This window comes from Paraburkholderia dilworthii, from assembly GCF_000472525.1.
Lineage (GTDB): Bacteria > Pseudomonadota > Gammaproteobacteria > Burkholderiales > Burkholderiaceae > Paraburkholderia > Paraburkholderia dilworthii.
Genome location: NZ_AWZT01000009.1, coordinates 1 through 57,671, shown reverse-complemented (window position 1 = coordinate 57,671; position 57,671 = coordinate 1). Strand labels below are relative to the sequence as shown.

Here is a 57,671-nt window from a genome sequence, read left to right as displayed (position 1 = left end):
AACGTATCGGACCGGCCCCATGTCGCGCGCGACAAGATTTTGCGGCGGCTCGGACATTACGCGCACAGCAATGTCCACTTCGTCGCGCATCAAATCTTCAACGCGGTTTTCGAATAGCACATCGAGCACGATGCCCGGATAGCGGCGCTTGAACTCGATCAGCCACCCGGACATGACGAGTTGGCCATAACCGCTCGGCACGCTCAGCCGGACTCGCCCTTGCAGACTTTTCCCGAGTGTCGTCACGGACTCGCGCGCGGCCAGCAGCGCGTTCTGAATCGCGCGGCCATGCTCGTACAACTGCAGACCGATCTCGGTGGGCTCGACGCGGCGCGTGGTGCGCCGAACGAGTTGCAAACCGACTGAACGCTCAAGCTGGTTGAGGTGATAGCTGACGTTCGCGCGGCTCATCTTCAGGCGCCGGGCCGCCTCGCTCAGATTGCCCGCGTCGAGTATTTCAACCAGCAAGGTCAGCGAATTCACGTCCACAAAGGCGCCTTTGTCAAAGTTATTTTGACAGTCTGTCAACGCTTCATGTGATTGTCAATGAAGCTTGACCACTCCACAATCGGGGCAATTCGCGGGACGCCGCATGCCGCCAGCGCGCCCGGACAATCAGCCAGGAGACGACACGCCATGACCCTCACCACATTAACCGACGTCGTGACGCGCGAATTGCGCGGCAAGGTGCTGCTCGTGACGATCGATCACGCGCCCGTCAATGCGCTGTCGGCAGACGTGCGGCGGGGCCTGCTCGCCGCGATAGAAGCCGCCGATAGCGGACACTCCGTCGAAGCCGTGCTGATTGTCGGCGCGGGCCGCAACTTTATCGCCGGTGCCGATATTCGCGAGTTCGGCAAGCCGCCGGTGCCCCCGTCATTGCCGGACGTATGCAATCGCATTGAAGCGTGCACGAAACCGGTCGTTGCGGCGATTCACGGCGCGGCGCTCGGCGGCGGTCTCGAAGTGGCGCTCGCGGCGCATTACCGGATCGCCATCGACGGCGCGAAGCTCGGCTTGCCCGAAGTGCAACTCGGACTGCTGCCGGGCGCGGGCGGTACGCAGCGCACACCGCGTCTGATCGGCGCTCAGACCGCGCTCGATCTGATGCTGAGCGGCCGCCATGCCAGCGCACAGGAGGCGCTCGCGTTGGGACTGGTCGACCGGCTCGGCGGCAGCGAGGACATCCTCGCGGAAGGTTTGGCGTACGTCCATGAACTGCTTGCCGGGCACGCAGCAGTGCGGCGCACGCGTGACGCCGCTGCGTTGAGCGACCGCGCCGCGAGCCTCGCTATCGTCGCGGCGGCACGCGCTGAGGCCGCGAAAAAATCGCGTGGCCTGTTTTCACCGCTAAAGATCGTCGATGCAATCGAAGCCGCGATCACCCAACCTTTCGAAGAGGGCATGCGTCTTGAGCGCCAACTCTTTGTTCAATGCCTCGACAGTCCGCAGCGCGCGGGCCTCGTTCACGCGTTTTTTGCCGAGCGCGAAGTGCTGAAAGCGCCCGAAACGCGCGACGCGAGACCGCGCGCGCTGGACGCGATTGGCGTGGTGGGCGGCGGCACGATGGGCGCGGGCATTGCCGTCGCGGTGCTCGACGCGGGGCTGCCCGTGACGATGATTGAGCGCGACGCAGCATCGCTTTCACGGGGCCGGGCGCACATCGAAAAGGTCTACGACGGCCTGATCGCCAAGGGCCGCATGAGCGGGGAGAAAAAGGACCGGCTCATGGCGCGCTGGAGCGGCAGTACTTCGTACGATGCACTCGCCAATGCCGATCTCGTGATCGAAGCCGTGTTCGAAGATCTGTCGGTGAAGCAGGCCGTGTTTGCCGAACTCGATCGCGTCTGCAAGCCGGGCGCCGTGCTTGCAACCAACACGTCGTATCTGGACATCCACGCGATTGCGGCAAGCATTTCGCGCCCCGCCGATGTGATCGGTCTGCACTTCTTCTCGCCGGCCAACATCATGAAGCTGCTCGAAGTGGTCGTGCCGAAAGCGGTCAGCGCCGACGTGGTCGCCACCGCATTCGAGCTCGCGAAGAAGCTGCGCAAGACGCCGGTGCGCGCGGGCGTGTGCGACGGCTTTATCGGCAATCGCATTCTCGCCGTGTATCGCAGCGCCGCCGACGCGATGATGGAAGACGGCGCATCGCCGTATCAGATCGACGCCGCCGTACGCGCGTTCGGCTTCCCGATGGGGCCGTTCCAGGTGGTGGACCTCGCGGGCGGCGATATCGGCTGGGCCGCGCGCAAACGGCGCGCCGCCACGCGCAATCCGGCCGCCCGTTATGTGCAGATCGCAGACCGTTTGTGCGAGCGCGGCTGGTTCGGTCAGAAAACGGGCCGCGGATTTTATCTGTACCCCGAAGGATCGCGCAGTGGTCAGCCCGACCCGGAAGTCGAGGCGATCATCGACGCCGAGCGTGTGCGCGCCGGCATCACGCCGCGCAAGTTCTCCGACGAGGAGATCATTCGCCGCTACATGGCCGCGATGATCAACGAAGGCGCGAACGTCGTGCATGAACGGATCGCGCTGCGACCGCTCGACATCGACGTGACGTTTCTATACGGCTACGGCTTCCCGCGCTATCGCGGCGGCCCGATGAAATACGCTGATATGGTCGGTCTGCCGCGCATTCTCGCCGACATCCGCGAGTTTGCGAAAGAAGACCCGTTGTTCTGGCAAGCATCTCCGCTGCTGATCGACCTGGTCGAGCGAGGCGCGGATTTTGCGAGTCTCAACCAGACGGCGTGACGCGGCTCATTCTTCAGCGCAACCGTTGAACATCCACGAGGAACCGTCATGGATCTGAACTTCACACCCGAAGAAGAAGCCTTCCGCGCGGAGGTGCTCGCATTTCTGCGCGACAAACTTTCACCGCGCCTCGCCGACAAGGTGCATGGCGGCCGGCGCCTCACCCGCGACGACATGGCCGGATGGCATGCCATTCTGAACGAGCGCTGCTGGCTCGCGAATCACTGGCCGACAGAGTACGGCGGACCGGGCTGGACCGCGGTCCAGAAATTCATCTTCGAAAACGAATGTGCGCTGGCCGGCGCGCCACGCGTCGTGCCGTTCGGCGTCAACATGCTCGGCCCGGTGCTGATCAGATATGGTAACGAAGCGCAAAAACGTCACTGGCTGCCGCGCATCCTCGATGGTTCGGACTGGTGGTGTCAGGGCTACTCCGAACCCGGCGCGGGGTCCGATCTCGCTTCCGTCAAAACCACAGCGGCGCGCGGCGTCGACGCGGATGGCGAGCATTACATCGTGAACGGCCAGAAGACGTGGACCACGCTCGCCCACTACGCGAACATGATTTTTTGTCTCGTACGCACGGCGACCGACGTGCGCAAGCAGGAGGGCATCAGCTTCCTGTTGATCGATATGAAAACGCCGGGCGTGGAAGTGAGGCCGATCATGACCCTCGACGGCGAGCACGAAGTGAACGAAGTGTTTTTCACCGACGTGCGAGTGCCGGCCGCGAACCTGGTGGGTGAAGAGAATAAGGGCTGGACGTACGCCAAATATCTGCTGACGTATGAGCGGACGAATATCGCGGGCGTCGGTTTCTCGGTCGCGGCCTTCAACCGGCTGCGCAAGATCGCGGCGAAACAGTTGCGCAATGGCCGCCCGCTCGCAGAAGACCCTTCGTTCGCGGCGCGCATGGCGCGCGTCGAAATCGATCTGGAGAACATGAAAACCACCAACCTGCGTGTGATCGCGGCAGTAGCGGGCGGTGGCGTGCCGGGCGCCGAAAGCTCGATGCTGAAGATTCGCGGCACGGAGATTCGGCAGGAGATTTCGTCGCTCACGCGCCGCGCGATGGGAGCGTATGCGCAGCCGTTCGTCGAAGAAGCATTGCACGACGGTTATCAAGGCGCGCCGGTCGGTCCCGAGGAAGCAGCGAGCGCGGCTTCGCTCTATTTCAACAACCGCAAGCTGTCGATTTTCGGCGGCTCGAATGAAATCCAGAAGAACATCATTTCCAAAATGATCCTCGGACTGTAGGGGTGCATAACATGAATTTCCAGCATACCGAAGATCGCCGCATGCTTGCCGATACGCTGAACCGTTTCGTCAGCGAGCAATACGGCTTCGAGACACGCGACCGGATTGCCCGCTCGCCTCAAGGCTTCAGCAATGAATTGTGGAATCGTTTCGCAGAGCTAGGCATTATCGGCGCCCTCTTCGATGAAGCGAACGGCGGCTTCGGCGGTGGCGGATTCGATATCGCGGTGGTGTTCGAAAGCCTGGGCCGCGGCCTCGTGGTCGAGCCGTTCCTCGACACGCTGATAGTCGGTCAGGCCATTGCACGAAGCGGAAACGAAGTGCAGCGAGCGCTGCTGGGCGAGTTGATCGACGGCTCGCGCATCGCCGCGCTCGCGCATGGCGAACCCGGCGGTCACTACGAACTCTCACGCGTTACGACGCGCGCGCAACGCGACGGCCATGCGTGGCAACTGAACGGCGCGAAGGCGGTCGTGCAGCACGGCGAGCAGGCTGCCCTCTTCCTCGTGTCCGCGCGCACTGGCGGTGCCGACGATTCAGAAGAAGGCGTGGCGCTTTTTCTCGTGCCTCGCGATGTGGCGGGCGTCAGCGTGCGCGGTTATCCGAAGATCGACGGCGGACGTGCGGCAGAAGTCGCGTTCGACAACGTCACGCTCGGCGACGAAGCGCTGCTCGGAGCGCCAGTTGCCGGTTTCGCGACGCTCGAGTATGCGATTGCGTGCGGCGTGCTGGCGCTGTGTTCGGAAGCCGTCGGCGCAATGGACGTCGCCAAGGACTACACGCTCGAGTACCTGCGCACGCGAAAGCAGTTCGGCGTCGCGATCGGCAGCTTTCAGGCGCTGCAGCACAGAATGGCCGATATGCTGCTGGAGATTGAGCAGGCACGCTCAGCGGTAATCAATGCGGCGGCCGCGCTCGGTGAGCAACGCACGGCGCGGGAGCGCGCGGTGTCGGCGGCGAAGTACAGCATCGGCAGGATCGGCGCACTTGTCGCGCAGGAATGCATTCAACTGCACGGCGGCATTGGCATGACGTGGGAGTTGCCGCTCGCTCACTATGCGAAGCGGCTGGTGATGATCGACCATCAGCTAGGGGATGAGGATCATCATCTGGAGAGATTTGTGCGGTTGGGGCGTGAGTGACATACCCCCAACACGCGCTGAGAATGACGGGCCATGAAAGGGGACAAGGTGCAGATAGAATCGCAGCGATGCTGCTTCTGCCGGGCCAGGATGCACCTTGTCGACTATGCGCGTAGATGAGGCGAGGCCAGTGCTCGTCCCATCCACACCTTTTACTTTTTCTTCGCCACGCTACTCGGCGCGGAAGCCTTCGAGACCGGTGTCCTGAACAGATCGGTTCCGGGCGATGGCGACTTCTTGGGCTGTTTCGGCTTCTTCGCCTCTCGATTACTACGCAGTTGACCTTTTGCCATTTCACTCCCCCGTTTCGGCGGCCACGGAAGAGGCCGCTCGCCGTATCATTCTGGGCGCATTTCCGGTTACTGTCGCGATCTATTTAAGGGCAGGTCTCCGAGCCCGAAACTGGCAGACGAACCTGCTCGATGTGCAAACGCTTTGCATGCTGTCCGCCGCCGTTTGACGGCGGCTCCTGACTCGCGGTTATCTGACACGTCGCGGGGCGCCAGCAAGCTTTCCGGCTCCAATGCACCGCATTGAAATCGCTGCGCTTCTCGGCGGAGATCGAAATGCCGCAGCGAACGCCAAGGAGTCCGGCCACGAGTTAGCCCAGCGCGCATTCCAGCGGAACTGGCATTGCCGCGCTACGGCCGATCACGCAATGTCAAGCGTCGACGCGTCGGAAGTCTGACCCGACGACTCGGCGATCACCCTGTTCCGTCCCGCGCGCTTTGCAGCGTAGAGCAGATGATCGGCGCGGGCCAGCATCGTCGCGACTGCTTCGCCGGACCGGTAGCGCGCAATGCCGGCGCTTGTCGTCACGCGCAGCGTTGCATCGATCTGCTCGAAGCGCGAAGACTCCAGCACGGTGCGCAAGCGCTCGGCAATCCGGTATGCAAACGCTCCGTCGGCTGCCGGCAGCAGAAGTACGAACTCCTCGCCGCCGATCCGGCCCACCACGTCCTTGTCGCGCACCGCGGCGCGCAGGATTGCGCCGAACTCGCGTAGAACCGCATCGCCGGCCGCATGCCCGTAACGATCGTTGATGGATTTGAAGTTGTCGATGTCGAAAGCTATGAGTGCAAGCGGGTAGCTTTTCGTATCCGCGATGCGGTGTAGCGCGAGGCGTTCGAACGCGCGCCGGTTCAGCGTTTCTGTCAGCGAGTCGAAGTCCCGTTCGAGGACGAGCCGGTCGATTACATCCGACATTGCGACGGCCAGCAGCACGAGACCTAATACAGCGCCCATCAATGCGAGCGACAACTGCAGGAACACCCAGAAAATGGTTTGCCCGAAAGGCGCCGTGCTGCGAGGCAATGGCTGAAGGACCGTGAGCGGCGTCCTGATGAAAAAGCTGGCGCCGCAGATGACGAGCACCCAGAAAAGAATGCGGTTGATCGTGCGGCCATTGCAGCGTTTCCTGAACTGCGCGGCGCAAAATAACATTAACAATCCAGCGCTGAGATTGAGAATATAAATGCGCACGAGCAGATTCGGCGCCACGTAGGAAAAGTAATACATGCCTCCCATCACGAGCGTGAAGATTAACGCATGGGTAGTGAGGCGAAAGTGAAGCGCCGCTCTGCGCAGGATGCCCTCGGCTAGCAGTTGGGTGCTGGCCACGTAAAAGGCCGCCGATATTAGCGCGTTCAATCGCCATTCATCCGGCAAGTGCGCGATCTGCACTGCCGATCCAATTGCAAAAGCACCGAATGAAGCAGCGAGAGAGAGCAGATAGCGCAGCCGCTTGTCATACGCCCATGCGCACGCAAAGCTGAGCGAAAAGACAAGCGTGATGGCTGGAATGATGAGTTGTATGAGTTGGTTGGGCGTTATATGAGCGGGCATGTGGCTCTCTGCGCTGCGCTGCCGGCCCGGGCATAGGCGGGCCTGTAAACGGCGGTTTGGCACGGCATGTGTCGTCGCCACCCGCCATTGACGACTCACCTGACAATCGCCGTGGTTTCCCCGCACGGCCTGAGAATTGTACGCCAGGTGGGCAGAGAGGCTTTTGCGCGAGGCGGGTTCGCTCAGGCCGTGGGCAGTGCCACTGGGAATCCGGTGCGGTCGGCTGGTAGATCGCGCGGCTGGTAGCAGTCGCGGCTGGCCGCAGCACGCAGTGCTGTCGAGCCAAAGAAAAAGGCCTTACAAGCGATGCTTGTAAGGCCTTGATTTCTTGGTCGGGGCGAGAGGATTTGAACCTGGAATGTTCACAGGCCTGCCCAACGACTATTGCCGCTCTTGGTCTCGCAGCGCCGCCCCCGGTCGCCGTTCTTGACGCACGCGCGCCCTTCTTTGAAAAACGCCAGACATAAGCAAGCCACTCGAAAGAGTGGCTTGCTTTCTACATACATCGTTGCTGCAGCGGCACCTTCTTGTGAATGGCGCCCTCGCGCTGGACTCATTCGAGTTTGCTGTAAAATCCCTCGGCCAATTTCAGCGCCTTTGCGAAGCCCATCGAGGTAAAACAATGTCAGGAAAATTCACCAACTTGCTCCCTGGCGTGCCCAGCGTAGAAAGCCCATTCTTCAAGCAAATATTCTCGAACCCGTCTGTCGATGCGGAGACGTTGCGGGTCGCCACCGATCTCAACCGGGACGGTTACGCGGTCATAAAGTTTCCTGACGAAGACTTCGATGAGATTGCCGCCCGCATTAAGGCGAGCCTTCACGATCAGTATGACTGGGAAACATGGCGCACAAAATGGTATGACGCCAAAGTCGGACTGCGAGTTTTGGACGCTTGGCAGACCGACGAAAACGTCCGGCGGATTGCCACGAACGCGAAAGTAATCGAATTGTTATCGAAGCTTTTCGGCCGCCAGGCGTGGCCCTTCCAAACACTAAATTTTCCGGTCGGAACGCAGCAGCATATCCATTCGGATTCAATCCACTTCAGTTCCGTGCCCGAGCGTTTTATGTGTGGGGTGTGGACCGCGCTGGAAGATATTAGCGAAGATGCCGGTCCGCTTCTCTACTATCCCGGATCGCACAAATGGCCCGTGTATACTAACGAGCATATAGGTTACTGCGCGACTGAGCCTGTTACCGAAACGAACAAGATGGACTACGAGACGATGTGGGATGCATTGATCGAAGCCCACGGTGCAAAGCCTGCCATTTTCACCGCTAAAAAAGGCGAAAGCGTCATCTGGCTATCGAACCTGCTTCACGGCGGCCTTGAGCACAAAAACAAAGAAAAGACTCGCTGGTCTCAAGTTACGCACTACTACTTCGAAGGCTGCGCTTACTATCGTCCGTTCAGATCCGACCCATTCTATGGATCGATCTATTTTTCGAAAATGAATGACATGATTACGGGGGATCCGGTCAAGCAGAAGTATTGCGGCTTTGACATACCTCGCAGCTTCATCGATTCGTCGTTCAACAACTGCAGCGCGCAGAAAGCGGTTATCCCTCCCGACTTTGATCCGCAGCAGTACCTGCTCGCTAATCCCGATGTTTTCGAAGCCGGTGAAGACCCCGTCTTGCATTACAGGCTGCATGGGTGGCGCGAGGGACGCCGGCTACGACCAGACTGATACATAACAGCGACGGCTTAGGCGCTGCTGAGAGCGGCTCCGCTCGCCGGAGCTGCGTGCGCCACGCAAAAGAGCGCGCCAGTTGTCATGGGCGAACCCAGTTCAACGATCTGCGCGCGCTGGGCGCAACGAATGCGGCGAAGGCCGGCAAGGGTCGCGCGGAGATATAGCGCGACTCCCCCACACGACCGGAAAGACGACGGAAATTTACACAAGGAGGCTATTGCAGAGACGTCATCGCTCGGCTTGAAACTGCCGTGGTGACGCTCAGAGTATTAGACAAACGTCTAATACTCTGTCTAAAAAGCATGTACGAACGCACAGTGAGGCGGGGAAATGAAAAAGCCGCAACGCCTTACGGCGTGCGGCTTTGATCTTGGTCGGGGCGAGAGGATTTGAACCTCCGACCACCTGCACCCCATGCAGGTACGCTACCAGGCTGCGCTACGCCCCGAACAGCACAAAATTATAACAGACACTTCATTCGAAGAGAACCGCGCACACCAACAAAGCCACTAGCGATTCAACAGATCGATCACGTGCAGCAGTTCCTTGCGCAACTGCTCGACGTCGACGGCGACCGTTGTCGACGTCGGCGGGACGACGCCCTCGACCTGCTCGCCCGTTGTTCCAGTCGGCGCACCATGCGCACCGCCGCCATGTGAATCGAGGCGGTTGCGCGCACCGTTGATCGTAAAGCCCTGCTCGTAGAGCAACTCACGAATCCGCCGGATCAACAGCACCTCGTGATGCTGATAGTACCGGCGATTGCCGCGCCGCTTGACCGGCCTCAACTGCGTAAACTCCTGCTCCCAATAGCGCAGCACATGCGGCTTGACGCCGCATAGTTCGCTGACCTCACCAATCGTGAAGTAGCGTTTCGCCGGAATCGGAGGCAAGACGACTTTTTCCATCGTCGCTGTCATCGTCAGTTAGCCGTCGTGGTGGGTTGCGCAGGAACGCGCCAGTCGATCAGCGCGTGAAACTCGCTTCCGCGCCGTTCTCGACCAGAGCCTTCAGCTTTTGACTTGCATGGAACGTCACAACGCGACGCGCGGCAATAGGGATTGCCTCGCCGGTTTTCGGGTTTCTGCCGGGACGCTGCGGCTTGTCGCGCAACTGGAAGTTGCCGAAGCCCGACAGCTTCACACTGTCGCCGCTTTCGAGCGCATCCCGGATCACCTCGAAAAACGCTTCCACCATGTCTTTCGCTTCCCGCTTGTTGAGCCCGACATTGTCGAACAGCAACTCGGCAAGTTCCGCTTTGGTGAGCGTCGGCGTTTCAGTTGAAACGACGGCGGGTGATGTCGGAATTTCTCGAATCATGGCGCTGCGTTGCGCCGTAAGAAGGGCTTCGAAATCACTCGAGTTCATTTCATTCATATCTATCAAATGGCGCGCCATGCAGAAAACAGAGGATGCGGAAACAGCCGCGCAATTGTTAAATGCGGGTTATCCGCGCAACCGTGCGCCATACACTCGAGCCAGACGTTCCACCAGAGTCTGAATGGCCAGATCGACCGTTTCGTCCTGAAGGGTCCCGCCAGTATCTTGCAAGGTAACACGGAACGCAAGGCTTTTCTCGTGAGCCGCCAGACCACCGGAAGTGTTTGATTTTGGACGGAATTCGTCGAAAAGCGCAACCTTCTGAACGGTCTTGCAGGCGGGCTCTGACTGGGCCTTCTGGATCTCGTCCAGCAGCGCCTGCACCTCGATTTTCTGATCGACAACTACCGCGATATCACGACGCACCGGCGGGAATTTAGACACTTCCGACGGTGTGGGTAACATGCGTTGCATTAATGCGTCCGCTTCGACTTCAAACAGAATCGGCGCATGCGGTAAATCATATTTTTGCATCCAGCGCGGATGCAGTTCGCCAATCCAGCCGATCGCGCGGCCATTCAATTCAATGCGCGCGCTACGCCCCGGATGCAGCGCGGGATGCTCCGCTTTCACGAAACGCGCCACCGCCGGCGCGACCAGCGCCTCGACATCGGCCTTCACGTCGAAGTAATCGACTGTGCGCGCCGGTGCGCCCCACTGCTCCTCGAGCGCGGGACCGTAAGCGAGCCCGCCGATCATCTTCGGCTGCGCGAAGCCTTCGACCGTCAGCTCACCTGCCTTGATCGACGGATCGTGCAGGAACACGCGGCCAGCTTCGAACACGCGCACGCGGTCCGCCGCGCGCCGGTTCAGGTTCGTGCGCAACACGTGGACCAGGCTGCCGATCAGCGTCGTGCGCATGACCGACAACTGGCTTGCAATCGGGTTCAGCAAGCGCACCGGCTTGTCATTGCCGGCGAAGTCCTGCTCCCACTCGGCATCCACGAAACTGAAGTTCACCGTTTCCGCGTAATCGCGTGCCGCGAGCGCGTGGCGGATAGTGTGGATCGAGCGGCGCGTTTCGTTGGTCGCGCGCATTTCGCTCGTGGCGACCGGCGGGCGCGCCGGAATCTTTTCGAAGCCATAGATACGCGCGACTTCTTCGATCAGATCTTCTTCGATTTCGATGTCGAAGCGGTACGACGGCGGCATGACCGAGAAGGTGTCGCCATCGCGCTCGAACGTGAGACCGAGACGCGTGAAGATCTGCGCGATTTGATCCGCGTCGATCGCAATGCCGATGATGCGGTTCGCGCGCGACACGCGCATCTTCACGGGCTCCCGCTGCGGCACATTGACGATCTGGTCGTCCACGGGACCCGCCTCGCCGCCGCAAATGTCGAGGATCAGTTGCGTGATGCGCTCGATATGCTCGACCGTGGTCACATAGTCGACACCACGCTCGAAGCGATGGCCGGCGTCTGTCGAGAAGTTGTACTTGCGCGAGCGGCCGCGAATGCTGTCCGGCCACCAGAATGCCGCTTCGAGATAGATGTTGGCTGTGTCCAGCGTGACGGCCGTACTGTCGCCGCCCATGATGCCCGCAAGACTTTCAATGTGTTGCTCATCGGCGATCACGCCAACGGTCTCATCGAGCTCAACAGTGTTGCCGTTCAGCAGCTTCAGCATTTCACCCTTGCGCGCCCAACGCACGTCCATACCCCCGTGGATCTTATCCAGATCGAACACATGCGACGGACGGCCCAACTCCAGCATCACATAATTGGAAATATCGACGAGCGCGGAGATGCTGCGCTGACCCGAACGCTCCAGACGTTCGACCATCCATTGCGGCGACTTCGCACGCGCATTCACGCCGCGGATGACACGGCCGGAGAAACGGCCGCAGAGATCAGGCGCCGAGATCCGGACAGGCAGCGTCTCGCTCAGCTTGACTTCGACCGGTTTGATCTCGAGCGGACGCAACGGCGCGCCGGTGATCGCGGACGTTTCGCGTGCCACGCCGAACACAGACAAGCAGTCCGCCTTGTTCGGCGTCAGCTTGATTTCGAAAATGGTGTCGTCGAGATTGAGCGTTTCGCGGATGTCCTGGCCAATCGGCGTATCTTCCGGCAGGACCAGGAGGCCGCTATGATCTTCCGAGAGCTTCAGTTCGCGCGCCGAGCACAGCATGCCCTGACTTTCCACGCCACGCAGCTTGGAGAGTTTGATTGCGAACGGCGCGCCGCCCTCTTCGGCTGGCGGCAGTTGCGCGCCGACCAGCGCGACCGGCACCTTGATGCCAGGCGAGACGTTCGGCGCACCGCATACGATATTCAGCGTCGCGCCCGTGCCGGCGTCGACCTGGCAGACGTTGAGCTTGTCCGCATCCGGGTGCTTGACGACTTCCAGCACCTGACCGACTACGATCTTGGAGGTCGGCGGCGCAGCCGGTCGCAGGTCTTCCACTTCGAGACCCGCCATCGTCAATGCGTGCGACAGCTCGTCCGTCGTCAGTTGCGGATCGACAAAGGTTCTCAGCCAGGATTCCGGGAATTGCATGGTTCTGTGTACGTTCTGATCGGGTTAGGTCCGCGTGAGGCAGATGCTTCGCGCAACTCGGTGTTCGGGGAAATCGCCAGTTGCCATGAGTTAACGCAAGTCATTGCCAGTCACTGCCGGGACGCTGTGGCGGCATGCACTGCGTGCATTGCCGCGCTCTATGCTTGTCGTGCCATGCGCGCTCGTTCAGGCGAATTGACGCAGGAAACGCAAATCGTTTTCGAAGAAGAGACGCAGGTCTTGCACGCCGTAGCGCAACATGGTGAGCCGCTCGAGGCCACTGCCAAAAGCGAAGCCAATGTAGCGCTCCGGGTCGAGGCCCATATTGCGGATCACAGTAGGGTGGACCTGGCCCGAGCCCGAAATTTCGAGCCACTTGCCGGCGTTCTTGCCCGTTTCGAACAGCATATCGATCTCAGCCGACGGTTCGGTGAACGGAAAATACGACGGACGGAAACGCACGAGAATATCGTCGCGTTCGAAGAATTTTTTGAGGAAGTCGGTGTAGACACCCTTCAGATCAGCGAAGCTGATGTTCTCATCGATCCACAGGCCTTCGACCTGATTGAACATCGGCGAGTGAGTCGCGTCACTGTCCACGCGGTAGGTGCGGCCCGGCACGATCACCTTGATCGGCGGTGTGTTGGTGCGCGCGTAACGCACCTGCATCGGGCTCGTATGCGTGCGCAGCAGCAGTTGACGGCCGTCGGCATCTTTGCCGTCGACGTAGAAAGTGTCCTGCATTGAACGCGCCGGATGATTTTCCGGGCTGTTCAGCGAAGTGAAGTTGTACCAGTCGGTCTCGATTTCGGGGCCGTCGGCCACGTCGAATCCAATGCTGCCAAAAATCTGTTCCACGCGCTCCCACGTGCGCATCACCGGGTGCAGGCTGCCTGCATGGGCGCCGCGTCCTGGCAGTGTGACGTCGATCGCTTCGGCGGCGAGACGCTGATTCAGCAACGCGTCGGCCAGCGCCTGGCGGCGCGCCGTCAGGGCGACTTCAACCTGTTGCTTGACGAGGTTGATCCGTGCGCCTTCGCTCTTGCGCGTTTCGGGATCGAGTTTGCCGAGGCCCTTCAACAGTTCCGTCAGCACACCCGATTTGCCGAGAAAGCGTGCTTTCTCGTTCTCGAGGGTGGTGACGTCGGAGGCTTCTGCGAAGGCTTTTTGCGCGTCGGCGACAATCTGGTCCAGGTCCATTGATCCCATCATTTCAACGTCAGTGTTCAATCGAAGCAAAACTGGTTCTAGCAACAAAAACGGGGCTCGGTGAGGAGCCCCGTTTTTGTTGCAGCGTCACCGAGACTACCGGATATTCGCTGCAACGAACCACGCAGTGTTAATTGCCAGAAGCGCAATCAGGCTGCAACGGCGGCTTTCACCTGCTGAACGATCGCAGCAAAAGCAGCCTTGTCGAACACAGCCATGTCGGCCAGCACCTTGCGGTCGAGTTCGATCGAAGCCTTCTTCAGGCCGTTGATGAACACGCTGTACGTCATGTCGTGCTGACGCACCGCCGCGTTGATACGCGTGATCCACAATGCACGGAACACACGCTTCTTGTTGCGGCGATCGCGGTAGGCGTACTGGCCTGCGCGCATGACCGCCTGCTTGGCGATGCGATAGACGTTATTGCGACGGCCGCGGTAACCCTTGGCCAGCTTGATGATCTTCTTGTGACGGGCCCGTGCGGTAACCCCACGTTTTACTCGAGGCATGTTTCGCTCCTATGAGTTTCGGTTAAGGGTTAGGCGAACGGCAGCATTGCGCGCACGGAGTTCAGATCGGAATCATGAACTGCCGTCGAACCGCGCAGATGGCGTTTGTTCTTGGTGGTTTTCTTGGTAAGAATGTGGCGCTTGAAGGCTTGACCGCGCTTAACGGTACCGCCCGGACGCACCACGAAGCGCTTTGCAGCACTCTTCTTGGTCTTCATCTTCGGCATGACAACTCCATTATTAGATGGACATGGGTGTGCGGTCGGCCAGATGGCCATTACCCGCCCTTCGAAACCCATTCCACTTGGTATGCAGACCGCCTATACCGCCGGCAGCCGCTTTTCGGAACGGCGCGCATTTGCACAAGCGCCGCTCCGAAATCTGCTGATGCCGCCCCGGACACCCGGCGCGACATCGTCCAACCTTTCACAACCAGAACACGCGCCACATGGCGCGTCGCCGCTCTGACCGCTTACTTCTTTTTCTTCGGAGCAAGCACCATGATCATCTGGCGCCCTTCCATTTTCGGCATTTGCTCGACCTGACCGACTTCGTCGAGGTCGGTGCGCAGGCGTTCGAGCATGCGCATACCGATTTCCTGGTGAGCCATTTCGCGGCCACGGAAACGCAACGTGATTTTCGTCTTGTCGCCGTCTTCGAGGAAGCGAATGAGGTTGCGCAGCTTGACGTTGTAGTCACCGTCGTCAGTGCCCGGACGGAATTTAACTTCCTTGACCTGAACGATCTTCTGCTTGAGCTTGGCCTCGTGCTGCTTCTTCGCTTCCGAGTACTTGAACTTGCCGTAGTCCATCAAGCGGCAAACCGGCGGAACCGCTTGCGGCGCGATTTCGACCAGATCCACGTCTTGCTGTTCCGACATGCGGAACGCATCAGCGAGTTTCACGATGCCGAGCGGTTCGTTCTCGACTCCGACCAGACGCACCTCGGGTGCCGTAATTTCACCGTTGATGCGGTGCGCAGACTTATCAGTAGCGATGTTACGTTTCCTCTAAAAATTAAAAAAACGAGCCGGGCTGCCAAGTGGCTCAGTTGAACGACTGCACGTTCTGGCGCAGACGCTCAATGAAGGAATCGACAGGCATCACGCCAAGGTCGACACCACCACGGGCACGCACGGCTACCGTTTGGGCTTCACGCTCCTTGTCGCCGACCACAAGCAGGTACGGCACCTTCTCAAGCGTGTGCTCGCGTATTTTATAGCTAATCTTCTCGTTGCGCAAATCGGCCTCTACTCTAACCCCTTGTTTTTGCAACGATTGGGCTAGAGACTGTGCGTATTCGACCTGACTTTCGGCGATATTCATCACCACCACCTGCATCGGCGCGAGCCAGGCAGGCATTGCACCAGCGTGGTGCTCGATCAGAATACCAAGAAAACGCTCCATAGATCCGACGATTGCCCGGTGCAGCATGATCGGACGGCGACGGCTGTTGTCTTCCGCGACGTACTCCGCGCCCAGACGCTCCGGCAGCACCATATCGAGTTGCAACGTGCCGCACTGCCACGAGCGGCCGAGCGCGTCCTTGATGTGATATTCGACCTTCGGGCCGTAAAACGCACCCTCGCCCGCCAGTTCTTCCCACGTCACGCCGCAAGCCGTCAACGCTTCGCGCAGGCCCTGCTCCGCACGGTCCCACGTTTCGTCCGTGCCGGCACGGGCGTCGGGGCGCAGCGACAGCTTGATGTCGACGTTGTCGAAACCGAAATCGCGGTACACGCTCATCGCCAGCGTGTTGAATGCAATCGACTCGCTGATGAACTGCTCTTCGGTACAGAAAATATGTGCGTCGTCCTGCACGAAACCACGCACACGCATCAACCCATGCAGCGCGCCCGACGACTCGTTGCGGTGGCACGAGCCGAACTCCGCGTAACGCAGCGGCAGATCGCGATACGAACGCAAACCGTGGTTGAACACCTGCACGTGACCAGGGCAGTTCATCGGCTTGATCGCGTAATCGCGCTTTTCCGATTCCGTCGTGAACATGTTTTCACGATAGTTCTGCCAGTGACCCGACGCTTCCCACAGCGAACGGTCCATGATCATCGGCGTCTTGATCTCGAGGTAGCCGGCGTCGTTCACACGGCGGCGCATGTACTGCTCCACCTGCTGCCACAACGTCCAGCCGCGCGGATGCCAGAACACCATGCCCGGCGACTCGTCCTGCATGTGGAACAGATCGAGTTGCTTGCCGAGTTTGCGGTGATCGCGCTTCTCCGCCTCTTCGAGCATGTGCAGATACGCGTCCTGATCTTCCTTCTTCGTCCAGGCCGTACCGTAGATACGCTGCAACTGCTCGTTCTTCGAATCGCCGCGCCAATAGGCGCCGGCTAGCTTCATCAGCTTGAAGACCTTGAGCTTGCCCGTGGACGGCACGTGCGGACCACGGCACAGATCGGTGAAGCCGCCGTGCGAATACAGCTTGATCTCGTCGGTAGCGGGAATCGATTCGATGATCTCCGCCTTGTACTTCTCGCCGATGCTCTTGAAGTAGCCCACCGCTTCGTCGCGCGACACCACGCGGCGCGAGACCGGCTCATCTTTCTTCGCAAGCTCCTGCATGCGCTTTTCGATCTTCTCGAGATCTTCGGGCGTGAAGGGACGGCTGTACGCGAAGTCGTAATAGAAGCCATTGTCGATCACCGGACCGATCGTGACCTGCGCTTCGGGATACAAGTCCTTCACCGCGTACGCGAGCAAGTGCGCCGTGGAGTGGCGAATGATATCCAGACCGTCTGCGTCTTTTTCGGTGACGATGGCAAGCGCCACGTCGTGATCGATCAGCGTGGACGTATCCACCAGCTCACCGTCGATCTTGCCGCCGAGCGCGGCCTTCGCGAGGCCGGGGCCGATCGACGCGGCCACTTCGGCGACGGTCACCGGATGCTCGTACTGTCGAACAGAACCGTCAGGCAGACGTATCGAAACCATTGCGTTCTCCGTGGTGCCGACCGGCGGCGGCATATACAACCAGGTCAAAAAGTGCAAAAAAAATGCGGCCCCGCTTTCGAGGGGCCGCATTCACATTTCCTGCAAACTGCACTGGCGAAAGTGGTCCTCGACTAGCGTCGTTCCGAAGTGGTTTCGGTCAACGTTCGCGGTGTCATAACCGTATTCGCCTTTTGCGCCACAGGCGCTTACTGCAGTTTGCGAAACCCCGGCAATGCCGGAATTTCTCTTTCGTTGGTAGGCTCGATTGGACTCGAACCAACGACCCCCACCATGTCAAGGTGGTGCTCTAACCAGCTGAGCTACGAGCCTGAAGAAACGAGATTATATGGAGCCGCCCACTGCTTGGCAAGTACTTTTATGCATCGACTTTAAATTACGCTTAGCCACGTCGCTCACTCGCTTTTGCATGAGCGAATGAGTGCATCAACTCATCAACGCACCGCTGCATCAACCTTTGCGTGATGCTCGCACGACACCCGTCACTTCGCCGAGCAGCGTGCAAGCGCGCTGGATTTGCGCGGCACTCGAAACCTCGACGGTAAACTGCATGAACGCGGCATTGCGGCGTGTCTGCGTCTTCACACCGATCACATTCATTTTTTCCCGCGCGAACACTTCCGATATATCGCGTAGCAAACCTTGGCGGTCCGTGGCTTCTATCGAGAGATCAACCGGATAAACTGATTGCCCTCGACCGCTCATCACATCGGCGGACCATGCCGTTTGCAGTACGCGTTCCGGCGCGCGTTCCGCCATGCGCAGGAACGTCGGGCAATCGCTGCGGTGAATCGACATGCCTTTGCCGCGCGTCACGAAACCGGAGATGTCGTCGGGCGGCGCCGGCCGGCAGCAGCGCGCAAGCTGCGTCAGCAATGCGTCGACGCCGACCACCAGCACGCCCGTGGACGCACCGCGCGCCACGCTCGCGCCACTGCTGCGCTTCTCGAATTGCTCGGGTACTTCGACCACTGGCTCCGGCGGCGGCGCATCATGCAGCGCCTGCTCGACGAGCCGCAAACTGAACTCTTCCTTGCCGACGACCGAGAACAGATCGTCGGTCGTCTTGAAGCCAAGTTTGGCAGCAAGCTGATCGAGATTGACCGACGTCTTGCCCTCGCGCTGTAAGGTCTTTTCAACCATTGCGCGGCCGTTCGCAATGTGCTCCTGCAACTCGACCGCGTTAAACCACGCGCGCACTTTCTGACGCGCACGCGAGCTATGCAGATACCCGAGTTGGGGATTGAGCCAGTCGCGCGACGGCCCGCCTTCCTTCACCGCGACGATCTCCACCGTCTGGCCGTTCTGCAACTGCGTGTTCAGCGGCACCATCGCACCGTCGACGCGCGCGCCACGGCACCGATGCCCCAACTCGCTGTGCAGGTGATAAGCGAAATCCACCGGCGTCGCGCCGTGCGGCAGCGCGATCACCCGCGCTTGAGGCGTCAGCACGTAGATGTGGTCGTCGTCGAGCGTAGCCTGGCGCAGTTGCTCCCACGGCTGCGCCGCGCGCTTGTCGCCGTGCTCGCCCTCCGACACGTCGTCTTTCCACGCCAGCAATTGACGCAACCACGCGATCTTCTCGTCGTACTTCTCATTGGCGGCGAACTGGCCGCCGTAACCGCGCGTGCCAGCCTCTTTATAACGCCAATGCGCGGCCACGCCGTACTCGGCGAACTGATGCATGTCGTGCGTGCGGATCTGCACTTCGAATGCGCGGCCGTCGTCACCGATTACGACTGTGTGCAGCGACTTATAGCCATTCGGCTTGGGCCGCGAGATGTAATCGTCGAACTCTCTTGGCACCGGTTGCCACAAGTTGTGCACGATGCCGAGCACGGTGTAGCAATCCTTGATGTCCGGCACGATTACGCGAAACGCGCGCACATCGTACAGTTCCGCGAAGTCGAGCTCCTTGCCCCGCATCTTGCGCCAGATGCTATAGATATGTTTCGGCCGTCCGCTGACTTCCGCGCGAATGTTCGCGGCGGCGAGTTCCTGCTGCAAGCGTTCAATAGCCTGCGCGACGTAGCTTTCGCGTTCGACACGCTTCTCATCCAGCAGCTTCGCGATGCGCTTATAAGTCACCGGCTCTTCGAAACGAAACGCGAGGTCCTCGAGTTCCCACTTCAGTTGCCAGATGCCAAGACGGTTAGCGAGCGGTGCGTAAATATCGAGCGTTTCGCGCGCCACGTCGGGCGACGGCGTGAGCTTCGCCGCCGCGTAATAACGCAGCGATTGCAGCCGCGACGCGAGCCGGATCAGCACGACGCGAATATCCTGCGCGAACGCGAGCAACATCTTGCGCAACGCCTCGACCTGCGCGCGGCGCGCGGCCTGCGCATCGCGCCCAGCTTCAGGTATTGCGTTCTGCGCGGCGCGCAAACTCACAGTACCGAGGCGCAGCAGCTTGCGCACGTCGCTGACGAGTTGCGCGACTTCTTCGCCGAAGTTGTCGGCGATCACGCGCTCGGGGTCCTGCAAATGCGGCGTCAATGCAAATAACGCCGCAGCCAGCACGGCCGGCGGATCGACGTTGAGCGTACGCATGATCGACGCAGTGCCCGCCGCGTGATCCGCGAGAGACTCGCCCGATGACAGACGCACCTCGCCCGCATGCTGACGCACGAACGCCATCGCTTCGTCGAAAGACGGAAGAGGATTCGGCGTGCTCGTAGCGATTTCGGTATTCATGGTGCGCGGCCCACCGGGCCCAGGCAAATCAACGGAATTTCAACAACGACTGCTCGGTCGTGCTTCGCTTTAGCTGCGCTGCGCCGCGACCACGACGATTTCGACCAGGCACTTCGGGTTCGCGAGCTTCGCTTCGACAGTCGCGCGCGGCGGCGTTGCGCCTTGCGCAACCCACTCGTCCCACACGGCGTTCATGTCGGCGAAATGCACCATGTCCGAGATATAGATTTGCACGGACAGCAAATGCGACTTGTCGCTGTTTGCTTCGCCGAGCAGACGGTCGATGTGGCCGAGCACTTCGCGCGTCTGGCCTGTGATGTCCTGGTCCGCGTCTTCGGCGATCTGGCCGGCGAGGTAAACCGTGCCGTTGTGCACGGCAATTTCAGAAAGACGCTTACCGACATGGTGACGAATGACTGCCATGAAGAATCCTGAAAATGGGTAAAAGAAGATTGAATGGAGATGCGCTTCGCATGTCGCGCTATGACGCCACGCGCAACTACATATTATGACGCGTCGCCGCCAGTGCCGATAAAGAACCGCTTTGCAATATCGATCTGATCCGCAGACAGAAACGCCGGCGCGTGCCCCACACCGTTGATCTCGACCCTCGAAACCGCACGCCCCGTTTCGACCATTTTCGCGACCGTTTCACGCGATAGCAAATCGGACAACTCGCCTCTCACTACCAGCACCGGCCCCTGGAATGACGCGAGCGAATGCCATAGTGCGGCCTCGCCCAGCTTCGCGGTTTCTTCGGTGGTCGCGGCAAAGGGCTGAGCAATGCGTGGATCGTAGCGGAACAACCATGTGCCGTTCTCCTCGCGCAGCAGCGGCGTATTGATTTCGCGCCATTCGTCCAGTGTCAGCGGGCCGAAGGTTCGCGCGAGAAACGCCGCATGATCGATGCCCTGCCCCAGCGAGTCGAAACGCACAGGCTTGCCGAGATAATCGCCGATACGCTTGACGGCCTCCGGCTCCAGATGCGGACCAACATCGTTCAGCAACAGCTTGCGGATCGGCGTATCCGCGAGACCCGCGAGGCCAAGCCCGATGAGGCCGCCCATTGACGTGCCGAACCAGTCGACCGTTTCCACGTTCAGCCGCGCGATGAGCGTGACCATGTCGGCGACATATTGCGGCACGCTATACAGGTTTGGGTTGGCGAGCCACGATGACAAGCCCCGGCCCACCACGTCCGGACAGACGACGCGGTAAGTACCGGCGAACTGCGCCGCCAGCCGGTCGAAATCGCGACCCGAGCGCGTCAAGCCATGCACGCACAACAGCACGCGCGGATTGTCCGGATCGCCCCATTCGGTGTAGGCAATGCGATGCAGACCCACGGCGCTCGCGCACTGCACATAACGTTGGCGCGGCGCGGGCCGCTCGCCGTCGAAAGCTGTTGTTGCAGTCATGTGTGGTCCTTGCAAAAGCGCTGCGGATTTTGGCCGCGCTCTACCCTGAAGCGGCATGCATCCAGTTTTCAAATGATTGCTTCGGACGATTGTAAACCGCTTTGCCGCGCGGCAAGGATCGGCCGGACGATATAGGACGGACGCAGAAAAACGTCGCCGGCACAAAAGAAAAGCGGGCGAGACTCACGCCTCGCCCGCTTTCCCGCGCCCCCCGTTAGCGCATGCATTGGCGGGCGGCCAATCCTGCAACCCCGACTCAGCCCACCGCGCTCACATCGAGCGGCGCGCCCGTCTTCGCCTTGATCTCGTCGACGCTCACGCCCGGAGCCAGTTCCGTCACTTTCAGCCCCGCATCCGTAACTTCGATCACGCCGAGGTCGGTGATGATCTGATCCACCACGCCTACGCCGGTCAACGGCAGCGTGCATTCTTCGAGAATCTTGTGCTGGTCGCCCTTTGCCACGTGCTCCATCAGCACGACCACGCGTTTGACGCCCGCCACCAGATCCATTGCGCCGCCCATGCCCTTGATCATCTTGCCGGGGATCATCCAGTTGGCGAGGTCGCCCTTTTTGCTGATCTGCATGGCGCCGAGAATCGCGAGGTTGATGTGCCCGCCGCGAATCATCGCGAACGAATCCGCCGACGAGAAAATCGACGAGCCCGGCAGCGTGGTCACCGTCTGCTTGCCCGCGTTGATGAGGTCGGCGTCGACTTCATCTTCGGTCGGCGACGGGCCGATGCCGAGCAGGCCGTTTTCCGATTGCAGCCACACTTCGACGCCCGGCGGCACGTGATTCGCCACCAGCGTCGGCAGCCCGATGCCGAGATTCACGTAGAAGCCGTCCTGCAATTCCTTCGCCGCACGCGCGGCCATTTGGTCACGAGTCCATGCCATGATCAGTCTCCTTTCGCGCGGACGACGCGTTGTTCGATGCGTTTTTCCGGATGCGCATTGAGCACGATGCGCTGAACGAAGATGCCAGGCGTATGAATCGCGTCCGGATCGAGCTCGCCCACCTCGACGATTTCTTCCACTTCCGCGACGGTGATCTTGCCGGCCATCGCGCACATCGGATTGAAGTTGCGCGCGGTGCGGCGATAGATCAGGTTGCCCGACTTGTCGGCCTTCCACGCCTTGACGAGCGCGACATCCGCCGTCAGCGAATGTTCGAGCACATAGTGATTTTCGCCGAACTGACGCGTTTCCTTGCCTTCGGCGATCAGCGTGCCGTAACCGGTGTTCGTGAAGAACGCCGGGATGCCCGAGCCGCCCGCACGCAGCTTTTCGGCAAGCGTGCCTTGCGGCGTGAATTCGAGTTCGAGTTCGCCGGCCAGATACTGGCGCTCGAACTCCTTGTTCTCGCCGACATACGACGAGATCATCTTCTTGATCTGGCGCGTTTCGAGCAGCAGACCGAGGCCGAACCCGTCGACACCCGCGTTGTTGCTGATACAGGTGATGTTTTGCACCTTGGTGTCACGCAGCGCCGCGATCAGCGCTTCGGGAATGCCGCATAGCCCGAAGCCGCCGACGGCAAACGTCTGCCCGTCCTTGACGATGTCTTTCAGCGCCTCGGCGGCGCCTGGATAGACTTTGTTCATCAGTATGTCCCTTCCTTTATGGAAACCCGAAACCGGTTATTGCGGCGGGTGCGACGCGCCCGGGCACGGCCCGACACGTCATTCTAGTCATCCGGACGATGCCGTGCGTTCAGCCAGCATGAAGCTTCGCGCAAACGCCGTCACAGACGCTTCGACGCTTCGCCGCGTTCTGTGTGCCCGAAAGGGTACGCTGCGTGCGCTATACGGCACAATACGCAAAAATACATAAGTACTTGCCGCCAGCCCATGCCCGCACTGGATTACCAAACCGCTTTCCATCTCGCACCGATCGGGCTCGTGCTGTCACGTGAGCGCATTATCGAAGACTGCAATGACGAACTTGCGTCGATCTTCGGCTGCCCGCGCGAGGCGCTGCTCGGGCAGTCGTTCCAGATTCTGTACCCATCGGCGGATGAATTCGAGCGGATCGGCGCACGGATTCCGCCGATCATGACCGCGCAAGGCAGCTATGCCGACGACCGCATCATGAAGCGCGCCAACGGCGAGTTGTTCTGGTGCCACGTGACAGGCCGCGCGCAGCGGCGCGCCGACCCGCACGCGGCGGGCGTGTGGACTTTCGAGGATTTGAGCGCGACGCGCCGCGTGGCTGTCGAGTTGACGCCCCGCGAACGCGAAATCGCCGCGCAACTCGTGACGGGAAAGACCAGCAAGCAGATCGGGCGCGCGCTGGACATCAGCCCGCGCACGGTCGACGTCTATCGCGCGCGGCTGATGCGCAAATACGATACGGGCAACGCGACCGAATTGCTGCAGCGTTTGCTCGGGCATTGACCCGACGCAGCAGCGACGCGCGACGCCGCTTTGTGCGAAGTCAGGCTATGAGGTGAAACGGTGAAGCGAGGCCGCGAGGTCGAGGCGTTAAGGGAGACTCGGAAGCAAAGCGGCGACGTCACAGGCCGCAAAGCCACGCCGCAATTGATCGCAAGCCTACGCGGCCGGCTCAGCGGCTTTCACCAGCGCGGCGCGCTCGATTGTCGCGCGCAATACGTCAGGAACCGGCACCGACTTGCCGGCCGCATAGTCAATCCACACGCAGCGGGCGGCGCCGCGCGCATAAACGGTGCTCGGATCGTCCGCGCGCACGAGTTCGAATGCGGTGTCGAAACTGCTGCGGCCAGGCGTCGCGACACTCATGCGGCCGATCACGTCGCCGGGATAATGCAGTTGCTTGAGAAACTCCATCGACGCATTCACGATCACCGGCCCCTGCCCGTCTGCATTGCTGCCGGCAAAGCCGAGCTGCTCGAACCAGGAAATACGCACCTGCTCCATGTAGCGGAAATAGACCGTGTTATTCACATGGCCGAAGGCGTCCATGTCGCCCCAACGGATCGGCATCGACATCTCGAAAACTGCGTGAAAATCGCTCATTGTGCTTCTGCTCTTCTTACTTCTTGAGGATTGAATCCAAGTTTAAACGCGACGAAACCAGGTCGATGCGAGCACCTTAGCGCAGACCTTTTATTGGCAGAAGGCCCGCGCGCGTAAAACAGCTTCTTCGAAACTGAGTCAATTGGCTGCGCGCGTTGGCTGCGCGCGGAGACGATGCCCGCCGGGCCGCGCGCAAAGTCGCACCGGAGGGTCGCATGCGAAATTACGCGCAAAATCGCCCACCACATCGCACGTCACATCGCACGTCACATCGCACGCGAATCGCACGTCACATCGCACGTCACATCGCACGCGAATCGCACGTCAAATCGCACGTCACATCGCACGCGAATCGCACGTCAAATCGCGCGCGAAATTGCAGGCAACACGGCGCTCAGGCGAGGCCGAAGCCGTCGTCGGCGGCGATCACCGAGCCGTTGATGAACTGCGATTCGTCCGCCGCCAACAACAGCAGGAGTCCGTCCAGGTCGTCGGGCTTGCCGACGCGATGGCGCGGCAGCATCGACACGAGCTTTTGCCCCTGCTCAGTCGACCAGTGATGATGGTTAATCTCAGTGTCGATATAGCCCGGGCAGATCGCGTTCACGTTGATGCCGTGCTTGCCCCATTCGAGCGCCATAGCTTTCGTCATATGGACGACGGCCGCCTTGCTCATCGAATAAAGGCCAATTTGCGGCAGCACGCGCAAGCCCGCCATCGACGCGATATTGATGATGCGGTACGACGGCTTCTGCGCATTGTTGCCGCGCATGATCATGCGCTTGGCCACTTCCTGCGCGACGAAGAATGCACCGCGGGTGTTGGTATCGAACACATATTCGAAGTCGGCGGGTGTGACTTCCGACAGCTTCTGCGTGGTGGACACGCCCGAGTTGTTGACCAGAATGTCGATGGTGCCAGCCTCGGTTTCCGCGTGCGCAACCGCCGACTTGATGCTCTGATAATCGGTCACGTCGAGCGACACCACGTGCGCCGCGCCGCCCGACGCCTCGATTTCGGCGCGCAGTTCCTTCAGACGCTCGGTTCGCCGGCTCGCCAGCACGACCTTGGCGCCCGCCTGCGACAACACCTGAGCAAAGCGCTTTCCCAACCCGCTCGAGGCGCCGGTGATGAGCGCGACTTTCCCTTCCAGATTGATCGAACGGCCCATTGTCGTTCCTTGTTCGGTTGTAGTTACGAATGCGGTTGTCAGTCGCGGCCCGACCCGTGTCCGGGTCAATACCGTATCACAGAAATAGAACGCTCGTGCTAATCTCTGCTGATCGGGTTGCGGTGCAAGAGCCCATCGCCCACAATACGATCCCGAAAAAAGCATTCTAACGGTAAGAGGAGCATCAATGACCCCCGCAAGTCTCATTGAGCAGTACGGCCCGCGCGAATCGATGGAATACGACGTCGTGATCGTCGGCGGCGGCCCGGCTGGCCTGTCCGCGGCGATCCGCCTCAAGCAGCTGGCGGCCGACAAGGGCGTCGAGCTTGGCGTGTGCGTGCTGGAAAAGGGCTCGGAGATCGGGGCGCACATCCTCTCGGGCGCGGTGATGGATCCGCGCGCGTTGAATGAACTGATTCCCGACTGGAAGGAAAAAGGCGCGCCTCTGGACGTCGAAGTGACCGAGGACCGCTTCCTGTTTCTGTCGGAGAACACAGCGAAGGCGGTGCCGAACTGGGCGCTGCCGGACAACTTCAAGAACCACGGCAACTACGTGATCAGCCTCGCGAATGTCACGCGCTGGCTGGGCCAGCAGGCGGAAGCGCTGGGCGTCGAAATCTTTCCCGGCTTTCCCGCCGCTGAAGTGCTGTACAACGATGACGGCTCGGTGAAGGGCGTCGCGACCGGCAACCTCGGCATCGGCAAGGACGGTCAGCCGACCGAAAACTTCCAGCTCGGCATGGAACTGCACGCGAAGTACACGCTTTTCTGCGAAGGCGCGCGCGGACATCTCGGGCGGCAGCTGAACGACAAGTTCAGGCTGCGCGACGGTGTCGATCCGCAGGTGTACGGCATCGGTATCAAGGAGTTATGGGAGATCGATCCGTCGAAACACAAGCCGGGGCTCGTGATCCACACGGCCGGCTGGCCGTTGCAGACGGACACCTACGGCGGCTCGTTCCTCTATCACATGGATAACAACCAGGTGGTGGTCGGTTTTGTGGTCGGCCTCGGCTACACGAATCCCTATCTGTCGCCGTTCGAGGAATTCCAGCGCTACAAGACCCATCCGGCGATCCGCCATTTTCTGGAAGGCGGCAAGCGCGTGTCTTATGGCGCGCGGGCGATCACCGCGGGCGGCCTGATGTCGTTGCCCAAGCTGGTGTTCCCCGGCGGCGCACTGGTCGGCGATGACGCGGGCTTCCTCAACGCCTCGCGCATCAAGGGCTCGCATGCGGCGATCAAGACCGGCATGCTCGCCGCCGACGCCGCTTTTGAAGCCGTACAGGCAGGCCGCACCAGCGACGAGCTCACCGCCTATCCCGAGTCGTTCAAGACGTCATGGCTGCACACGGAGCTCTACAGGGCCCGCAATTTCAAGCAGTGGATGAGCAAGGGCCTGTATCTGGGCACGTTGATGGTCGGCATCGAACAGAAAGTGCTCGGCGGTAATGTGCCGTGGACGCTGCATCACCAGCATTCCGATCATGAAATGCTGAAGCCCGCTTCGCAGTGCAAGCCGATTGAATATCCGAAGCCGGACGGCAAGCTGACGTTCGACCGGTTGTCTTCGGTGTTCATCTCGAACACGAATCACGAAGAGAATCAGCCGGCTCACTTGACGCTCAAAGACCCCACGGTGCCCGTGAACGTGAACTGGCAGACGTATGCGGGTCCGGAGTCGCGTTACTGCCCGGCGGCCGTTTATGAGTTCGTGAAAAACGACGACGGCAGCGAACGCCTCGTGATCAACGCGCAGAACTGCGTGCACTGCAAGACCTGCGACATCAAGGACCCGACGCAGAACATCGTGTGGGTGACGCCTGAAGGCGGCGGCGGGCCAAACTATCCGAACATGTAACGGAGCCCCACCTTCGCAACGCGTACGGACGACGTCTGCTTTGCGAAGGGCACCACTCAGCCGTGCGCCATTTCTTCGATGCGCGCGCGCACCCGCGCCACGACCGGGGCCCAGACACCCGCCGCGGGTTGCCGGAACAGTTCGATCGAGTCGTACCAGGGCGTAACCGGCGACTCGCCGCCCCAGAACCATGCCGATACGTGATCGATCATGAGGCAGGTCGGTACGCCGAGCGCGCCGGCGAGATGAGCCGGCCCGCTGTCGATCGTGACCATCAGATCGAGATTCGCCAGCAGCGCGGCTACATCGTCGAATCCCAATTGAAAATCATGAGTGGGATCGACGATGTCGAAGCCTTTTGCACGCCATTGCGCGACCGTCTCCCCACGTCCCGGCGACAACGCAAAATACGTCACGCCCGGCATATTCAATAACGGCTCAAGTTGCCCGATCGGCACCGAGCGCCGCGTATCGCGGATATGCTCTGGATTGCCGTTCCACACGAGGCCCACTTTGCAATTGCCGGATTTGCCGTCGACCCAGGCGTGCACCCGCCGCTCCCAGGACTGCATATGTTGCGGATCGGCGCTCAGATAGGGCGCGCCCCAAACGGCCGCATCGAAAATGCCCAGACGCAGCGGCAAGCTCATCAGACCGCAATGAAAATCAGGCTGCGTTTCGAGGCTTGTTTCTAGCCGCAGGTCCGCAGGCAGCGTCCGTTCGAACAGATGTCGCAGCGGCCCATCGTGACCGAAAATCACCTGGCCGCCCTCGCGCCGCGCACGCTCGGCGAGCAACGGCAGAAAGCGCACGGCCCACAGGCAATCGCCGTTGCCTTGCTCGCCGTACACGACAAGCGTCTTGCCCGCCAGCGACTCGCCTTGCCAAGGCGCGCTGATTGCCGCGAGCGCCTGCTGCGCGTTGTTCAGATCGCCGGCGAACGCAATGCGCGACTCGTAGTGCGCCCAACCCTCGGCGAAACGCCCGCTGCGAATTTCGAGTTCGGAGAGATCGAACAATGCATGCGGATTATTCGGCGACAACGCAAGCACCTGCGCGAGCAACGCTTCGGCTTCCGCGAAGCGCGCCTGCTCCTTGATGCATAACGCCAGCTTGTGAAGCGCGACCGGATTGCCCGGCACGATACGCACCGCCTCACGCAGCAGAGCCTCTGCGGTTGTAAAGTCGTCGCGATGTTGCACGGCGGCCGCGCGCCAGATCAATGCGTTTGCATCGGCGGGATTTTGGGCGAGCAGCAGTCCCGTGGCGGATTCGACAAGTTCCCAGTCACGCACGACGAATGCCGTCTGCGCAATAGTGTGGACTAGCGTCGGCTCACAGGAGGGATCAAGCTGGTATGCGCGCACGAGGGCCACGAGCGCTTCGCGTTGCAGCGCTTTATCGCCGCCCGCGTGTTGCAGCAGCGTCTGACCCAAAGCGAGACAGTCGCGCGCGGTGGCGTGCGGCGTCGCGGCGCGTGCCCGCAAGGCCGGCAGAACGTTGTCCGCCGGCTGTGTTAAGAGAGAATGCATGCGAAAAGCGCCGCCCGCGCAGTGCGATTGAACATGCGCTAACGGCGCTCGTTACGGCGCGCTCGCCGCGATCTTCGGCGTACTCACTGAGACGTCGCCACATTGCGCACGGTGGCGCAACGCGTGGTCGATCAGCACGAGCGCGAGCATGGATTCCGCGATCGGCGTGGCGCGAATGCCGACGCACGGGTCATGCCGTCCAAACGTCTCGACGATCGCCGGCTGCCCCGCCTTGTCGATAGAGCGGCGCGGCGTGCGGATGCTCGAAGTCGGCTTGATGGCGATCGACACCGTAATGTCTTGCCCGGTCGAAATGCCGCCGAGCACACCGCCCGCGTGATTGCCGACGAAGCCCTCGGGCGTGAGTTCGTCGCCATGCACCGAACCACGCTGCGCGACGCTTGCAAACCCGGCGCCGACTTCCACGCCCTTCACCGCGTTGATCCCCATCATGGCATGAGCGATATCGGCGTCCAGCCGGTCGAACAGCGGCTCGCCAAGGCCGACCGGCACACCCGAAGCCACCACGTTGATGCGCGCGCCGATCGAGTCGCCGTCCTTGCGCAGCGCGTCCATATAGGCTTCGAGTTGCGGCACGATATCGGCGTTAGGCACGAAGAAGGGGTTCTCGCGCACATGCGCCCAATCGACGAACGGCACGCCGATCTCGCCGAGCGCGGCCATGTAGCCACGAATTTCGGTGCCGAATTTCTCGCGCAGCCATTTCTTCGCGACCGCGCCGGCCGCCACCGTAGGCGCCGTCAAACGCGCCGACGATCGGCCGCCGCCGCGATAGTCGCGAATGCCGTACTTTTGCCAGTAGGTGTAGTCGGCGTGGCCCGGACGGAAGGTGTCGGCGATATTGCCGTAGTCCTTGCTGCGCTGGTCCGTGTTGCGAATCAGAAGCGCAATCGGCGCCCCCGTAGTCTCGCCCTCGAACACGCCCGACAGAATCTCGACCTTGTCTTCTTCCTGACGCTGAGTGACGTGGCGCGACGTGCCCGGCTTGCGGCGGTCGAGCTCCAGCTGGATGTCCGCTTCGTTGAGCGCCATGCCCGGCGGGCAGCCGTCGATCACACAGCCGATGGCCGGCCCGTGCGATTCGCCGAAGGTCGTGACAGTAAAAAGCGTACCGAGCGTGTTGCCGGACATGAGCGTCGTCCAAAGGAATGCGGGGGAGACGCTATTATGCCAGCCCCGTGGAGCCCGAGGCAGCGCCGTGCGCCGGCTTATGACTTCAGGACAAGGTCATCCCTACTTCCGTGCCCCGCGCAGGTCCGTGACAATCTGCTGGAGCAGTTCGGGCGTCGCGAGCGCCGGCTCGATGGGCTCGCCTACCGCGAGAGTCAGCCGGCTCATCACGCCCTTTTGCACCGGCCGCGGCCAGCGGGCATCGTTGGCGCGCGAAAAGACGCTGCCCCACAGGCCACGCAGCGCCATTGGAATGACCGGCGCGGGCGCGCGCCGGATGATTTCCATAACACCGTGGCGAAACGGATTCATGTCGCCGGTTCGCGTGAGCTTGCCCTCGGGAAAGATGCACACCAGTTCGCCCTCGGCGAGCGCGTCCGCGCAACGCTCGTAAGCGCGCGTCAGCAGTTGCGCGTCCTGATGCGCGGGTGCTATCGGGATAGCCTTCGCGTGACGAAACACCCAGCCCGCAAACGGCGTCCTGAAGATCTCATGATCCATGACGAAGCGAATAGGCCGTGGACTCTCCGCCATGATGACGACCGCATCGACGAAGCTCACGTGATTGCACACCAGCACGGCCGCGCCTTCTTCGGGAATCCGCTCGGCATGAACGAGGCGAATCCGGTAAAACGTGTGCACCAGCACCCACGCGATAAAGCGCAGCAGGAACTCGGGCACGAGCGAATAGATGTAGGTCGCCACCACGATATTGAGCAGCGCGGTCACGAGAAAAATAGCCGGAATACTGAAGCCCGCCGCGGTCAGGCCGACCGCCATCAGCGCCGAGACGATCATGAACAGCGAATTGAGAATATTGTTCGCCGCGATGATGCGCGCCCGGTGGCTCGGCTGGCTGCGGCTCTGGATCAACGCATAGAGCGGCACGCTGTAGAAACCGCCGAACATCGCAAGCAGGAAAAGATCGGCGAGCACGCGCCAATGCGCGACGCGCGCGAGAAACTCGCCGACGCTCAACAAGTGGCCCGCCGGCGGCAACGCATGACTTGCGAAAAACAGGTCGATAGCAAAGACGCTCATGCCGATGGAACCGAGCGGCACGAGACCGATCTCGATACGCCGCTTGGACAGCTTCTCGCACAGCAGCGAGCCAAGGCCGATACCGACCGAGAAGGTCCCTAGCAGGACGGTCACGACATCGGGATTAGCCGACAGCACGTCTTTCGCGAAGCTGAAAAACGACGACAGAAACGTCGCGCCCACGAACCACAGCCAGGATATGCCAAGCAGGCTCAAAAACACCGTGCGGTTTTCGCGCGCGAGCTTGAGGTTGCGCCACGTCTCGCTGACCGGATTCCAGTTGATGCGCAAATCCGGCTGCGGCGCCGCCGTCACCGGCACGAAGCTGGACACGACACGCCCCACGAGCGCAATCGCGACGCAAGCACAAGCCAGCAGCAGCGCGCCATGTTCGGCGAAACCCGCGCTCGCGCCGCCGACAATCGTGCCGACCAGAATCGCGACGAAGGTGCCCATCTCGACCATGCCATTGCCGCCAACCAGCTCCTGCCTCGACAGATGTTGCGGCAGGTACGAATACTTGACCGGCCCGAACACGGTCGAATGGACGCCCATCAGAAACGTGCACAGGTACAGCAGCGGCGCGCTATGCAGCAGGAACCCCGCGCCGCCAATCAGCATGACGGCGATTTCGAAGCTCTTTACGAAACGCGTGAGCATTGCCTTGTCGTACTTGTCGGCGATCTGTCCGGAAGTGGCCGACAGCAGCACGAAAGGCAGGATGAAGATGGCCGAGATCAGGAACGCCGCGGTTTTCGCATCGACGCCCGAAAAGCGCGCGGCCTGAAACGTGACGAGCGACGTGAAACCGATCTTGAAGACGTTGTCGTTCATGGCGCCCAGGAATTGCGTCCAGAAAAACGGCGCAAAGCGGCGCTGGCTGAGCAGCTTGAATTGCGATTCGTGCTCGCCATGCTGGCGCGCCGCACGGCGGGCGGCGGGCAATGGATGCGAGGGGGGCGTAGGGGGTGTCGGGGGCAACGGGCTGTGACTCATGAAGTTCGATGAACGGATTGGGTGGCAGGCGCAAACGAGGCGCCCCGGGAGCCGCATGAGAAGCCACGGCGGCGGGCACAAAAAAAGCGCGCGCTCTCGCGCACGCCTTCACTCGATGTCTCGTCCCGCTGCCGCGCCCGAGCACCGCGGCCGCCTGAGTGATCCGCATGAGCGACCATACAAACGGCCACACAGCGGAGCACAGCGCATCAGCGCGCCGGTTGTTGCCCCTGCTCTTCCGGCCAGTCGCGGATGTACGCCTTGAGCATGCGGTTTTCGAAGCCCTGCTCTTCGACCACCGCCTTCGCGACGTCGTAGAAAGAAATCACGCCCATTAGCGTGCGGCTTTCCATGACCGGCAGGTAGCGCACATGATGCTCGAGCATCATGCGGCGCACTTCGTTGACGTCGGTTTCCGGCGTACAGGTAAGCGGATGATCGTCCATGACCTTACGGATTGTAGAGGTGCCCACGCTTCCGCCGTTCTCGCTGAGCGTAAGAATAATCTCGCGGAATGTCAGCATGCCGACCAGGTCGCCGTACTCCATCACGACCAGCGAGCCGATATCGTGCTCGGCCATCGTGTTGACTGCGTCGTGCAGCGTGGCATCCGGCGTGACCGTGAAAAGGGTGTTCCCTTTGACTTTAAGAATGTCGCTGACTCGCATGATCTGTCTCCCGAAATACCCGCTAGGCATGGTGATGCATCAATGACTTTCGATCCTAGCGGAAAGGTCCATAAAAGGAAAGCGGCCCGCCCATCAAGGCGCGGCGGGCTTTGACCGCCACCGAGAGGCTGCGCGTCAGGCGAATATATGGGGAAACCCGCGCTTGAAGCAGTGGATGCCGATGATAGGATTGCCGCCACCTTTACCTTTCGCGAGGCTGTCCGTGGCCTCGCCGACCAGCATGTCCGCCAACCGTTTCGACACGCTTGCGCTGCACGCCGGCGCCGCCCCCGATCCCGCCACCGGCGCGCGCGCCACGCCGATCTATCAGACCACTTCGTTCTCGTTTCGCGACTCCGATCACGCCGCCTCACTGTTCAATATGGAGCGCGCGGGCCACGTCTACTCGCGCATCTCGAATCCCACCGTGGCGGTGTTCGAAGAGCGTGTCGCGGCGCTCGAAAACGGCGCGGGCGCGATCGGCACGGCAAGCGGCCAGGCCGCCTTGCATCTGGCGATCGTCACGCTGATGGGCGCGGGCTCGCACATTGTGGCTTCGAGCGCCCTCTACGGCGGCTCGCACAATCTGCTGCATTACACGTTGCGGCGCTTCGGCATCGAGACCACGTTTGTCAAACCCGGCGATACCGACGCATGGCGCGCGGCGCTGCGCCCCAATACGCGCCTGCTGTTCGGCGAGACGCTCGGCAATCCGGGGCTCGACGTGCTGGACATTGCATCCGTGGCGCAGATCGCGCACGAGCACGGCGTGCCGTTACTCGTCGATTCCACGTTCACCACGCCCTACCTGCTGAAGCCGTTCGAGCATGGCGCCGACTTCGTCTATCACTCGGCGACCAAGTTTCTGGGCGGTCACGGCACGACCATCGGCGGCGTACTGGTGGACGGCGGCACGTTCGATTTCGACGCCTCGGGGCGCTTCCCCGAATTCACCGAGCCCTACGACGGTTTTCACGGCATGGTATTCAGCGAGGAAAGCAGCGTCGCGCCGTTCCTGCTGCGCGCCCGCCGCGAAGGCTTGCGCGACTTCGGCGCATGCCTGCATCCGCAAGCCGCGTGGCAGCTCCTGCAAGGCATCGAAACGCTGCCTCTGCGGATGGAACGGCACGTGGCCAATACGCGCCGCGTGGTCGAGTTCCTCGCCGGCCACGCGGCTGTCGACGCAGTCGCGTATCCGGAACTGCCGACGCATCCCGATCACGCACTCGCCAAACGCCTGCTGCCGCGTGGCGCAGGCGCCGTGTTCAGCTTCAATCTGCGCGGCGACCGTGCCGCTGGCCGCAGCTTCATCGAAGCGCTTTCGCTGTTCTCGCATCTGGCGAACGTGGGCGACGCTCGCTCGCTGGTGATCCATCCTGCTTCCACGACTCACTTTCGCATGGACGCCGCCGCGCTTGCCGCGGCGGGCATCGCCGAAGGCACGATCCGGCTGTCGATCGGCCTGGAGGACCCTGACGATCTGATCGACGACCTGAAGCGCGGGCTGAAGGCCGCGCAGAAAGTAACGGGCTCAGCGACGCCGGCGCCGCAAAGCGGCAAAACCGTTTCGGCCCAAGCCGCTGGGCCGGGTGCCCCCGCTTCACGTCCCGGCCAGGAGTCCGCATGATTCTCACCGTTCAAGGCAAAGTCGCCTACGCCTACACCGGCGGCAAGCCGTTCGACGCGAGTCTGCCGACCGCCGTGTTCATCCACGGCGCGGAGCACGACCATAGCGTATGGGCGCTGCAGACGCGTTACTTCGCGCATCACGGCTTCGGCGTCCTCGCCGTGGATCTGCCCGGACACTGCCGCAGCACGGGCCCGGCGCTGCGCACGGTAGCGGCGATGGCTGACTGGCTCGCCGCATTGCTCGACGCCGCCGGCGTGCAGCGCGCATTCGTGGTCGGCCATAGCATGGGCTCCCTTATCGCGCTCGACTTCGCCGGCCGCTATCCGCAGCGAGCTACTCACCTCGCCCTCCTCGCGACCGCGTTGCCAATGTCCGTCTCCGACGCCTTGCTGGAGGCCGCCCTGCATCGAGAGGCTGAAGCAATCGGCATGGTCAATCAATGGTCGCACTCGACGCTCGCCGCGAAACCTTCCTGCCCCGGTCCCGGCTTCTGGCTGCACGGCATGAATCAGCGGCTGATGGAGCGTGTTTCGGCAAGCGGCGAAGCCAATCTCTTTCACACCGACTTCACCGCGTGCAACACGTACGCCGACGGCCTCGCGCGGGCCGCGCAGATTCGCTGCGCGACGCGCCTCGTCGTCGGCCGGCGCGACGCGATGACGCCACCACGAGCCGCCAGGGCGCTGGCCGACGCACTCACGCGGGCAGGCGTACCGGTCGACACCGTGATGCTGGACGCCGGACACGCGCTGATGACCGAGCAGCCCGACGCGACCCTCGACGCGCTTTTCAGCTTCGCCAGCACGCCTGCTTGCGAGGTGGGCTAGCCGCTATCGGATCGCTCGTCGGACGCGGCAAGCTTGGCGAGCCTTCGCAACGCTTGCAACTCTTCGCAGCCGTCACGATAGCGGCAACGAAGCGTCGGCGCCATCGGCCGAACGGCCAGGTTGCGCCATGCACACGATAGCCGCACAATGAATCGAGCCTGTCCTTTTCCGCGCGCCGCAGGCTTGCCGGCGCACGTTAAAAACCGTTCACAGCGACGGGCGTGCAACCGCAACGCGTAGCAATCCGGAGGCCGAGATGGCTCATACAGCGCACACCGATCACTTCGACAACTTCGCGGAGTTTTATCCGTACTACCTGAGCGAGCATCGCAATCTGATCTCACGCCGGCTGCATTTCGTGGGATCGCTCGGCGTCATCGGCTGTCTTGCTATGGCGCTTGCCACCGGCGCCTGGCTGTGGCTGCCCGCCGCCGTCATCTGCGGATACGGCTTTGCCTGGGTCGGACATTTTTTCTTCGAGAAGAACCGGCCGGCAACTTTTCGTCATCCGCTCTACAGCCTGATGGGCGACTGGGTGATGTTCAAGGACATCTGCGTGGGCAAGATTTCGTTGTAGCCGGGCGGCGGATAATTCCGCCGCTTTGCGCCGCGTCTAGGCCGCCTGATGCGGCATGGAGGAAGTGCCGCGCTCGTTCTCCTGGGCCTCGGCCGCGCGTGCGGCAGCGCGGGCCGCAAGCAGCGACGCAAGCGTCACCTTGAGTTTGTCGTTCTCGAGCGCCGCGAGCAGCGTGCCGGCGTCCACGCGAGTGGACGGGAGTTGAAGCTGATACTCCAGCTCTGCGCGATCCATTACAAAGAGGTCGTACAGTTGCTGGACGGTGATCTGCGCCGGATTCGCCAGCAGCAGGAAGTGCGGGCGCAAGCGATCTTCCTCCAGCTGCGCGATCCATTCGATTTCTTCGAGCTTTTGCAGCAGATTGATGGTGGTATCCATATCGCGGCGAAGCATCCGCGAAAGCTCGGGCACCGTATAGCCGCGCTTGCCGGCGTCGCGCGCTTCGCACAGCCGCGCAAGCAGTTCGAGCGAATCGAAGAGATTGCTGCCTTCGAAAGTCGGGCGATGAAACTGACCGATACGGATCGCCGGCAACGCTGACGCGATCATCGCGCCCGCCAGCGTGATGAACCAGCACAGGTACATCCACAGCAGGAAAAGCGGCACCGCCGCGAATGCGCCGTACACGGCGGTGTAGGTGGGAATGCGGCGCACGTAATAACCGAAGCCGCGCTTGGCGAGCTCGAAGGCAATCGCCGCGGTGACGCCGCCGATCACCGCATCGCGCCATTCCACGCGGCAGTTCGGCAGATAGACGTAGAGGATCGTGAACGCAAGCGCCGTCAACGGCAACGCCGCGCCCGCGAGTGCCCACTCGATGACCGGCGTCATGCGCTGCGCGGCGCTGAAGGTCATTGACTGCGTGAACAGATACGACGAGATCGAAAGACTCACGCCGATCAGAATCGGGCCGAGCGTGATGATCGCCCAGTAGACGAGGATGCGTTGCGCGATGGGCCGCGCCTTGCGCACGCGCCAGATCACGTTGAACGCGGATTCGATCGTCATCATGGTCATGACCGCCGTGAGAAACAGCAGCACCATGCCGATGGTGGTCAAGCCCTTCGCCTTCGCGGCGAACTGGTTCAGGTACTTGAAAATCTGGCTGTTCAGCTGCGCGGGCATCAGGTGATCCGCGAGGAAGAACTGCAGCGACTCCTGAAACGAACTGAAGAGCGGAAACGCGGTGAAGAGCGCAAACGCGACGGTGGCGAGCGGCACCAGCGCGAGCATGGTGGTGAACGTGAGGCTGCCGGCTACCTGTGGAATACGGTCTTCGCTGCTGCGCTTCGCGGCGAACTGAGCGAGCCGCTTGAGCGTGTCGAGATCGAAACGCACCCTGGACAACAAACCTGCCTCCTTGCTTCGTCGAACGTGTTTCAGGACCGCATTGCAGAACCGTGTGGAGTTGCTTGCGCGAGCCTGGCCGAATGGCTATCGAATGGCCGTGAATCGTTGGGAACGGCCTGTAGAGCGGACCCAAGCCCTATAATACCCGTTCACCGATGAGGCTTATGAAAGACATTCTTGTGCTCTATTACAGCCGTCACGGCGCCACGCGCGAATTGGCGCTAGCGATCGCCCACGGCGTCGACAGCGTTCCCGGCATGCAGGCGCGCGTACGGACGGTGCCGGCAGTCTCGACCGTCTGCGAAGCGACGCAGCCCGACATTCCCGCCGAAGGACCGCCGTACGTCGAACTGCGCGACCTCGAGGAATGCGCGGGTCTCGCGCTCGGCTCGCCGACCCGCTTCGGCAACATGGCCGCTTCGCTGAAGTATTTCCTCGACGGCACGACGCCGCAGTGGCTTTCCGGCGCACTCTGCGGCAAGCCGGCCTGCGTGTTCACAGCCACCGGCAGCCTGCATGGCGGCCAGGAGTCCACCCTGTTATCCATGATGCTGCCGCTGCTTCACCACGGCATGCTGATCGTCGGCATCCCGTACACCGAAAGCGCGCTGAGCACCACTCAGACCGGCGGCACGCCGTACGGCGCATCGCATTTCGCTCGCGCGGGCAGCGCCGCACAAGGCATTTCCGCCGACGAGAAAACGCTCGCCATCGCGCTCGGCGCACGCGTCGCGCGCACGGCGGCATCCATGAGCGAACGACCGTGAACAAGCCGAACGGTCATGCAAGTGAAGGCGTAAGCGCGAGCGTTGACGCGCGCACGGCGGCGCGTGTCGACCCGGCGATCGAACTGCATGCCGACGCGCCCGCGCACACGGAAGCTTCCATTGGAACGCACGGCGAAGCGAGCACCCTGGCGCAGACACACGCGCGCATCAATGCGCACACCGACGTGCACACCGAAGCTCCGATCAAAGCCAACGCCGACACGCACAACGAACCGCAAGAATCCGCCGTCGCAACGCACATGCCCGCCCCGCACTTCGCGCCGCGGCCAGCGCCACAAAAACGCGGCGCGGCATCCGGCGCGACGGCCGCCCTCATTGCACTGATCGCGTTATCGATCGCATGGGAATGGTGGCTCGCGCCGCTGCGCCCTGGCGGCTCGGCGCTGGTGCTCAAGGCTTTGCCACTGCTGCTGGCGCTGCCCGGCGTGTGGCGTCAGCGGCTCTATACGCTGCAATGGGCGTCGATGCTGATCCTGCTGTACTTTGCAGAAGGCATCGTGCGCGGCTGGAGCGATCGCGGCTTGAGCGCCCGGCTCGGCTGGCTCGAAGCCGCGCTGACACTCGTCTTTTTTGTCTGCACGCTGGCCTTCGTCGCGCCGTTCAAACGGGCGGCCAAGCGTGCCGCGAAGCTGCGCCGCGAACCTCCTGGAAGCGCGGACATCTCAACGTGACGCGCCTCACTACTCAGCCCAAACCCGCTGATCGACCGACATGACTCAAACCGCTTTCCTCACTGCCTGCCGCGAAACCATCGGCGCCGCCCATGTGTTGACCGACGCGCACGACACCGCGCCGTACCTCACCGACTGGCGCCGCCGCTACACCGGCGCGGCGTGCGCGGTGCTGTGTCCGGCTACGCCAGAAGAAGTCGCCGCGCTCGTCAAGCTGGCCGTCGAACACGGCATCGCGCTCGTGCCGCAAGGCGGCAACACCGGTCTCGCCGGCGGAGCCACGCCCGATTCGAGCGGTGCGCAGGCGGTCGTGAGCTTGCGGCGTCTGAACCGCGTGCGCGACATCGATCCGCACAACAATACGATCACGGTCGAAGCCGGCGTGATTCTCGCGGAAGTGCAAAAGCGCGCCGAGGAAGCCGGCCGCCTCTTTCCTTTGAGCCTTGCCGCCGAGGGCAGTTGCACGATCGGCGGCAACCTTGCTACCAACGCGGGCGGCACCGGCGTTCTGCGCTACGGGAACACGCGCGAGTTGTGCCTCGGTCTCGAAGTGGTCACGCCGCAAGGCGAGTTGTGGGACGGTTTGCGCGGACTGCGCAAGGACAACACCGGCTACGATCTGCGCGATCTGTTTATCGGCGCGGAGGGCACGCTCGGCATCATCACGGCGACCGTCCTGAAGCTGCATCCGCAGCCGGCCGCGCGCGTGACGGCGCTCGCCGCGCTCGCATCGCCGCATGCCGCGCTCGACTTTCTGTCGCTCACACAAAGCGTCGCCGGACCGCTTCTGACCGGTTTCGAACTGATGTCGGATTTCTGCCTGCGGCTGGTTGGCCGGCACTTCGAGCAGATGCGCTATCCGTTCGCCGAGCCCCACGCGCAAATCGTGCTGTTGGAACTTTCGGACAGCGAAAGCGAGGACCACGCACGCGCACTGTTCGAGCGTCTGATGGAGAAAGCGCTCGAAGACGGCGTGGTGCAAGACGCGGTGGTCGCCGAGAGTCTCGCGCAATCGCGGGCGTTCTGGAATCTTCGCGAACACATTCCGCTCGCACAGGCGGAGGAAGGGCTGAACATCAAGCACGACATTGCGGTGCCGATTTCGCGCATCGGCCACTTCATCGAGGAAACCGACGCAGCCGTCGCACAGGCCGCGCCGGGTGCGCGCATGGTGACGTTCGGCCATCTCGGCGACGGCAACCTGCACTACAACGTACAGGCGCCCGAAGGCGTGGACGCCAGCGCGTTCCTTGCCGAGTACCAGAGTCCGATCAACGAGGTCGTCTATGACAGCGTGCACCGGCATCGCGGCAGCATCAGCGCGGAACACGGGCTAGGTCAGTTGAAAATCGACGAGGCCATGCACTACAAACAGAACGTCGAGGTCCAATTGATGCGCGCAGTCAAACGCGCGCTCGATCCGCTGAACCTGATGAATCCGGGCAAGGTGCTACGCTCGAATTAAAGCAGCAACTTCACGTTCAAGCCCTCGCCCGCCGCTACCGATGCGGGCCACTCGCAGGAGCCCTATCCGTGAAAATTCGCGTGCTGTCCGATCTGCATCTGGAGAACGACGAGCCTGAACTGATACCGCACGCGCAGGCGGATCTCGTCGTGCTGGCCGGGGATATTCACAATCATGCGGCGGGGCCGCGCTGGGCCGCACAGACTTTCGACGGTGCGGTGCCGGTGGTCTATGTGCCCGGCAATCACGAGTACTACGACGGCGAGTTCGGGGCGCTGGAAAGCGCGCTGCACGACGCGGCCGCGCAGGTCGACAACGTGCACGTGCTGAATAACGCCGCGCTCGTCGACCCGCAGGGCCGCTGGCGCGTGCTGGGCACGACATTGTGGACGGATTTCGCGCTGTTCGGCGCGGACGGCGCCGCGCTCGAGGAATCGATAGAGGCGTCGCGGCGGGTGATGCTCGACTTCCGCGGGCTGATCCAGATGAACTGGCCGCACAATTCACAGGACTGCGAGCAAGGCTCCGCGCGCGACTTCACGCCCGGCGACTCGCTCGCGCTGCACCGCCAGGCGCGCGCATGGCTCGAGAACGAGCTAGCGAAACCCTTTGCCGGTCAGACCATCGTGGTCACGCATCATGCGCCGCATCGGCTGAGTCTTGCAGAGCGCTATGCGCAGGATCGCGTGTCCGCAGGATTCGTCAACCACTTGCCGGAACTGGTACGTGCGCCCGTCGCGCTATGGATTCACGGACACACGCATACGCCGTTCGACTACACGGTGAACGGCACGCGCGTGGTTTGCAACCCGCGAGGCTATTTCGACCGCCGCAGCGGGCAGTGGGAAAATCCGCAGTTTGCGTGGGACAAGGTTGTCGAGATCTAGCGCGGCGCCATTGACGGCGGCCGGCTGACCTTCACGCGCCGATTGCCGCAAATCGAACGACTACCGCCCGCTCCGCGGTTGGCCGGCATCAGGACGCTCGACCTTGACCGGTGCAAGTTGCGGCTGCTGTTCGCGCAGGCGGCGCAGCAGGTCGCGAGATGCGGCAATGCCGATCAGTCCGAACATGACGGCGACGCCGATCATCAGATGCGTATCCATGAAACCCTCGTCCTTCAGTGATTGGGATTGCCGAATCGTGGCGGCGGAATGAACGCGCCGGTCTGGGCGACAGCGCGTCAACGACACGGTATCAAATCGATTTCAGCCCGGAAGTAAGGAAATGTTGCGGCGCGGCGCGCATGTAACAGCGCGTTGTCTGAGCGCTGCGGCTGCCGGCCGCCCCGCAAGCCGCACGATCAACGGCAATCCGCCTCGACGTCCCGAACCTCCCCACGCTCACGTCCGCGCAAACTGCCGCAACTCCGCCTGATCGACGGCAAGCGTCGCCGGAAGCTCGTCGCGCAGATGTTCGATCCACGTGCGGATCTTCGCGTCCAGATACTGCCGCGACGGATACAACGCGTAGAGATTCATTTCCTGCGATGTGTATTCCGGCAGCAGCCACACCAGCGCGCCGCTACGCAAGCCGCTGATCGCCGAGTAGATCGGAATCAGCCCGACGCCCATGCCGCTCGCCACGGCAACGGCCATCGCCTCCGCCACATTCACCTGGAAGGTCGCCGGGCCGAGCGTGATGGTTTCTTCGCCGTTCGGGCCGTCGAAGGCCCATTTGTCCGGCGGAAACACCGGCGTCACCATCTGCAGACATGTATGGCGCGCGAGGTCGGCGGGCGTCTGCGGCACGCCGTGCTTCTCCAGATAAGCCGGCGACGCGCACGCAATGCTGAACGCGCTGCCCAGGCGCTGCGACACCAGCCCCGAATCGGGCAAGCCAGTGGCAAGCGTAAGCGATACGTCGAAACCTTCGTCGAGGAGATCCGGCATGCGCTGCGCGAGCGTCAAGTCGACATGCACGTCCGGGTAACGCTCCTGATACCGGCCCACGGCCGGCACGACGTAATGCTGGCCGAAGCTCGTCATCGCGTGGACCTTCAGCTTGCCTGACGGCCGCGCATGAGCGTCGCTCGCCTCGGCCTCCGCCTGGTCGACATACGCGAGGATCTGCTCGCAGCGCTGCAAATAACGTTCGCCCGCCTCGGTGAGTGCAATGCGGCGCGTGGTGCGGTTCAACAGGCGCGTGCGCAGATGCGCCTCCAGATCGGACACCGCGCGCGACGCGTAAGCCGTCGTCGTATTCAGGTGCTGCGCAGCACCCGTAAAACTGCCCGCTTCGACGACGCGGACAAATACGCGCATGTTTTGAAGCGTATCCATGACTTTCCTTGGTGATCGGCAGCGATTGTTACATGTTTTGCGACAGCGATTATCTCAGTCTTCGTAAGAATGCCTTGCATCTTTACCGGTTATTCCCCAATCGATCAAAAAATATAATTGGCAACTTGCTTCTATAGCCACATCTGGAGGGAATCGTGCAGTCTCCGGGACACAAAGGGATCGCCGCAGCTGCGGTTCTTACGATCCTATTAACAATTGCCGGCTGCGCAAGTACCGGAGGCGTCGCCCCGCAAGCGAGCGGCACCGACCCGGCCTCGCTCGATGCGGGCAACGCCATTCGTTCGGCCGACGCCAACGCGCAGTGGCCCGCCGCCGACTGGTGGCGCGCCTACAACGATCCGCAACTCGACGCATGGATCGAGGCCGCGCAGGCGAACAATCCGAGTCTCGCGGCCGCTCAGGCGCGCGTGCGCGAAGCCATGTCGATGGCCGGCGTCGCGCGCTCGGCGTTGTCGCCGCAAGTGGACGGTCATCTGTCGATCCAGCGCCAGAAATGGGCCGACAACCTTTACTACGGTCCGGGGCCGCTCGCCGGCGAGCAGTCGTGGAACAACACGGGCACCCTCGCGCTGTCGTATCACCTCGACCTGTGGGGCAAGGACAAAAACGCCGCCGAGCGTGCACTCGACGCCGCGCACGCCCGCGCCGCCGATGCCCGCGCCGCCCAACTGGAGCTGCAAGCCAACGTGGTGCGCACGTACATCGAGATGTCGCTCGATTACGCGCTGCTCGACATCGCCCGCGGCACTTTCCAGCAACAGCAGCAAATCGCCGACCTGGCGAAGCGGCGTCTGAAAGGCGGCATCGGCACGCAACTCGAAGTGAGCCAGGCCGAAACGCCGCTGCCGGAATACGAACGTCAGATCGACGCGATCGAGGAAAAGATCGCGCTCGGCCGCAACCAGTTGGCGGCGCTGGCCGGAAAGGGCCCGGGCGCAGGCGACTCGATCCAGCGGCCTGTGCTGTCGCTTGCCGCGCCTGCCGGCTTGCCGAGCGCGCTGCCCGCGGAGCTGATCGGCCATCGGCCGGACGTGGTCGCCGCGCGCTGGACGGTGGCGGCGCAGGCGCGCGGCATCGACGTCGCGAAGGCCGAGTTCTATCCGGATATCGATCTGCTCGCGTCGATCGGCGGCTATGCGGCGATGGGGCCGCTGTTCCAGTTCCTGAAGAATCCGTCGCATAGCTGGAGCGCCGGTCCGGCGCTGTCGCTGCCGATTTTCGACGGCGGCCGGCTGCGCTCGCAGCTCGGCGCAGCGTCGGCCGGTTACGACGAAGCCGTGCAGCGGTACAACCAGTCGATCGTCGGCGCGCTGAAGGACATCTCGGATCAGGTCATTCGCATCCGTTCTCTCGCGACGCAGGCCCAGGACGCCGACCGTTCGGTCGCCGCCGCGCGCAAGAACTATGAGCTCTCGCGTGAAGGTTATCGGCGCGGTTTGACCGATTATCTGAACGTGCTGATCGCGCAGAATCAGTTGCTGCGCGCGCAGGAGGGCGTGGCGAAGATCCAGGCCGAGCGGCTCGGCGCACATGCGTCGCTGGTCACAGCGTTGGGCGGTGGACTCGACGAGCCGGCCAATGGTCCGCAAGCAGACGAAACGCTGCCGGGGCATGGCAAGGACAAGGGCAAGGCTGCCGGCGAAAATGGTAGCGCGACTGGCGGGAGCCGGGCGGTTGCGCCTGCCCCCGGCACAGCCGAAAGCGCGCCGACTCGTACGTCTTCAGTGAGTCGTGCCAACAACAGCGCGTCAACCCACGCGGCATCGGCCAGCCACACCGACTCGGGCAACGCCGCAATGGCGCAAGCCTTTGCCGCCACCCGCCGCGACCCATCCGCCGCCAGACCCTCCACAGAGGCGAGCGCCGCTGGCATCGGCGCCGCGGCGTCCAGGTGAGGAAGCGAGCCATGTCAGCCTCCTCTTCTGCCGCGTCACGCCCGGGGTCGTTCTCCGCCTGGTACTCGGCCGCCTCCGACTGGGCGCGTACCGACGGCCTCACCTGGATCTATCTGTTCAAGGCCCTCGCCGCGTGCTTCCTCGCGCTCGGCATTGCGATGAAGCTCGACCTGCCGCAGCCGCGCACCGCGATGACCACCGTCTTTATCGTGATGCAGCCGCAAAGCGGCATGGTGTTCGCGAAGAGCTTCTACCGCATTTGCGGCACACTCGTCGGCCTCGTCGTGATGCTTGCGTTGATCGGGCTTTTCGCGCAGCAGCCTGAACTGTTCATCGTCACGACGGCGATCTGGGTCGGCATCTGCACCGCCGGCGCCGCGCGCAACCGCAACTTCCGGTCGTACGGATTCGTGCTCGCCGGATACACGGCCGCGCTAATCGGCATCCCCGCTTCGCAGCATCCCGATGGCGCATTTCTGAGCGCGCTCACGCGCGTCGCCGAAGTCGTGCTCGGCATCGTCTGCGCGGGCGCGGTGAGCGGCCTCGTGTTCCCGCAGTTCGCCGGCTTGCAGATGCGCAGCACCGTGCGCGCGCGTTTCTCCGCGTTCGTCGAATACGTGTCGGCGTCGCTCGCAGGCCGCAACGACCGCGCGCAGATCGAGGCGACCAATGCGCGCTTCGTCGCCGACATCGTCGGGTTCGAGGCGGCGCGCAGTGTCGCCGTGTTCGAAGGCCCGGATTCGCGGATGCGCGGCGGTCGTCTCGCGCGGTTGAACAGCGAGTTCATGACCGCGTCGACGCGCTTTCACGCGCTGCATCAGCTGATGAACCGTCTGCGCGACGCCGGCACGCACGGCGCGGCCATCGCCATCGACGCGCTGGAGCCGTACTTCAAGGAGATCGCGCCCTTGCTCGCGAAGTCCGGCGAGCCGGTGCTGAGCGCGACCGACGCCGCCCACGCCGCCACGCAACTGGACGCATACAAGGCCGAGTTGCCGCGCCGCGTGCGCGCGACCCGCGCCGCGCTCGAAGCGCATCCCGACGCGCCGCTGCTCGACTTCGACACCGGCGCGGAGTTGCTGTACCGCTTCATCGACGATCTCCATGCTTACGCGGCCACCTACGCGTCGCTTGCCGTCGACACCCACGAACGCGAGCGCTGGGTCGAGCGTTACCAACCGAAGACGAACGCGATCGCCGCAGGCGTCGCCGGCTTGCGCGCGGCTCTCGTGATGGCGGTGCTCGGCGCGTTCTGGATCGCTACCGCGTGGCCGAGCGGTTCCACGTTGACGCTGAACGCGGCGGCGGTGTGCGCGCTGGCGTCGTCGTCGCCGGACCCGAAACGCACCGTGTTCCAGATGGCGGCGGGCACGCTCGTCGCCTCCGTGATGGGCATGCTCGCGGTGTACGGCGTGTTCCCGCATATCGACGGGTTTGCGCTGCTGTGCGCAGCGCTCGCGCCGTTCCTGCTGCTTGGCGTCTTCATGACCACGCGGCCCGCGCTGGCCGGCTATGGCGTCGGCTACTGCATCTTCTTCTGCTTTCTCGCCGGCCCGGACAACGTGATGCACTACGACCCCAGCGCCTTTATCAACGACGCGATGGCGCTTGTGCTGTCGATGCTCGTGTCGTCGGTCGCGTTCGCCGTGCTGCTGCCGCCGTCCACGCCGTGGCTGCGCAACCGGCTGCTCGTCGACTTGCGGCGCCAGGTTGCGCTGGCAAGCCGTGCGCACCTGCGCCGCGTGCGTTCGCGCTTCGAGAGCGGCGCGCGCGATCTGATGTTCCAGATCAACGCGCTCGCAAAGGACGACCCGGCAGCAAGGCGCGACACGTTGCGCTGGCTTTTCGCGGTGCTCGAAGTGGGCAACGCGCTCATCGACCTGCGCCGGGAAGTGGCCACGCTGCCCGCCGCCGAGCGTTACGCGAAGACAACGCCGTGGCGGCTCTCGCTGCGCGCAATGTGCGATGCGCTGAGCGCGCTGTTCGAGCGGCCGCGGACGGACCGCTTCGAGCGCGCGCTTAGTGCGACGACGGACGCAATCGACGCCGTCCAGTTGCTGCTTGCCGCCTTCACGCCGCCGCGCGAGGAGCGCCACCGACTGCAACGCATCCTGAGTCAGTTGCATTTCATTCGTACCGCGTTACTCGATCCCCAATCGCCGCTCGAACCGTTGATGAGCGCACGAGCCGACGCGTCAGAAGGAGTTCGCCATGCCGCGTGACATTGCCGTTTTCGACGCCTACGTGCCCACCATCGTGCTGCTGTTCATCGCGGGCGCCACGCTGACCTGGGTACTGGATCGCGTGATCGCCTATACGGGCGTGTATCGCGTGGTGTGGCACCCGTCCCTGTTCCGGGCCAGCCTGCTCGTATGTGTGTGCGGCGTGCTTGGCCTCGCCGTTTATCGTTGATCAGAGTCGAAACATGACCATTCGAAATCTTGTTGGCTTCGTCGCGACAGCCATTGTTTTTATCGTCGCGATCCTGCTGGGACGCGTGTTGTGGGTTCATTACATGGACGAACCGTGGACGCGCGACGGACGCGTTCGCGCCGAGATCGTCAACGTCGCGCCGGACGTTTCGGGCGCCGTCGTCGATCTGCCGGTGAAGGACAATCAGCTAGTGAAGAAAGGCGATCTGCTGATGCAGATCGATCCGTCGCATTATCAGATCGCCGTCGAACAGGCGCAGGCCGCGGTGGCCGCGCGCAAGGCCGAATTGCAGATGAAGCGCGACGATGCAAGGCGTCGTGCGGACATGGATTCGCTCGTGGTGTCGAAGGAAAGCCGGGAGAATGCGACGCATACGGCGTCGGCCGCCGAGGCTTCGTATCAGCAGGCGCTCGCCGCGCTCGATGCCGCGAAGCTCAATCTCGCGCGCACGCGGGTAGTGTCGCCGGTCGACGGCTACGTGACGAACCTCAACGTGTTTCGTGGCGACTACGCGACGGCCGGCGCGGCGAAGCTCGCCATTGTCGACAGTCACTCGTTCTGGGTCTACGGCTACTTCGAGGAAACCAAGCTGCCGCACGTGCATATCGGCAACAAGGCCGAAGTCCGCCTGATGAGCGGCGGCACGCTGGAAGGCCACGTGGAAAGCATCTCGCGCGGCATCTACGATCGCGACAATCCGCAAAGCCGCGAGCTGCTCGCCGATGTCAACCCGACGTTTAACTGGGTCAGGCTCGCGCAGCGTGTGCCGGTGCGCGTGAAGATCGATTCGGTGCCCGACGGTGTGGTGCTGGCGGCAGGGATTACTTGCACGGTGGTCGTGAAGCCAGCTTGAGCGGCACGCTGCGCGCCCGGCTCGTGCCCGCCGGGCGCACTACCAGCCCCGCCACTCCAGCGCGTGCTACAACCTGAACTTGCCCACCATCTGCTTCAGGCCATGCGCCTGATCGTCGAGCGATCTCGCAGCGGCGGTTGCCTGCTCGACAAGCGCCGCGTTCTGCTGGGTGCCTGAATCCATCTGCGCGACGGCGAGATTGATTTCCTCGATGCCTGCGCTCTGCTCCGAAGAAGCCGCGGAAATCTCGCCCATGATGTCGGTCACGCGCTTCACGGCCTTGACCACTTCGTCCATCGTTTGGCCGGCGTCCTGCGCGAGCGTCGAACCGTTGCTCACGCGCTCGACCGACGTGCTGATCAACCCTTTAATCTCCTTCGCCGCAGCGGCGCTTCTCTGCGCGAGGTTGCGCACTTCGGCTGCGACCACCGAAAATCCGCGGCCTTCCTCGCCGGCCCGCGCCGCCTCGACCGCCGCGTTCAGCGCCAGAATGTTCGTCTGAAACGCGATTCCCTCGATCACGCCGATGATATCGCCAATGCTGCGCGCGCTGTCGTTGATCTCGTTCATCGTCGCGACGACGCGGCTCACCACTTCGCCGCCCTTCTCCGCGATCTCCGAAGCGTTGTTGGCCAGCGTGCTCGCCTGCTTCGCGTTGTCGGCGTTCTGCCGAACCGTCGAGGTCAACTGCTCCATGCTCGTCGCGGTCCGCTCGAGCGCCATCGCCTGCTGCTCCGTGCGCTGGGACAGATCGAGGTTGCCCATCGAAATTTCGCTGGAAGCGGTGGCAATCGCGTCCGCGCTCGACGCAATGTCGGACACCGTAGTGGCGAGACCGCTTTGCATGTCGGAAAGCGCGTATAGCACGCTCGATTTGTCCTTGCGTCCGAGAGCAATGTGGTTCGACAAATCGCCCGCCGCGATCCGGCTCGCGATTTCCTTCGCGTACGCGGGCTCGCCGCCCAACTGGCGCGCAAGGCGCCGCACGACCCACTCGCTGATGCCGGCGGCGAGCACGATCAGCCCGACCGTCATCACCGCGAGCATGACGAACGACGAGTGATAAATGAAACTGGAGGCGTCGATCGTCGCCTTCGCGGCGGTGCCGCGCTCCGCGACGATTTCGTCGACGAGCTTTTCGAGCTTGCCGGTCTCGACCAGCAGCGACACGTCCTGCGTGCCGACCTGCCAGTTCATCTGCGACAAGTCGAGCGGCTGCGCCTTCACGAGCGTGACGAAATCACGCAGGTGCGCGCTCCACACCGTGACCGCCGCGGCAAACTTCTTCTGATGCTCGACGGCTTTCGCATCGGATTTTTCGACGTACTGTTGCAGCGTGCCGAGTTCCGTTGAAAGGCCGCTCAAGCCCTTGTCGATGTCGGCGCCCAGTTCGTCGCGCTCCTTGGCGGTCGTCGCCGTCAACAGCATTTTTTGCGCGCGGCTCGCACGCAACATGTGGCCGCGGGCTTCTTCCGCGGCGCGGCTCGCGACATGGCCCTGATCGTAGATGGATTGAGCGGACGCGTTCAGGCGGCTGATCTGAGTAAGGGAAAACACGCCGATCGCCAGCGTGCCGATCAGCAGCACCGCGAATGCGAGGCGCAACATCGTTTTGACCGACAGCCCCTTGAGGCTCACCACCCGCGAGCGGCCGCCGCTTCCCCCCTTGCCGCGCGAGGGCAACCTGCCCGCCGCCTCCCCATCCGGCACGAAACCCGCGCCCGTCCGACTGCCCAGCGAAACTGCTTTCATATTCCCCGTCCCCACGTTTAGAACTGCCGCAAAGGTCTGTTCCCGGCATTGCTTCTTATCTCTCCGGGTCTACGGCATCGACGTCCGCGATCTTTAGCGCGGTTCGTGAAATGCCGATCGTAATTGCCCGGTCCTCGACGCGCGGCTTTGTGAGCGCGCGTCCGCGCCCGTTTTATACATGGCCAAAAATCGCGGCAGCGGGTTTAACTGGAATGCTTGCCTGGCGTTTATTGCCATGCGGCCGCTGGCGACCTGGCACTGCCATAGCGCGGACAACGCCCCGCCGCTGCGCCGGGACAAACCCAACCGTTGGGCTTGATGTCCGAATCGCGACAAAACTTGTCCTTACAATTCGCACAAGCCACATTAAACTGCGACAAATAGCTGAGCACACGTGACGCCGCGTCGTTATGCCGCAACGACGCAAGCCCCACATCGCGACGTGCCGCCAGCCAGGAATTGCCCCTTCCTTTTTCTTTCTCCAAGCGTATGGAAACCAGCCTCGATAAACGCGCACTTGCCAGCGCGTCAGCCGCAACCGGCACCACCGCCACTGCCACCGCCGCGGGCTCGACCGCGCAGCCGGCCGCGGCAGTGCAGCGTACGGTTTACTCCGTGCTCGGCGCGATCAGTTTTTCGCACCTGCTCAACGACATGATCCAGTCGTTGATTCTCGCCATCTACCCGATGTTGAAAGACAACTTCTCGTTGTCGTTCGGACAGATCGGCCTGATCACGCTGACCTATCAGATCACCGCGTCGCTGCTGCAACCGCTTGTCGGCATTTATACCGACAAGCATCCGAAACCCTACTCGCTGCCCGTCGGCATGGGGTTCACGCTGGCCGGCCTGCTGCTGATGTCGATGGCGCCCAATTTCGGCGTGCTGCTGGTGGCGGCGGCGCTCGTCGGCTGCGGCTCGTCGGTGTTTCACCCGGAGTCGTCGCGGGTCGCGCGCATGGCTTCGGGCGGCCGTCACGGACTCGCGCAATCGTTGTTTCAGGTCGGCGGCAACGCGGGATCGTCGCTCGGTCCGCTGCTCGCCGCGCTGATTGTGATTCCGCACGGCCAGCGCAGCATCGCGTGGTTTTCGGTCGCGGCGCTCGTCGCGATCGTCGTGCTCACGCAGATCGGCCGCTGGTACAAGCAGCATCCGTCGGTGAAAAAAGCGCGCAGCCTGACCGGTCATGCAACGCTGTCGCGCAACCAGGTGATGTTCGCGATGGGCGTGCTGATCCTGCTCGTGTTCTCGAAGTACTTCTACCTCGCGAGCATCAACAGCTACTTCACGTTTTATCTGATCGACCGGTTCCATCTGCCGGTGCAGGCCGCGCAGATTCATCTGTTCGTATTCCTCGCGGCGGTGGCCGCGGGCACGATGATCGGCGGTCCGATCGGCGACCGGATCGGCCGCAAGTATGTGATCTGGGTGTCGATTCTCGGCGTCGCGCCTTTTACGCTGCTACTGCCTTACGCGAATCTGTTCTGGACTGGCGTGCTGACGGTGATCATCGGCGTGGTGCTGGCCTCGGCGTTCTCCGCGATTCTCGTCTATGCGCAGGAGCTGATTCCCGGCAAGGTCGGCATGGTCGCGGGGCTCTTTTTCGGCTTCGCGTTCGGCATGGGCGGGATCGGCGCGGCGGTGCTCGGGGAACTGGCCGATGCCACCAGCATCGGCTACGTGTACAAGGTTTGCTCGTTCCTGCCATTGATCGGCGTGCTGACGGTGTTTCTGCCGGATGTGGAAGGCAAACGCGCGAAGACGTGAGGATTTCCGGTCCTGCGGATGAGAAAAAGGCGCTACGGCGCCTTTTTCTTTTCTGCCCGTGCCGCTCATGGTGAACCCGCGTTGTCCGGCGAGCGGCGCGTACTCTATGCTTCTTCAACACGCGTCGCTTTGCCGCCCTCATGCGGTGGCCGCGCGCGAGGTCTGCCCCTGTTCGCTCACCCAGCATCCGAAGGATCGCCGCAGATGACCCGCTACCGCGATTTCCACCGCCGTTCGATCGAGAACCCCGAGGCATTCTGGCGCGACGAGGCGCGGCGCATCCATTGGGAAACGCCGTTCGATACCGTACTCGACCGCTCTAACCCGCCGTTTGCGCGGTGGTTCGTCGGCGGACGCACGAATCTGTGTCATAACGCGGTGGACCGGCACCTCATCGAGCGTGCTCAGCAGAATGCGCTCGTCTATGTGTCGACGGAGACCGGCATCGAGCGGCGCTATACGTATGCCGACCTGTACGCGGAAATCAACCGTATGGCGGCGGTCATGCGCTCGCTCGGCGTGAAGCGCGGCGACGTGGTGCTGCTCTATCTGCCGATGATCCCCGAGGCACTCTTCGCGATGCTCGCCTGCGCGCGCCTCGGCGCGATTCACTCGGTGGTGTTCGGCGGATTTGCCGCGCCTAACCTGGCCGCCCGTATCGACGACGCGAAGCCGGTGCTGATCGTGACCGCCGACGCCGGCGCGCGCGGCGGCAAGGTGATCGACTACACGCCGCTGGTCGACGAAGCGCTCGCACGCGCAAGCCATAAAACGCCGCGCGTGTTGCTGATCGACCGGCAACTCGCGCCCGAGCGCCTGAACGCAAACTATCTGGTCGATTACGAACCGCTGCGCGAACAGTTCTTCGACGCGCACGTGCCGTGCGAATGGCTCGAATCGAACGAGCCTTCATATGTGCTGTACACGTCGGGCACGACCGGCAAGCCCAAAGGCGTGCAACGCGACGTGGGTGGCTACGCGGTCGCGCTCGCGGCATCGATGGAATACATCTTCGAGGGCAAGGCCGGCGACACCATGTTTACGGCGTCGGATGTCGGTTGGGTGGTCGGCCATAGCTATATCGTCTACGCGCCGCTGATCGCGGGGCTGACCACGCTCATGTACGAAGGCACGCCGATTCGCCCGGACGGCGGGATCTGGTGGCGCCTCGTCGAGCAGCACAAGATCAATCTGATGTTCACCGCACCGACTGCGCTGCGCGTGCTGAAGAAACAGGATCCGGCGCTGTTGAAAAACGCCGACCTGTCGAGCCTGCGCACGCTGTTCCTCGCCGGCGAGCCGCTCGACGAACCGACCGCCTCATGGATCGCCGGCGCACTCGGCAAACCGGTGATCGACAACTACTGGCAAACGGAAACCGGCTGGCCGATGCTCGCGATTCCGCGCGGCGTCGAAGCGCTGCCGACCAAGCTCGGCTCGCCGGGCGTGCCGTCGGCTGGTTTCGATCTGAGCCTGCGCGACGAGCTGACCGGCGAACCCTGCCCGCCCGGCGAAAAAGGCGTGCTCACGCTGAATTACCCGTTGCCGCCGGGCTGCATGTCGACCGTTTGGGGCGACGATAAGCGCTTTGTCAGCACGTACTGGTCGAGCGTTCCGAACCAGCAGGTTTATTCGACCTTCGACTGGGGCATTCAGGACCAGGACGGTTATGTGACGATCCTCGGCCGCACCGACGACGTGATCAACGTCGCCGGCCACCGGCTCGGCACGCGCGAGATCGAGGAGGCGTTGTCGAGCCATGCGGCTGTGGCCGAGGTGGCGGTGGTCGGCGTGGCGGATCCGGTGAAGGGTCAGGCGGCGATGGCGTTCGTGGTGTTGCGCGACGCGCAGGCTCACGCAAATGCCAACGCACGCGCGAAGCTGGAGGCGGAATTGACGGCGACGGTCGACCGTCAGCTTGGCGCGATTGCGCGGCCTTCGCGGGTGGTGATCGTGTCGATGCTGCCGAAGACGCGCTCGGGGAAGCTGCTGCGTCGGGCCATCGCCGCGCTTGCGGAAGGACGCGAGCCGGGCGAACTGCCGACTATTGAGGACCCGGCCGCGTTGCAGCAGGTGCGGGAGGGGTTGGGTGGGGCGGGGGGCGGTTGAGGGTTTCGGTTGAGAGCTTGGGCGTGGGCGTGCGCTTAGGACTAGGCCCTACGACCTTCGAGCGTTCTAGCCTTGCGCGTACGTCTCGGTCTCGGGGCGGGCCACCGGCACTGGCAATCTGCCCTTCGCAGCCAACTGGCAAACGCCTCGCTCAAATCAACCCGCGCTGCGCGCTTGCAAGAACCGCGTGAGGATCGCGTTCGAATAAGCGCCGGCGATCTCCGTGAGAAACGAGACGAACGACGCCGGCGCGTGGTCGTCGGCGGTATCGGAAATGGTGCGCACGACCGCGCACGGCACGCCGTATTCATGACAGACCTGTGCGATGGCCGCACCTTCCATCTCGACGGCGAGCGCGTCCGGTAACGCGTCACGCAAAGCGTTGACGCCCGCGGCACTCGCCACGAACTGATCGCCGCTGATAATCAACCCGCGATGCACGCGCGGCTCACGCGTGCCGAAACGCGCCGCCGACGCCGCGCCCTCGTCCACGATAAAACGCTCGCAGGCCGCGGCGAGTTGCGCGGCCAACGTCGCATCGGCGGCGAAGCGCGACACGCCTAGCAACGGCACTTCGAAACGCGGAAAAAGCGGCGACGCGTCCAGATCATGTTGCAACAACGCATTGGCGACGACGATGTCGCCGACGCGGACCTCCGCGCCCACACCGCCGGCGACGCCGGTGAACACGACGCCCTCGACATCGAATGCGTGAATCAGCGCGCTGACTGTTGCCGCCGCCGCGACCTTGCCGACGCGCGCGAGCGTCACGACGCACGGCGCGCCGTGGACAGTGCCGATGTGATAGTCGCGCCGACCGTGCGTGATGGTGCGCACGCCGGATTCCGCGCGCATCGCGTCGATCAGGTCACCGAGTTCCTGCGGCAACGCCGCGAGGATGCCGAGCGGTTGGCGCGTGGACGAGGCGCCGCGGCTGTCGGGATCGTTGCGAGGCTTGTCGGCGCCTGCGGTCCGTGCGGTCCGTGCTGTTCGTGCGGTGCCTGCGGTTTGTGCGATGCCTGCGGTTTGTGCGATGCCTACTGTTTGTGCTGTGCCTGCTGTGCCTGCGGTACCTCCCGTGCCTGCGGCACCGGCTCGCGCCCCAATCGCTGGCGACCCGACCGCTTCTGACGCGGCCCCTTTCATTCGACCGCCTGCAACTTGGCGACCGCGAGCGCGAGCCACTTTTCACCGTGGCGCTTGAACTTGACCTGCGCCTTTGCATCGGCACCGCCGCCTTCGAGCGCGGTGATCGTGCCTTCGCCGAACTTCGTATGAAACACCTGCTGACCGACGCGAAAGCCCGCTTCCGCCGCGCGCTGCTCATTGGCGAAGGCCGGCAACGGCGCCGCTACCGTCGACGCCCCTCCGCCGTAGCCCTGCTGACGGTCCGGCCGCGCAAACCAGTCGCGGCCATAGCCCGCGTTGTCCGAACGACCGCCCCAACGCGCGCCCGCCTCGACCTTCGGCGTGAGCCACTTGAGCGTTTCCTGTGGCAATTCGTCGAAGAAACGCGAGCGGATGTTGTAGCGCGTCTGACCGTGCAGCATCCGGCTTTGCGCGAACGACAGGTACAGACGCTCCTTCGCGCGCGTGATCGCCACGTACATCAACCGACGCTCTTCTTCCAGCCCGTCTGACTCCATCGCGCTGTTCTCGTGCGGGAACAGTCCCTCCTCTAGACCCGTGATGAACACCGCTGTGAATTCGAGGCCCTTGGCCGCGTGCACCGTCATCAGTTGCACGGCTTCCTGGCCGGCTTGCGCCTGGTTGTCGCCCGCTTCGAGCGACGCGTGCGACAGGAAACCGGCGAGCGGCGTCATCGTGTCCGGGTTTTGCGCGGGGTCGGCGATGCCGGGCGCGTCGAGCACGACCGTGTTCGGGTCGTCGGTCGCGACTGCCAGTTCGGGCGCGGCGGTCGCGCCTGGGCGCAGCGGAATCGAGCGCGCCGGCGTGTCCATCCCATAGCCCTCTTCGCTGACGAACGCGGCCGCGGCGTTCACCAGTTCCTGCAAGTTCTCCAGCCGGTCCTGACCTTCGCGCTCGTTCTGATAGAAGTCAGCAAGACCGCTCGTGCGGACCACGTACTCAACGGTTTCCGGCAGGCTCATCTGCTGCGTTTCCGCGCGCATCTTGCCGATCAGGTTCGCGAAGCTCGCGAGACTCGAGCCCGCCTTGCCGGCGACATACGGAATCGCCGCGGCCATCGAGCAGTTGTACAGGCGTGCCGCGTCCGCAAGCTGCTCGATTGACCGCGCGCCGATGCCGCGCGTCGGAAAATTGACGACGCGCGCGAACGCGGTGTCGTCGTTCGGATTGTCGATCAGACGCAGATACGCGAGCGCGTGCTTGACTTCCTGGCGCTCGAAAAAGCGCAAGCCGCCATACACGCGATACGCGATGCCCGCATTGACGAGCGTGTGCTCGATCGTGCGCGACTGCGCGTTGCTGCGGTAAAGAATCGCGATTTCGCTGCGCGACGTGCCGGTACTGATCAGCGCCTTGATTTCCTCGACGATCCAGCCGGCTTCCTGCGAATCCGTCGCGGATTCATAAACGCGCACCGGTTCGCCGTGACCGGCGTCGGTGCGCAGATTCTTGCCCAAGCGCCGCGAATTGTTGGCGATCAGCTGATTGGCCGCGTCGAGAATATGGCCGTGCGAGCGGTAATTCTGTTCGAGCTTGATGAGATGCCGGACGTTGAACTCGTGTTCGAAGTCGCGCATGTTGCCGACGTTCGCGCCGCGGAATGCGTAGATCGACTGATCGTCGTCGCCGACCGCGAAGATCGAATTCGTCTGGCCGGCGAGCAGCTTCAGCCACGCGTATTGCAGCTTGTTCGTGTCCTGAAACTCATCGACGAGAATGTGTTTGAAGCGCGCCTGATAATGCGCGCGCAGCGGCGGATTGTGCGCGAGCAGTTCATAGCAGCGCAGCAGCAGTTCCGGAAAATCTACGACGCCCTCGCGCTGGCATTGCTGGTCGTAGGCTTCGTATAGCTCGACGAATTTGCGGTTGAAGTTGTCGGTGGCGTCGACGTCTTTCGGGCGCAGCCCTTGTTCTTTCGCGTTGTTGATGAAGTACTGGAGATTTTTCGCCGGGTACTTTTCGTCGTCGATATTCAGGCCCTTCATCAGACGCTTGATCGCGGACAATTGGTCGGCGGTATCGAGAATCTGGAAGGTGGCGGGCAGACCGGCGTCGCGATGATGCGCGCGCAGCATGCGGTTGCACAGGCCGTGGAAGGTGCCGATCCACATGCCGCGCGTGTCGATGGGCAGAAGCGCCGACAGACGCGACATCATTTCGCGCGCAGCCTTGTTGGTGAAGGTCACGGCCAGAATGGTGGCGGGCGACGCAAGCCCGTGCTGGATGAGCCACGCGATACGCGTGATGAGCACGCGGGTTTTGCCGCTGCCCGCGCCGGCGAGAATGAGCGCGGGCTCGTTGGGGAGCGTGACGGCGGCGTGTTGTTCGGGATTGAGATTGGCTAGCAGGTCGGGCATTTTTTCGCAGGGACGGCGGGGTGTTCGTCATTATATGCCCCGGCGGGGGGTTGCTTTTTTTGGCCTGCTCGGCGGGTGTTGTTAGCTGTGGGAGTTGTTTGCGGTGGCGGGTTTTTCTTGATTTCGTGGTGGCCTTTCCTTTGGTTTCGTGGTGGCCTTTCCTTGATTTCGCGGTGGTCTATTGGTGTTGCCCCTGTGCGGGGCGGCACTTACTTTCTTTGCCGCCGCAAAGAAAGTAAGCAAAGAAAGCGGCTTTACACCGCCAGCTCATAAGTGGGTCCCCTGGCTTGGAAGAGGTAGTGGTGCATCTGGAATCTGTTCCCTCGCACATTCGGCGCTCGTGACAAGGTAGTCATTCTTCCAGCGGCGCTGCGCGCGCCGCAGCGGTCGTTCTTCGAAGCGGGTGCGCCGAGCCGTTCTCCGCAGCGCGCGGGCGGAGTCGTTCTGGAGATCGAGTGGGCGAAGACTGTCCGCGATTTGCGCGTGTCCTGAATCTTGTGTAAGAGGCCGTACGAGCTCCCGCGTCATTCAACGACGGCTTTCGATCCGTTCGTACCGGCACCTGCTCGTTCGGCCGGCCGCGTGCGATGTGATGCGAGGGCGCCAACTTAGCGCCTCCAGAGCGGAGCGAATAGCGCGCGCCGCGCCGAGGCGAAGCCGACGGCCCCCACCGCGCCTAACCGCGAGCGAGCGGCTTTGGACCCGGCCCTTCGGGCGAACACGGAGTGCGAGGCGGGACGTATGACTGCCTTGTCACCAAGGCTGAATGTGCGGGAACACGGATTCCAGCTGCACCACTACCCCTTCCAAGCCGGGGGATCCACCTACGAGCTGGCGGTGTGAGCCGCTTTCTTTGCTTATCTTTCTTTGCGGCGGCAAAGAAAGTAAGTGCCGCCCCGCACAG

46 protein-coding genes and 2 tRNA genes (1 of these 48 running past the window's edge) are annotated in these 57,671 nt (G+C 62.6%); 19 read left to right on the top strand and 29 right to left on the bottom strand.

Features of this window, described 5'->3' with window-relative positions; translation table 11 throughout:
* Positions 1-489, bottom strand: partial view of a LysR family transcriptional regulator gene (locus F759_RS0110840; protein ID WP_027799864.1) — the 5' portion only. Its footprint begins 420 nt before the window's first position; the window shows 489 of its 909 coding nt (coding positions 1-489); the start codon lies at positions 487-489; the stop codon falls past the left edge of the window.
* Between the two features lie 147 nt (positions 490-636).
* Between F759_RS0110840 and F759_RS0110835 the strand changes: the two genes are divergently transcribed.
* From F759_RS0110835 to F759_RS0110825, 3 genes are read left to right on the top strand one after another with little or no spacing between them, the layout of a single operon-like run.
* Positions 637-2,757 (top strand): 3-hydroxyacyl-CoA dehydrogenase NAD-binding domain-containing protein, encoded by a 2,121-nt coding sequence (locus F759_RS0110835; protein ID WP_027799863.1) that lies wholly within the window; start codon positions 637-639, stop codon positions 2,755-2,757.
* Between the two features lie 48 nt (positions 2,758-2,805).
* Entirely contained in the window at positions 2,806-4,014 is a 1,209-nt protein-coding gene (locus F759_RS0110830; protein ID WP_027799862.1) for an acyl-CoA dehydrogenase family protein, read from the top strand.
* 11 nt (positions 4,015-4,025) lie between these two features.
* A complete protein-coding gene (locus F759_RS0110825; RefSeq protein ID WP_027799861.1) occupies positions 4,026-5,156 on the top strand; it encodes an acyl-CoA dehydrogenase family protein in 1,131 nt (376 codons plus the stop codon).
* 651 nt (positions 5,157-5,807) lie between these two features.
* Here F759_RS0110825 and F759_RS0110820 read toward each other — a convergent pair.
* Positions 5,808-7,001: a GGDEF domain-containing protein gene (locus F759_RS0110820; RefSeq protein ID WP_027799860.1), complete on the bottom strand. Its 1,194-nt coding sequence runs from the start codon at positions 6,999-7,001 to the stop codon at positions 5,808-5,810.
* A gap of 622 nt (positions 7,002-7,623) precedes the next feature.
* Here F759_RS0110820 and F759_RS0110815 point away from each other — a divergent pair.
* The gene (locus F759_RS0110815) at positions 7,624-8,694 is read left to right on the top strand and encodes a phytanoyl-CoA dioxygenase family protein (protein ID WP_027799859.1); all 1,071 of its coding nucleotides are present in this window, start codon (positions 7,624-7,626) and stop codon (positions 8,692-8,694) included.
* Between the two features lie 377 nt (positions 8,695-9,071).
* On the opposite strand, the gene F759_RS0110810 is transcribed toward F759_RS0110815, so the two are convergent.
* From F759_RS0110810 to F759_RS0110740, 15 genes are all read right to left on the bottom strand, one after another.
* A tRNA-Pro gene (locus tag F759_RS0110810) sits at positions 9,072-9,148 on the bottom strand.
* A gap of 61 nt (positions 9,149-9,209) precedes the next feature.
* The gene (locus tag F759_RS0110805; protein WP_027799858.1) at positions 9,210-9,620 is read right to left on the bottom strand and encodes a MerR family transcriptional regulator; all 411 of its coding nucleotides are present in this window, start codon (positions 9,618-9,620) and stop codon (positions 9,210-9,212) included.
* 46 nt (positions 9,621-9,666) lie between these two features.
* On the bottom strand, positions 9,667-10,077 hold the full coding sequence (locus F759_RS0110800; RefSeq protein ID WP_012433735.1) for an integration host factor subunit alpha: 411 nt from the start codon (positions 10,075-10,077) through the stop codon (positions 9,667-9,669).
* Positions 10,078-10,146: 69 nt separating this feature from the next.
* Positions 10,147-12,582, bottom strand: a complete 2,436-nt coding sequence (pheT, locus tag F759_RS0110795) for a phenylalanine--tRNA ligase subunit beta (protein WP_027799857.1) — start codon at positions 12,580-12,582, stop codon at positions 10,147-10,149.
* A gap of 186 nt (positions 12,583-12,768) precedes the next feature.
* On the bottom strand, positions 12,769-13,782 hold the full coding sequence (pheS, locus tag F759_RS0110790) for a phenylalanine--tRNA ligase subunit alpha (RefSeq protein ID WP_027799856.1): 1,014 nt from the start codon (positions 13,780-13,782) through the stop codon (positions 12,769-12,771).
* 158 nt (positions 13,783-13,940) lie between these two features.
* Complete coding sequence (gene rplT, locus F759_RS0110785; protein ID WP_006052502.1) at positions 13,941-14,300, bottom strand: 50S ribosomal protein L20; 360 nt, start codon at positions 14,298-14,300, stop codon at positions 13,941-13,943.
* 29 nt (positions 14,301-14,329) lie between these two features.
* Complete coding sequence (gene rpmI / locus F759_RS0110780) at positions 14,330-14,527, bottom strand: 50S ribosomal protein L35 (RefSeq protein WP_006052501.1); 198 nt, start codon at positions 14,525-14,527, stop codon at positions 14,330-14,332.
* 245 nt (positions 14,528-14,772) lie between these two features.
* Positions 14,773-15,297, bottom strand: coding sequence for a translation initiation factor IF-3 (gene infC / locus F759_RS0110775; RefSeq protein WP_081435533.1), 525 nt, complete (start codon positions 15,295-15,297; stop codon positions 14,773-14,775).
* A 49-nt stretch (positions 15,298-15,346) separates the two neighbouring features.
* Positions 15,347-17,254 (bottom strand): threonine--tRNA ligase, encoded by a 1,908-nt coding sequence (gene thrS / locus F759_RS0110770; protein WP_027799855.1) that lies wholly within the window; start codon positions 17,252-17,254, stop codon positions 15,347-15,349.
* 253 nt (positions 17,255-17,507) lie between these two features.
* A tRNA-Val gene (locus tag F759_RS0110765) sits at positions 17,508-17,584 on the bottom strand.
* A 138-nt stretch (positions 17,585-17,722) separates the two neighbouring features.
* Complete coding sequence (locus F759_RS0110760) at positions 17,723-19,966, bottom strand: RelA/SpoT family protein (RefSeq protein ID WP_027799854.1); 2,244 nt, start codon at positions 19,964-19,966, stop codon at positions 17,723-17,725.
* 69 nt (positions 19,967-20,035) lie between these two features.
* Positions 20,036-20,389, bottom strand: a complete 354-nt coding sequence (locus tag F759_RS0110755; protein WP_027799853.1) for a RidA family protein — start codon at positions 20,387-20,389, stop codon at positions 20,036-20,038.
* An 83-nt stretch (positions 20,390-20,472) separates the two neighbouring features.
* The gene (locus F759_RS0110750) at positions 20,473-21,384 is read right to left on the bottom strand and encodes an alpha/beta fold hydrolase (RefSeq protein ID WP_027799852.1); all 912 of its coding nucleotides are present in this window, start codon (positions 21,382-21,384) and stop codon (positions 20,473-20,475) included.
* 256 nt (positions 21,385-21,640) lie between these two features.
* Complete coding sequence (locus tag F759_RS0110745) at positions 21,641-22,282, bottom strand: CoA transferase subunit B (RefSeq protein WP_027799851.1); 642 nt, start codon at positions 22,280-22,282, stop codon at positions 21,641-21,643.
* A 2-nt stretch (positions 22,283-22,284) separates the two neighbouring features.
* Positions 22,285-22,989 (bottom strand): CoA transferase subunit A, encoded by a 705-nt coding sequence (locus F759_RS0110740; RefSeq protein ID WP_020069521.1) that lies wholly within the window; start codon positions 22,987-22,989, stop codon positions 22,285-22,287.
* Positions 22,990-23,235: 246 nt separating this feature from the next.
* Here F759_RS0110740 and F759_RS0110735 point away from each other — a divergent pair, with 246 nt between their 5' ends.
* On the top strand, positions 23,236-23,781 hold the full coding sequence (locus tag F759_RS0110735) for a LuxR C-terminal-related transcriptional regulator (RefSeq protein WP_027799850.1): 546 nt from the start codon (positions 23,236-23,238) through the stop codon (positions 23,779-23,781).
* A 156-nt stretch (positions 23,782-23,937) separates the two neighbouring features.
* Here the strand turns inward: F759_RS0110735 and F759_RS0110730 are convergent, their stop codons facing one another.
* Both F759_RS0110730 and F759_RS0110725 read right to left on the bottom strand, forming a co-directional pair.
* Positions 23,938-24,381 carry an acyl-CoA thioesterase gene (locus F759_RS0110730; RefSeq protein WP_027799849.1) on the bottom strand — a complete coding sequence of 148 codons (444 nt, stop codon included), beginning with the start codon at positions 24,379-24,381 and terminating at the stop codon, positions 23,938-23,940.
* A gap of 394 nt (positions 24,382-24,775) precedes the next feature.
* Positions 24,776-25,552, bottom strand: coding sequence for an SDR family oxidoreductase (locus F759_RS0110725; protein WP_027799848.1), 777 nt, complete (start codon positions 25,550-25,552; stop codon positions 24,776-24,778).
* Between the two features lie 187 nt (positions 25,553-25,739).
* Here F759_RS0110725 and F759_RS0110720 point away from each other — a divergent pair, with 187 nt between their 5' ends.
* On the top strand, positions 25,740-27,413 hold the full coding sequence (locus F759_RS0110720; protein ID WP_027799847.1) for an electron transfer flavoprotein-ubiquinone oxidoreductase: 1,674 nt from the start codon (positions 25,740-25,742) through the stop codon (positions 27,411-27,413).
* A 56-nt stretch (positions 27,414-27,469) separates the two neighbouring features.
* On the opposite strand, the gene F759_RS0110715 is transcribed toward F759_RS0110720, so the two are convergent.
* The 4 genes from F759_RS0110715 to F759_RS0110700 all read right to left on the bottom strand — a co-directional run bounded on the left by F759_RS0110715 (position 27,470) and on the right by F759_RS0110700 (position 32,841).
* The gene (locus tag F759_RS0110715) at positions 27,470-28,945 is read right to left on the bottom strand and encodes a tetratricopeptide repeat protein (protein ID WP_027799846.1); all 1,476 of its coding nucleotides are present in this window, start codon (positions 28,943-28,945) and stop codon (positions 27,470-27,472) included.
* Between the two features lie 51 nt (positions 28,946-28,996).
* Entirely contained in the window at positions 28,997-30,097 is a 1,101-nt protein-coding gene (gene aroC / locus F759_RS0110710; protein WP_027799845.1) for a chorismate synthase, read from the bottom strand.
* A gap of 102 nt (positions 30,098-30,199) precedes the next feature.
* The gene (locus tag F759_RS0110705; protein WP_051377207.1) at positions 30,200-32,173 is read right to left on the bottom strand and encodes an MFS transporter; all 1,974 of its coding nucleotides are present in this window, start codon (positions 32,171-32,173) and stop codon (positions 30,200-30,202) included.
* A 209-nt stretch (positions 32,174-32,382) separates the two neighbouring features.
* Entirely contained in the window at positions 32,383-32,841 is a 459-nt protein-coding gene (locus tag F759_RS0110700; protein ID WP_020069514.1) for a CBS domain-containing protein, read from the bottom strand.
* A gap of 241 nt (positions 32,842-33,082) precedes the next feature.
* On the opposite strand from F759_RS0110700, the gene F759_RS0110695 reads away from it, so the two are divergent.
* From F759_RS0110695 to F759_RS0110680, 3 genes are all read left to right on the top strand, one after another.
* Positions 33,083-34,468: an O-acetylhomoserine aminocarboxypropyltransferase gene (locus F759_RS0110695; protein ID WP_036024101.1), complete on the top strand. Its 1,386-nt coding sequence runs from the start codon at positions 33,083-33,085 to the stop codon at positions 34,466-34,468.
* On the top strand, positions 34,465-35,298 hold the full coding sequence (locus tag F759_RS0110690; protein ID WP_027799842.1) for an alpha/beta fold hydrolase: 834 nt from the start codon (positions 34,465-34,467) through the stop codon (positions 35,296-35,298). The genes F759_RS0110695 and F759_RS0110690 overlap by 4 nt, the downstream gene beginning before the upstream one ends.
* A 256-nt stretch (positions 35,299-35,554) precedes the next feature.
* Positions 35,555-35,875 (top strand): Mpo1-like protein, encoded by a 321-nt coding sequence (locus F759_RS0110680; protein WP_027799841.1) that lies wholly within the window; start codon positions 35,555-35,557, stop codon positions 35,873-35,875.
* A 36-nt stretch (positions 35,876-35,911) separates the two neighbouring features.
* On the opposite strand, the gene F759_RS0110675 is transcribed toward F759_RS0110680, so the two are convergent.
* Positions 35,912-37,225, bottom strand: coding sequence for a YihY family inner membrane protein (locus tag F759_RS0110675; protein ID WP_084534238.1), 1,314 nt, complete (start codon positions 37,223-37,225; stop codon positions 35,912-35,914).
* Between the two features lie 164 nt (positions 37,226-37,389).
* Here F759_RS0110675 and wrbA point away from each other — a divergent pair, with 164 nt between their 5' ends.
* From wrbA to F759_RS0110655, 4 genes are all read left to right on the top strand, one after another.
* Complete coding sequence (wrbA, locus tag F759_RS0110670; protein ID WP_027799839.1) at positions 37,390-37,992, top strand: NAD(P)H:quinone oxidoreductase; 603 nt, start codon at positions 37,390-37,392, stop codon at positions 37,990-37,992.
* A 260-nt stretch (positions 37,993-38,252) separates the two neighbouring features.
* Entirely contained in the window at positions 38,253-38,684 is a 432-nt protein-coding gene (locus tag F759_RS37570; RefSeq protein WP_036024136.1) for a DUF2069 domain-containing protein, read from the top strand.
* Between the two features lie 40 nt (positions 38,685-38,724).
* Positions 38,725-40,149, top strand: coding sequence for an FAD-binding oxidoreductase (locus tag F759_RS0110660; RefSeq protein ID WP_027799838.1), 1,425 nt, complete (start codon positions 38,725-38,727; stop codon positions 40,147-40,149).
* Positions 40,150-40,217: 68 nt separating this feature from the next.
* Complete coding sequence (locus F759_RS0110655) at positions 40,218-41,036, top strand: metallophosphoesterase (protein ID WP_027799837.1); 819 nt, start codon at positions 40,218-40,220, stop codon at positions 41,034-41,036.
* Positions 41,037-41,096: 60 nt separating this feature from the next.
* On the opposite strand, the gene F759_RS43275 is transcribed toward F759_RS0110655, so the two are convergent.
* Together F759_RS43275 and F759_RS0110645 are read right to left on the bottom strand one after the other, a co-directional pair.
* Positions 41,097-41,255: a hypothetical protein gene (locus F759_RS43275; protein WP_167334018.1), complete on the bottom strand. Its 159-nt coding sequence runs from the start codon at positions 41,253-41,255 to the stop codon at positions 41,097-41,099.
* Between the two features lie 237 nt (positions 41,256-41,492).
* The gene (locus F759_RS0110645; RefSeq protein ID WP_027799836.1) at positions 41,493-42,431 is read right to left on the bottom strand and encodes a LysR family transcriptional regulator; all 939 of its coding nucleotides are present in this window, start codon (positions 42,429-42,431) and stop codon (positions 41,493-41,495) included.
* Between the two features lie 155 nt (positions 42,432-42,586).
* Between F759_RS0110645 and F759_RS37565 the strand changes: the two genes are divergently transcribed.
* The 4 genes from F759_RS37565 to F759_RS0110625 are packed head-to-tail and all read left to right on the top strand — an operon-like array spanning position 42,587 to position 47,633.
* Positions 42,587-44,347: an efflux transporter outer membrane subunit gene (locus F759_RS37565; RefSeq protein ID WP_244438809.1), complete on the top strand. Its 1,761-nt coding sequence runs from the start codon at positions 42,587-42,589 to the stop codon at positions 44,345-44,347.
* 11 nt (positions 44,348-44,358) lie between these two features.
* Positions 44,359-46,569: an FUSC family protein gene (locus tag F759_RS0110635; protein ID WP_027799835.1), complete on the top strand. Its 2,211-nt coding sequence runs from the start codon at positions 44,359-44,361 to the stop codon at positions 46,567-46,569.
* Positions 46,559-46,759, top strand: a complete 201-nt coding sequence (locus tag F759_RS0110630; RefSeq protein ID WP_027799834.1) for a DUF1656 domain-containing protein — start codon at positions 46,559-46,561, stop codon at positions 46,757-46,759. Before F759_RS0110635 ends, F759_RS0110630 begins: the two co-directional genes overlap by 11 nt.
* 13 nt (positions 46,760-46,772) lie before the next feature.
* On the top strand, positions 46,773-47,633 hold the full coding sequence (locus tag F759_RS0110625) for an efflux RND transporter periplasmic adaptor subunit (protein ID WP_027799833.1): 861 nt from the start codon (positions 46,773-46,775) through the stop codon (positions 47,631-47,633).
* Positions 47,634-47,699: 66 nt separating this feature from the next.
* Here F759_RS0110625 and F759_RS0110620 read toward each other — a convergent pair whose 3' ends face one another.
* The gene (locus F759_RS0110620; protein WP_027799832.1) at positions 47,700-49,385 is read right to left on the bottom strand and encodes a methyl-accepting chemotaxis protein; all 1,686 of its coding nucleotides are present in this window, start codon (positions 49,383-49,385) and stop codon (positions 47,700-47,702) included.
* Between the two features lie 489 nt (positions 49,386-49,874).
* Here F759_RS0110620 and F759_RS0110615 point away from each other — a divergent pair, with 489 nt between their 5' ends.
* Together F759_RS0110615 and F759_RS0110610 are read left to right on the top strand one after the other, a co-directional pair.
* Positions 49,875-51,152, top strand: a complete 1,278-nt coding sequence (locus F759_RS0110615; RefSeq protein ID WP_027799831.1) for an MFS transporter — start codon at positions 49,875-49,877, stop codon at positions 51,150-51,152.
* A gap of 204 nt (positions 51,153-51,356) precedes the next feature.
* The gene (locus tag F759_RS0110610; protein ID WP_027799830.1) at positions 51,357-53,261 is read left to right on the top strand and encodes a propionate--CoA ligase; all 1,905 of its coding nucleotides are present in this window, start codon (positions 51,357-51,359) and stop codon (positions 53,259-53,261) included.
* Positions 53,262-53,417: 156 nt separating this feature from the next.
* On the opposite strand, the gene F759_RS37560 is transcribed toward F759_RS0110610, so the two are convergent.
* Positions 53,418-54,407, bottom strand: a complete 990-nt coding sequence (locus F759_RS37560; RefSeq protein WP_244438808.1) for a 5'-methylthioadenosine/adenosylhomocysteine nucleosidase — start codon at positions 54,405-54,407, stop codon at positions 53,418-53,420.
* Positions 54,404-56,767, bottom strand: coding sequence for a UvrD-helicase domain-containing protein (locus F759_RS0110600; protein WP_027799829.1), 2,364 nt, complete (start codon positions 56,765-56,767; stop codon positions 54,404-54,406). Before F759_RS0110600 ends, F759_RS37560 begins: the two co-directional genes overlap by 4 nt.
* Positions 56,768-57,671: the final 904 nt, after the last annotated feature.

What these genes read in the sequence shown, in the direction of transcription:
- F759_RS0110805 (WP_027799858.1), bottom strand. Translation starts at nt 9,620, where the DNA reads ATGACAGCGACGATGGAAAAAGTCGTCTTGCCTCCGATTCCGGCGAAA.
- pheT (WP_027799857.1), bottom strand. Translation starts at nt 12,582, where the DNA reads ATGCAATTCCCGGAATCCTGGCTGAGAACCTTTGTCGATCCGCAACTG.
- F759_RS37560 (WP_244438808.1), bottom strand. Translation starts at nt 54,407, where the DNA reads ATGAAAGGGGCCGCGTCAGAAGCGGTCGGGTCGCCAGCGATTGGGGCG.
- F759_RS0110635 (WP_027799835.1), top strand. Translation starts at nt 44,359, where the DNA reads ATGTCAGCCTCCTCTTCTGCCGCGTCACGCCCGGGGTCGTTCTCCGCC.
- F759_RS0110725 (WP_027799848.1), bottom strand. Translation starts at nt 25,552, where the DNA reads ATGGGCCGTTCGATCAATCTGGAAGGGAAAGTCGCGCTCATCACCGGC.
- thrS (WP_027799855.1), bottom strand. Translation starts at nt 17,254, where the DNA reads ATGGTTTCGATACGTCTGCCTGACGGTTCTGTTCGACAGTACGAGCAT.
- F759_RS0110720 (WP_027799847.1), top strand. Translation starts at nt 25,740, where the DNA reads ATGACCCCCGCAAGTCTCATTGAGCAGTACGGCCCGCGCGAATCGATG.
- F759_RS43275 (WP_167334018.1), bottom strand. Translation starts at nt 41,255, where the DNA reads ATGGATACGCATCTGATGATCGGCGTCGCCGTCATGTTCGGACTGATC.
- F759_RS0110800 (WP_012433735.1), bottom strand. Translation starts at nt 10,077, where the DNA reads ATGAATGAAATGAACTCGAGTGATTTCGAAGCCCTTCTTACGGCGCAA.
- F759_RS0110690 (WP_027799842.1), top strand. Translation starts at nt 34,465, where the DNA reads ATGATTCTCACCGTTCAAGGCAAAGTCGCCTACGCCTACACCGGCGGC.
- F759_RS0110825 (WP_027799861.1), top strand. Translation starts at nt 4,026, where the DNA reads ATGAATTTCCAGCATACCGAAGATCGCCGCATGCTTGCCGATACGCTG.
- wrbA (WP_027799839.1), top strand. Translation starts at nt 37,390, where the DNA reads ATGAAAGACATTCTTGTGCTCTATTACAGCCGTCACGGCGCCACGCGC.
- F759_RS0110630 (WP_027799834.1), top strand. Translation starts at nt 46,559, where the DNA reads ATGCCGCGTGACATTGCCGTTTTCGACGCCTACGTGCCCACCATCGTG.
- F759_RS0110760 (WP_027799854.1), bottom strand. Translation starts at nt 19,966, where the DNA reads ATGAATACCGAAATCGCTACGAGCACGCCGAATCCTCTTCCGTCTTTC.
- F759_RS0110695 (WP_036024101.1), top strand. Translation starts at nt 33,083, where the DNA reads ATGTCCGCCAACCGTTTCGACACGCTTGCGCTGCACGCCGGCGCCGCC.
- F759_RS0110835 (WP_027799863.1), top strand. Translation starts at nt 637, where the DNA reads ATGACCCTCACCACATTAACCGACGTCGTGACGCGCGAATTGCGCGGC.
- F759_RS0110645 (WP_027799836.1), bottom strand. Translation starts at nt 42,431, where the DNA reads ATGGATACGCTTCAAAACATGCGCGTATTTGTCCGCGTCGTCGAAGCG.
- F759_RS0110735 (WP_027799850.1), top strand. Translation starts at nt 23,236, where the DNA reads ATGCCCGCACTGGATTACCAAACCGCTTTCCATCTCGCACCGATCGGG.
- F759_RS0110755 (WP_027799853.1), bottom strand. Translation starts at nt 20,389, where the DNA reads ATGGCAGTCATTCGTCACCATGTCGGTAAGCGTCTTTCTGAAATTGCC.
- F759_RS0110700 (WP_020069514.1), bottom strand. Translation starts at nt 32,841, where the DNA reads ATGCGAGTCAGCGACATTCTTAAAGTCAAAGGGAACACCCTTTTCACG.
- F759_RS0110600 (WP_027799829.1), bottom strand. Translation starts at nt 56,767, where the DNA reads ATGCCCGACCTGCTAGCCAATCTCAATCCCGAACAACACGCCGCCGTC.
- F759_RS0110680 (WP_027799841.1), top strand. Translation starts at nt 35,555, where the DNA reads ATGGCTCATACAGCGCACACCGATCACTTCGACAACTTCGCGGAGTTT.
- F759_RS0110610 (WP_027799830.1), top strand. Translation starts at nt 51,357, where the DNA reads ATGACCCGCTACCGCGATTTCCACCGCCGTTCGATCGAGAACCCCGAG.
- pheS (WP_027799856.1), bottom strand. Translation starts at nt 13,782, where the DNA reads ATGGACCTGGACCAGATTGTCGCCGACGCGCAAAAAGCCTTCGCAGAA.
- rplT (WP_006052502.1), bottom strand. Translation starts at nt 14,300, where the DNA reads ATGCCTCGAGTAAAACGTGGGGTTACCGCACGGGCCCGTCACAAGAAG.
- F759_RS0110820 (WP_027799860.1), bottom strand. Translation starts at nt 7,001, where the DNA reads ATGCCCGCTCATATAACGCCCAACCAACTCATACAACTCATCATTCCA.
- F759_RS0110705 (WP_051377207.1), bottom strand. Translation starts at nt 32,173, where the DNA reads ATGAGTCACAGCCCGTTGCCCCCGACACCCCCTACGCCCCCCTCGCAT.
- F759_RS0110625 (WP_027799833.1), top strand. Translation starts at nt 46,773, where the DNA reads ATGACCATTCGAAATCTTGTTGGCTTCGTCGCGACAGCCATTGTTTTT.
- F759_RS0110615 (WP_027799831.1), top strand. Translation starts at nt 49,875, where the DNA reads ATGGAAACCAGCCTCGATAAACGCGCACTTGCCAGCGCGTCAGCCGCA.
- rpmI (WP_006052501.1), bottom strand. Translation starts at nt 14,527, where the DNA reads ATGCCGAAGATGAAGACCAAGAAGAGTGCTGCAAAGCGCTTCGTGGTG.
- F759_RS0110740 (WP_020069521.1), bottom strand. Translation starts at nt 22,989, where the DNA reads ATGAACAAAGTCTATCCAGGCGCCGCCGAGGCGCTGAAAGACATCGTC.
- F759_RS0110730 (WP_027799849.1), bottom strand. Translation starts at nt 24,381, where the DNA reads ATGAGCGATTTTCACGCAGTTTTCGAGATGTCGATGCCGATCCGTTGG.
- F759_RS0110745 (WP_027799851.1), bottom strand. Translation starts at nt 22,282, where the DNA reads ATGGCATGGACTCGTGACCAAATGGCCGCGCGTGCGGCGAAGGAATTG.
- F759_RS0110660 (WP_027799838.1), top strand. Translation starts at nt 38,725, where the DNA reads ATGACTCAAACCGCTTTCCTCACTGCCTGCCGCGAAACCATCGGCGCC.
- F759_RS0110620 (WP_027799832.1), bottom strand. Translation starts at nt 49,385, where the DNA reads ATGAAAGCAGTTTCGCTGGGCAGTCGGACGGGCGCGGGTTTCGTGCCG.
- F759_RS0110830 (WP_027799862.1), top strand. Translation starts at nt 2,806, where the DNA reads ATGGATCTGAACTTCACACCCGAAGAAGAAGCCTTCCGCGCGGAGGTG.
- F759_RS0110715 (WP_027799846.1), bottom strand. Translation starts at nt 28,945, where the DNA reads ATGCATTCTCTCTTAACACAGCCGGCGGACAACGTTCTGCCGGCCTTG.
- F759_RS0110815 (WP_027799859.1), top strand. Translation starts at nt 7,624, where the DNA reads ATGTCAGGAAAATTCACCAACTTGCTCCCTGGCGTGCCCAGCGTAGAA.
- aroC (WP_027799845.1), bottom strand. Translation starts at nt 30,097, where the DNA reads ATGTCCGGCAACACGCTCGGTACGCTTTTTACTGTCACGACCTTCGGC.
- F759_RS0110750 (WP_027799852.1), bottom strand. Translation starts at nt 21,384, where the DNA reads ATGACTGCAACAACAGCTTTCGACGGCGAGCGGCCCGCGCCGCGCCAA.
- F759_RS37570 (WP_036024136.1), top strand. Translation starts at nt 38,253, where the DNA reads ATGCCCGCCCCGCACTTCGCGCCGCGGCCAGCGCCACAAAAACGCGGC.